Source organism: Aquabacterium sp. (genome assembly GCF_029946005.1).
Taxonomy (GTDB): domain Bacteria; phylum Pseudomonadota; class Gammaproteobacteria; order Burkholderiales; family Burkholderiaceae_C; genus Aquabacterium.
On record NZ_JAQSDR010000014.1, the window covers coordinates 57479 to 113147 of the forward strand.

A 55669-nucleotide genomic window follows, 5' to 3' on the forward strand; every position below is an offset into this window, starting at 1 on the left:
CCTATGCCGAAGCCATGCAACGCTTTGGCCCCCAAGCAACCTTGATCGAATGGGACACCGATGTGCCTTCACTGGACGTGCTGCTGGGCCAAGCCCGGCGGGCCGATGCGGTGGCGGCACAAGCCCTGGCGGCCACCGCATGAGCGCGGCCGCAGAAGGCCAGCGTCAGGCCGCCCTCTTGCAAGCCCTGTGGGGCCTGCCGACCCATGCCGCCTGGCGTGAGCAGGGGGAAACTCTGCGCCTGGGGCTGGCCGCCTACCAGGGCAATGCCAGCGCGACGGCAGAGCGTGTGCTGGCCGCCGCCTACCCCACCGTGCAGGCTTTGCTGGGAGAGGAGGCGCTGGCGCTGCTGGCCAGACAACTGTGGCGCCACCACCCGCCCACTGAAGGCAACCTGACGGCATGGGGCCAGGCCTTGCCCGATTGGCTGGCCGGTTTGCCCGAAGTGCAAGCCTGGCCCTACCTGCCCGATGGCGCCCGGTTGGACTGGGCCCGGCATACCGCCGAACACGCCAGCGATGCGACCTTCGAGCCCGACTCGCTGGCCTTGCTGGGCACGCAAGATCCCGCCCATCTGCTGCTTGAATTGCGCCCTGGCTTGAGCGTGATCCGATCAGATTGGCCAGTGGTCACGCTATGGCAGGCCCACCAGACCGCCAGCGCCGAAGGCCCGCCCCAGGCCGACATGCTAGATCAGCTGCGCCAGGTCATATCGGCCCGCCAGGCCGAAACCGCCGTGGTGTGGCGCCCCCAATGGCGTGCCGAAGTGCTGGCACTGCCCGAGGCGATGGTGGACTGGATGAGCGCCCTGGCACCGTCAGCCAACCGAAGCGTGCCTTGCTTGTCCACCTTGCTGGACAGCGCACACGCCGATTTCGACCTGGCTCAGTGGCTGGCGCTGGCCTTGCACCATGGCTGGATCTGGCGCGTGAGCGTCACCGATCGCGCGGGCTGATCCCGATCTGGAAGACCGTGTCGGGCAAGCGACCGCGTTCGTCCAAGGGCAGGGAGCGTGTCTTGTCGATGCCATCCAGCACGGCCTTGTCCCAGGCGGGTGAGCCGCTGGGATCCAGCAGGCGGCGTGACAGGATGGTGCCGTCCGGCGCGCAGCGGATCTCCACAAAAGCTGTGGGATTGCCACTGCCCTCGTCCATCAGGAAGGTGATGTTGGGGATGATGCGTGCCCGGAGCTTGCCCACGTAGTTGGCAGAAGGGCCAGCGGATTGCTCCGAGGTGCCCAGCGAGCCCAAGTCTTTCATCATGCGCTGCATGGCGGCCTTGCGCTGGGTCTCGCGCTCGGCCGACGACACGGTGGGCGTGGTGGGCGGCACAGACGGCGTCTTGGGCTTCTTCGCGACCACCGGAGGCTCGGTGATGAACGTTTCCTTGGGTGGCGCGGGCTTCTTTTTGGGCTTGGGCGGCGGCTCCACCTTGGCCACCGGCGGCAATGGCTTTTCCTTCTTGCGCTTGGCCTTGGGCACCGGCGCACTCGGGATGTCGGCCTCGGGCTCAGGCACGGGTTCGGGCTCAGCCTGCGCCACAGGGGGCGGCGGCGGTGGGGTTTCCTCGACCGGTGTAGGTGGTGGTGGCTCTTCGGCAGGGGCGACGGCCTTGGGCACTTCGGCCCAGACCTCGGCCTCTGCGATCACGGGCGTGTTTGTTCGCCAGCTCACGCCAAAGGCCAGCGCCAGCACCAGCAGCAAGTGCGCCGCCAGGGCCAGGACCATGCCCAGGCCCAGTTTGTCCTCGGCCTTGGGCCGAAACACCTCAGCACGCGCCATCGCCATGCTGCTCATCCCCCGGTCGTGTGCACCGTCAGCCCGACGCGGGCCACGCCTGCACGCTGCAAGGTGTCCATGATCTTGAGCACGGCGTCATAGCGCACATCCTTGCGCGCGCTGATGATGACAGGCGCCGCCATGGGGCCACCCGCCGTGGCGTCCTGGGCGGCCTTCACGCGCTTGGTCAGCTCGGCCAGCTTCATGCTGCCGCTGTCTTGCTGGTCGATGCGCAGGCTGACTTGTTCGCCCTCGCCCACCACCACCTCAATGACTTTTTCAGGCGCCTGTTTGGCCTTGCCCACGCTGGGCAAATCGACCACACCCGTGGGCATCAAGGGCGCGCTGACCATGAAGATGATGAGCAACACCAGCATGACGTCGATGAACGGCACCATGTTGATCTCGTTCTTGGTGCGCCGCCCGCGCCCGCCTCGCCAATTGCTTTGCGCCATGGGGCAAGGCCTCAGCGAACGTTGGTGGCAGGACGCGCGGCTTCCGCACCGGCTGCGGGCTGCGTGTTGCGCGCCAGGATGTTGGAGAACTCTTCGATGAAGGACTCCAGGTGGGTGGCAATGCGGTCGATGTCGCGCGAAAAATTGTTGTAGGCCAGCACGGCCGGGATGGCCGCGAACAGGCCGATGGCCGTGGCCACCAGGGCTTCGGCGATGCCCGGTGCCACCGTGGCCAGCGTCACTTGCTGCATGTTCGACAGGCCCGTGAAGGCATGCATGATCCCCCACACCGTGCCGAACAGGCCGATGTAAGGCGAGACCGAGCCCACCGAACCCAGGAAGTCCAGGCGGGATTCAATGATGTCCATTTCGCGCTGGTAGCTGGCGCGCATGGCGCGGCGTGAACCTTCCAGCAAACTGACCACATCGGTGACACGCCGCTCGCGCAGCTTCAGGAACTCGCGCATGCCGGCCGCGAAGATGCGCTCTTGTGGCGATGGCGGCCCGGCAGCCCGCGAGGCGTCTTGGTAAAGTTCTTGTAAAGTGCGGCCCGCCCAGAATTCGCGGTCGAATTCTTCGTTGTCGCCCTTCAAGCGCTTCAAGCCAATGGCTTTGCCGAAGATCACGCTCCAGCTGGCCAGTGACACCACCAGCAGCAGCACCAGCACAATCTGCACCACCACGCTGGCATGCTTCACCAATTCAATGATGGACAAGTCTTGATTCATGGGTGGTCAAGCTCCGAAGGCTTTGGGTTGGGGGTCGGCAAGATGGCCAGGATTTGAGCGGGGATGCGGGCGGGTTTGAAGTGGTCTTCAAAAGGGGCCACCCAGCCGATGCGCACGCGGCCTTGGGTCAACAAGGTATCACCCCGCCAAACTTCCTGCACAAAGGCGATGGTCGCACGGCCAAGCTCGACCAGTCGCACCGTGACGGTGAGCATGTCGTCCAGCCGCGCAGGTTTGATGTAGCGCAAGTGGGTTTCGCCCACCACGAACATGCCCTCGCCACCGTTGCGCAGGCGCTCCTGGCTGAAACCCAAGGCGCTGAGCCATTCGGTGCGGGCACGCTCCATGTACTTCAAATAATTGCCGTAGAACACGATGCCGCCCGCGTCCGTGTCTTCCCAGTAAATGCGGACCTGGTGCCTGAAATGCCAGGTGTCGGGCGCAGTGACGTCCGGTGCGGGAGGGAAGGCGGTCGGCGGGCTCATGTGCCCTGATTATCCTGGGAATCACACCAGGCTTGCGGGCTCAGAGAAAGTCGGGGGATTGCACTGCATGCAAAGTCACCTCCAGGGTGCCTTCGCGGTCGCGGCCACGGAACCACCAGACCGCGCCCTTGCGGATGGCCCAAGGCAGGTCCTGCCCGGTCAACAGACGGGCCGCCAACAGGCCCAGGGTGGGCTGATGGCCGACCAGCAACACGGGATCCTTGCCGCTGGGCCACCGGGCGGCCAGCAGCAGGTCATCGACCGAGGCGTCGGGCGCGATGGTGGCCACCGTCTTGAAAGACCGCCCCAAGGCCTGGGCCGTTTGCTGGGTGCGTTTGGCCGGGCTGACCAACACACGCGTGGTGTCGGTCAGGCGCTGGTTCAACCACGCCGCCATGCGCTCGGCTTGCCGGTCACCCTTGGGCGTGAGGGCCCTGACCAGGTCCTCGGCGAACGACACCGGTGAGCCGTCTTCGGCCACGTGGGCCTGGGCTTGTGCATGTCGCCAGAGGATCAGGTCCATGGTCTTGCTGGTCTGGCTGCTCAATCGACCGCGCGGTGCAGTTCCATCAGGGCACGCTGGGCACTGGGGCCATCCACGCCCACGCGCTCGTAACGCCCATCGGCTTGCTGCTGCCAGGCATCGCAGCCGTCCATCAGGTAAGGCACCAGGCACTCGTCGATCACACGCTGGCGCAAGGCCAGGTCGCGCACTGGCCAGGCCACCTCGATGCGCCGCGTCATGTTGCGGTTCATCCAGTCGGCGCTGGACAGGTACAAGGCCTCGTCGTGCTCGGACTCGCCCCAGCGGAAGTACAGGATGCGCGTGTGCTCCAGCATGCGGCCCACCACCGAGCGCACTCGGATGTTGTCGGTGAAGCCGGGCACGCCCGGCGGCAGCACGCAGGCACCGCGAATAATGAGGTCGATCTTGGCGCCGGCTTGGCCCGCTTCGATCAAGGCCACGATCAAGGGCTCATCGGTCAGCGAGTTGAGCTTGAGCACGATGCGCGCGGGGTGCCCAGCCTGAGCTGCCTCGCCCACGCGTGCCATGATCCGGATCAACTGCTTTTGCAAGCCAAAGGGCGCCAGCATCAATTGCTTGGGCGAACGCAGTTGCGTCAGGCTGGACAGTTGCTGGAACACCATGTCCACGTCGGCCGTGATCTCCTGACTGGTGGTCAGGTAGCCCACGTCGGTGTAGACGCCGGCCGTGCGCGGGTTGTAGTTGCCCGTGGACAAGTGGGCATAGCGGCGCAGGCGCGTGCCTTCGCGGCGCGTGACCAGCATCATCTTGGCGTGGGTTTTCAAGCCCACGATGCCATACACCACCTGGGCGCCCAGGGCCTCCAGGCGCTCGGCCCAATTGATGTTGGCCTCTTCGTCGAAGCGCGCTTTCAGCTCCACCACGGCCAGCACTTCCTTGCCACGGCGCACGGCCTCCAGCAGCAACTCCATCAGCACCGACTCGCTGCCAGTGCGGTAGATGGTTTGCTTGATGGCCAGCACATCGGGGTCGTGCACGGCCTCGCGCAGGAACTCGACCACCGTGTCGAACGACTCGAAGGGGTGGTGCAGCATGATGTCCCCCTTGCGCAGGTACTCCAGCATGCCGCCCTGCTGGGGCAGCCCTTCGGGCCAACCGGGCTGGTAGGCTGGAAAGCGCAATTCATCGCCCCGCACCTGATCAATCAACTGCGTCAGGCGCACCAGGTTGACAGGGCCGTTGACTTTGTACAGCGCCTGCTCGGTCAGGCCAAACTGCTCCAGCAAAAAATCGGACAACTCGGGAGGGCAGCTGCTGACCACTTCCAGGCGGATGGTCTGGCCGAACTGGCGCGTGCTCATCTTGCTGCGCAAGGCCTGGCGCAGGTCGGTCATGTCGTCTTCATCGACATCAATGTCGGAGTCGCGGGTGACGCGGAACTGCGAAAAGAACAGGATCTCGCGCCCCGGGAACAGTTCGTGCAGGTGGGCCCGGATGACGCTGGACAGCAGCACGAACGACTGCCGTCCATGACTGATGTCTCCCGGCAGGCGGATCACGCGCGGCAACACGCGCGGGATGCGCACGATGGCGATGGAATTGTCGCGGCCAAAGGCATCGCGGCCACCGAGCTTGGCGATGAAGTTCAACGTCTTGTTGGCGACCTGCGGAAACGGGTGCGACGGGTCCAGCCCAATCGGCACCAACAAGGGGCGCACCTGCTTGTGGAAGAAGCCGGACACCCACTCGCGCTGCATCAGATCGCGGTCGGCGTGGTTGAGGATGTCAATGCCCTCGGCCTTGAGCGCGGGGCCCACCACCTCGTTGAAGATCTGGTACTGCTCATGCACCAGCCGGTGCGCCTCGTCGGAAACATCGGCGAGGTACTTGGGGCCAATGCCGGTACCTTGCATGCGCGAGGCTTCGAGCACGTCGGCATAGCGAACCTCGAAGAACTCGTCGAAGTTGGAAGACACGATGCAGATGTAGCGCAGCCGCTCAAGCAGGGGCACGTCGTCGCGCTGGGCCTGGGCCAGGACGCGTCGGTTGAACTCCAAAATGGCTTGTTCGCGGCTGAGCAGTTTCAAGCGCAGGGCTCCTGATGCCTTGGGCACCTCATCTGACAGAATCATGTTTTTTCTGGTGGACTGGCCCCAATCAACAACACGGAATTGGGCGGCTCAGTGTACGCAAACATTGTGACAACCGTCTGACTGGCTGCAGGGCTCAATGGGCGGACTCCCAATTGGGCCCGGCGCCCACTTCGGCCAGCAGCGGTACACGCAATTGCGCCACCGAAGCCATCAAGGTCGGCACTTGCGTGCGCACCCAGTCCAGTTCGCCTTGCGGCACCTGCAGCACCAGTTCGTCGTGCACCTGCATGATGATCAGGCTGACTTTGCCCTCGGCATCCAGCGCTTTCTGCACAGCAACCATGGCCAGCTTGATGAGGTCCGCCGCCGTGCCCTGCATGGGCGCGTTGATGGCCGCCCGCTCGGCACCCGCGCGACTGGGGCCATTCGGGCTGTTGATCTCGGGCAACCACAAGCGGCGGCCAAACACGGTCTCGACATACCCCTGGGCTTTGGCCAGGGCGCGGGTCTCGTCCATGTAGCGTTTGACGCCAGGGTAGCGGGCGAAATAGCGCTCGATGTAGGCACCCGCCGCAGAGCGTTCAATGCCCAGGTTCTTGGCCAGCCCGTGCGCGCTCATGCCATAAATCAGTCCGAAGTTGATCACCTTGGCGTAGCGGCGCTGCTCGCTGCTGACCTGATCCGGCGCCACGCCAAAGACCTCGCCAGCCGTGGCGCGGTGCACGTCCATGCCTTCGGCGAAAGCACGCAGCAGGTTTTCGTCCTGCGAAATGTGGGCCATGATGCGCAGTTCGATCTGCGAATAGTCAACCGACACGATGCAGTGATCCGCAGGAGCAATGAAGGCTTCGCGGATGCGGCGCCCCTCTGCCGTGCGCACAGGGATGTTCTGCAGGTTGGGGTCGTTGCTGGACAGGCGCCCCGTGACCGCCACCGCCTGCGCGTAGTTGGTGTGCACGCGGCCGGTCTGGGGATTGACCATCAGCGGCAGCTTGTCGGTGTAGATGGACTTGAGCTTGGCCAGGCTGCGGTATTCAAGAATGCGGGCGGGCAGCGGGTAGTCCTCGGCCAGCTTTTCCAACACCTCTTCATTGGTGGAAGGCACGCCCGTGGCGGTCTTCTTGACCACGGGCAGGCCTTGCTTGACGAACAGGATCTCGCCGAGCTGTTTGGGCGAACCCAGGTTGAAGGGCTGACCGGCCAATTCGTAGGCTTCGTGCTCCAGCGCCACGATGCGTTGCGCCAGCTCATGGCTTTGCTGCTGCAGCAATTGGGCGTCGATCAGCACGCCATTGCGCTCGATGCGCTGCAGCAGGCTGGAGACCGGCATCTCCATGCGCTGGTAAACGTCCTGCAAGGCAGGCTCTGCCTGCAGTTGGGGCCACAAGGTCTGGTGCAGGTGCAAGGTCAGGTCGCTGTCTTCGCACGAGTATTGCGCCGCCCGGTCCACCGCCACTTGCGCAAATGGGATCTGCTGCGCGCCCTTGCCGGCCACGTCTTCGTAGCTCAGGCCCTTGCGGCTCAAGAAACGCCAGGCCAGGCTTTCAAGTCCATGGGGCTTGTGCGCTTCGAGCACATAGCTTTGCAACATGGTGTCGTGCGCATAGCCTTTCACAGCGATGCCATGGTTGGCCAGGACGTGGCTGTCGTACTTGATGTTCTGGCCGACCTTGGGGTGCTGGGCGCCTTCCAGCCAGGGCTTCAGGCGGGCCAGCACTTCGTCCAGCGGCAATTGCTGGGGCGCGTCGGGGCCTTGGTGCGCCAGAGGGATGTAGGCCGCCTCGCCCACGGTCACCGAAAACGACAGGCCCACGATGTGGGCCTTCATGGGTTCCAGCGAATCGGTTTCGGTGTCGAAGGCCGTCATTTCGGCTGCTTCGATCTTGGCCCGCCAGCGCTCAAAGGTGGACCAGTCGGTCACCGTGTCGTAATGGGTGTCCATGCTGGGCGCGGTGGCCGCCGAGGCATCGACAGCGGGCTCGGTGCCTCTATCCGCATTGGCATCTGCGCCGGCCCCAGCACCAAACAAGTCCTGGGTGCCGTTGGCCGCCTTCGCCGTGCCTTTGTGCTTGGCGGCTGGAGGCGAAGCCTTGGCCGCAGAAGCGCCCCCGCCCAGGCGCTTTTCGAGCTCGGCCTTGGCGGAGCGGAAACCGAAGCGGGTGTAGAAATCCAGCAAGCTCGGGAGGTCAGGGGCCTTGAACGCCAGCGCGTTCAAGGTGGGCCACTCGGGCACGTGGCCAGTGAGGTCGCAATCGAGCTTGACCGTGATCAGGCGTCGGCCTTGTGGCAGCCAGTCCAGCGCCTTGCGCAGGTTCTCGCCCGTGGCGCCCTTGAAAGAATCTGCCGCGGCCATCACGCCGGCCAAGGTGCCGTGCTCCTGCAGCCACTTCACCGCGGTCTTGGGCCCCACCTTCTCGACGCCGGGCACGTTGTCCACCGTGTCGCCGACCAGGGTCAGGTAATCAATGATCAACTCGGGCGGCACGCCAAACTTGGCCCGCACCCCGGCGGTGTCCAGCACCTCGGGCGGCTTGGCCATGGTGTTGATGAGGGAGACCTGCGGGTTGACCAGTTGGGCCAGGTCTTTGTCGCCGGTGGAGATGACCACTTTGTGGCCGGACGCGGTGGCCACGCGGGCCAGCGTGCCGATGGCGTCATCGGCTTCGATGCCGGGCACCTCCAGCACAGGCCAGCCGAGCAACTTGACCACCTCGTGGATGGGCTCGATCTGCGTGCGCAGATCATCCGGCATCGAGGGGCGATGAGCCTTGTACTCGGGATACCACTCGTCGCGGAAGGTGGGGCCTTTGGCGTCGAAGACGCAAACGGCGTGCTCGGCGTCAATGTGGTCGCGCAGCCAGCCCAGCATGTTCACCACGCCGTGGATGGCGCCCGTGGCCTCGCCTTGCGGCCCGCGCAGGTCGGGCATGGCATGGAATGCACGGTACAGGTAGCTTGAGCCATCCACCAACAGGAGCGTTGGCAGGGCGTCGGAGGGTGAGGCCAGATCGTTCATGGCCCGCATTGTGAGGCCTGCTGGAGAAGGCCTCGTGGTTCAGAACTCGCCTTGGAACCCACCCGACAACATGTGGCGATTGCGGTTGTTTCCACCACTGATCTGGATGAAGTCATAGCCCATCACCATGCGCAGGTGGCGATTGAAGGGGAAGGACAGGCCCATCCCGAAGTACGGCGAGGTCGTGTAGTCAATCTCGTGGCTGGCCACGCCCAGGTCGTTGGTGATGTCCGCCCTGTTCTGAACACGCGCGACCCCGGCGCGAATGTGGCTGGCGGCGAACTCGAACATTTCGATGTTCCAGTTCATCCCCAGAGACACGGCCTTGGCGCTGACGGCGCGACTGGACTTATCGGTCAAGTTGGGACCGGTATCGGTCTTGCCAAAATAAAAGTAATTGATCTCGGCGGCCACATTGGGCGTGACATTCCAGCCACCGAACAACTTGGCACCCGCACCCACGCGATCGCAACCGGAGAAGCCGTCGCAGCTTTGCGCACTCGGTGACAAGCCGACCGTTGCGCCAATGTATGCACTGAAAGGAGCAGCATGAGCCACGGAACCCGCCAGCACGCTTGAAACAACGGCCGCAGCCAGGGACAGTCGCTTGAACGACAATGAATTGCACAGTGCTGGGGTACGCATGATGATCAACCGGCTCCTCTTGGGGAAATTAGCGAGCCCCGCCAAGCTTTGGGGGGTCTGATTTCAGAACTGTGAGCAGTCTGCCACAGCGACTCCTACAATCACACGTTCCGCGCGCCCCGAACGTTGAGGGTTTTCTCCTACGTCCGAGGGCTTTCCCCGAGCGGTTGCTTCGCAACCTGCCGCCTTTGCTGTCCGACCTGTCTCATGGCCGTTTTCACTGAAGTGTCCCCGACTGAAGCCTCCGGCCTGATCTCAGACTTGGGACTGGGTAGCTTGCAATCGCTGCAAGGTGCCACCTCGGGCATCGAGAACACCAATTACTTCGTCGGCACCGACCGGGGCGACTATGTGCTCACCTTGTTCGAACGGCTCCGCTTCGCACAACTGCCCTTCTACCTGGAGCTGATGCGCCACCTGGCCGAGCGCGGCATCCCCGTCCCTGCCCCGCAAGCTGACGCCAAGGGCGTGATCCTGCACACGCTCAAAGGCAAGCCCGCCGCCGTGGTCACACGCCTGAAAGGCCGCAATCAACTGTCGCCCCAAGCGGCCGATTGCGCGCAAGTGGGTGCCATGCTGGCCCGCATGCACCTGGCCGGTCTGGATTACCCGCCACACCAGCCCAATCTGCGTGGGTTGAACTGGTGGAGCGAGACGATCCCCGTGGTCGTGCCATTCCTGGCAAACGCTCAGCGCGAATTGATCGAATCTGAGCTGGCCTACCAGCAAGCACTGGCCACTTCACAGGCCTACCAAGGTTTGCCCCAAGGCGCCATCCACGCGGATCTGTTCCGCGACAACGTGATGTTCGATGGCCCCAAGCTGTCCGGCTTCTTCGACTTTTATTTCGCTGGCTGTGACACCTTCGGCTTCGACATCGCGGTGTGCCTGAACGACTGGTGCATCGACCTGGCCACCGGCCAACTCGACCCGACCCGGGCGCAGGCCTTCGTGGCCGCCTACGATGAACAACGCCGACTCAGCGACGACGAACTTGCTCTGCTGCCAGCCTTGCTGCGGGCGGCGGCCCTGCGATTCTGGACCTCCCGCCTGTGGGATTTCCACCTGCCCCGAGATGCCGCCATGCTCCAAGCGCACGACCCCACCCACTTTGAGCGGGTGCTGACCCAGCGTCGGCAATCTCCCTGGCAATACCAGCGCCCCTCATCACTGACAGGAACCCCCGCCGCATGAAGCTGCGCATCATGCCTGCCCGCATGGGCCTGACTTGGATGGGCCACGGCCTGCGCGCCTGCGTGCGCCAACCACTGGGCTTCGTGGGCTTGTGGGGCCTGATCGTGGGCGCGGCCGTCATCACCTGCGAAATCCTGGCTCAGATCGGACTGCCGGCCATCGGCCCCTTGCTGATCGTGTCCTTGATGCCCATGGTGTGGATGGGCTTCATGCTGGCCAGCCGACGGGTGCTGACCGAACAACGCGTCACGCCCACCGTGTTCCTGGAACCGTGGCGCGGACAGCCAGCGGAGCTGAAATGGATGTGGGCCAAACTGGGCGGCGCTTACTTGCTGGCCACCCTGCTGGTGATGGTGCTGGCCGATGCCTTCGGGCCTGGCTCGGACACCCTGGCCCAGGCCATGAAAACCGCCAAGGAAACCTCCGACCTCATCAGCAATCCCGACGTGCAGTCGGCGATGCTGTGGCAGTTCGCGCTCACCATCCCCGTGTCGCTGATCTTCTGGCACACACCTGCCCTGACCTATTGGGCCAAGCTGTCTTTGGGCAAGGCCTTGTTTTTCAGCGCCATCGCGTCCTGGCGCAACCTGGGCGCCTTCCTGGTATTTGGACTGGGATGGCTGGGCCTGGGCGTGGCCTTGGTCCTGGTCAACGGTGTATTGGCCGCCACACTGAACCAACCCATGCTGATCAACGTGCTGCTCACCATGGGCGCCATGTGGATGGCCTCGGCCTTCTACGCTTCGCTGTACTTCTCGGTGGTCGATTGCTTCGAACCCGATGAGGCGTTTGGCTCGCTCCCGACGGTCTGAGCAGCTTCAGCCCGTCAGGCGCACGACACCCTCCAGCGGGCAGGCATACACGGCATTGCGCAAGGCCGCGATGGCCTCGTAGCGGGTGAAGCTGCGCCGCCACACCAGCACCACACGGCGCTTCGGCACCGGCGCATCAAAAGGGATGAAGGCCAGGTGCGGATGCGGCTCGGCGGGGACCGAGAGCCTGGGCACCACGGTCACACCCATGCCGGCCGCCACCATGTGCTTGATCGTTTCAAGGGACGAGCCTTCAAAACTCTTGCGGATGCCTTCGGCGTCGCTGGAAAAGCGCGCGAACTCGGGGCAGACATCGAGCACGTGGTCGCGGAAGCAATGGCCGGTGCCCAGCAAGAGCATGGTCTCGCGCTTGAGCTCTTCGGCGTTGATGTGATCGCGCTGGGCCAAGGCATGGGACTTGGGCACGGCCACCAAAAATGGTTCGTCGTACAGCGGGGCCACGGCCAGGCCAGCATCCGGGAAGGGTTCGGCCAGGATGGCGCAATCGAGTTCGCCAGCGCGCAGCATTTCCAGCAGCTTGACGGTGAAATTCTCTTGCAGCATCAAGGGCATCTGCGGCACGCTGGTGATGATGTTGCGCACCAGGTCGGGCAGCAGGTAGGGCCCGATGGTGTAGATCACGCCGAGCCGCAAGGGGCCGCCCAAGGGGTCTTTGCCGCGCTTGGCAATCTCCTTGATGGACTGGGCTTGCTCCAGAACAGATTGCGCTTGGCGAACGATTTCCTCGCCCAGTGGCGTGACGCTGATTTCAGAACTGCCGCGCTCGAACAGCTTCACGTCCAGCTCGTCTTCCAGCTTCTTGACGGCCACCGACAAGGTCGGCTGCGACACGAAGCAGGCTTCGGCGGCCCGGCCAAAGTGGCGTTCGCGGGCCACGGCAACGATGTAGCGGAGTTCAGTCAAGGTCATGGTGAGAATGATTGTCGGTGATTTGCAGATCAGGCCTTGAGGTATTCGGCTCTGTAACCCAGCCAGCGCTGCACATGCCTTTGGGCGAGGTGTGGTTGGTCGCGCAGCAAGGCTTGGGCAATTTCGCGCGCTCGCTCGATCAGGGGCTGGTCTTCGCCCAGGTCGGCGAAACGCAGCAGGGCCGCTCCGGACTGGCGTGCACCCATGAACTCGCCGGGCCCGCGGATGTCCAGGTCGCGGCGGGCGATTTCGAAGCCATCGTTGGTATCGACCATGGCCTTCAGACGGGCTTTGCCAGAGTCGGACAGAGGCGATGAGTACAACAGCACGCAGACGCTGGCCACCGCGCCCCGCCCAACCCGGCCGCGCAGTTGGTGCAACTGGCTCAGGCCAAAACGCTCGGCGTGTTCGATGACCATCAGGCTGGCGTTGGGCACGTCCACGCCCACTTCGATCACCGTGGTGGCCACCAGCACCGACAGCTCGCCGCGTGAAAAGCGGGCCATCACCTCGGCTTTCTCGGCCGTGGGCAAACGCCCGTGCAGCAAGCCCACGGCGCGCCCAACCAAGACATCAGACAACTCCTGGTGCGTTTGCGTGACGTTGCTCAGATCGAGCGGCGGGCGGCGATTGCTGTTGCGGCCCGCCGCCTGGTCGGCGGCCTGGTCGGACTCTTCGGTTTCATCGATGAGCGGGCAGACCCAGTAGACCTGGCTGCCCTTGGCCGCCTCGTCGCGGATGCGCTCGATGACCTCGTCGCGGCGTGAATCGGCAAACACCTTGGTGAGGATGGGCGTGCGGCCCGGCGGCAACTCGTCAATGGTGCTGACCTCCAGGTCCGCCAGGTAGGTCATGGCCAAGGTGCGCGGGATGGGCGTGGCGCTCATCATCAGCAGGTGCGGCTCCAGGTCGGCGCCCTTGAGCTTGCCGCGCAATTGCAGGCGCTGCGCCACGCCGAAGCGGTGTTGTTCATCAATCAGGGCCAAGCCCAGCCGCGCGAACTCAACCTGGTCCTGGATGACGGCGTGGGTGCCGACCACCAGTTGCGCTTCGCCCGAGGCCACCATGGCCATCTGCTCGCGCTTGGCCTTGGCTTTCAGACTGCCGGTGAGCCAGGCCACCTTGATGCCCAGGGGCTCCAGCCAGCCCACCAGCTTGCGAAAGTGCTGCTCGGCCAGGATTTCCGTCGGGGCCATCAGGGCGCATTGCCAACCGGCGTCCATGGCCACGGCGGCGGCCAGTGCGGCCACCACGGTCTTGCCGGAGCCCACATCACCTTGCAGCAAGCGGTGCATGGGCTGTGGGCGCGCCAGATCCTGAGCGATCTCATCGCAGACCCGGCGCTGGGCTGGCGTCAGCTGAAAAGGCAACACCTTCAGCAAGCGCTCATGCAGTCCACCCGCTTGCGAGGGCAGCGCGGGGGCCTGGAGGTGGGCGCGCTCCTGCCTGGCCTGCAATTGCGACAGTTGCTGGGCCAGCAGCTCCTCGTACTTCAGCCGCATCCAGGCGGGATGGCTGTGGTCTTCCAAGGTGGCCAGCGGCACCTCGGGGCTGGGGTGGTGCAGAAAGTTCAAGGCCTCGCGAAGGCTGGGCCAGGCGGCGGGCACGACGCCCGAAGGCAGGATCTCGTCCAGGTGCGCACGCACCAGGCCGGAGGCCACGGCTTTGCGCAGGTAGGTCTGTGGCAGGCCGGCGCTGGTGGGGTAGACGGGCGTGAGTGCTTCGGCCAGTGGCGTGTCAGAGGTCACCACCTTGACCGCGGGGTGCATCATCTCCCGCCCGAAGAAGCCATGACGCACCTCGCCACGCACCCGCAAGCGCACGCCGGGTGCCCAGGCTTTTTGCTGGGTGGCGTAAAAGTTCAAGAAACGCAGTTGAACCTCACCACTGCCATCGTCCAGCTTGACCAGCAATTGCCGGCGCGAACGCATCTCGATGCGGTTGTCCCGCACCACGCCTTCGACCTGCACCGTGTCGCCATCGCGGGCATCGCGCAGCAGGGTCAGGCGGGTTTCGTCTTCATACCGCAAAGGCAGGTGCAGAGCCAGGTCGATGTCGCGCACCAGGCCCAGTTTGTCCATGGCCTTGGCGGGTGCCGACTGCGAACGACTGGGGGTGGGATTGGCCGGCACGGGAGCTAAATCTCACGAGGTGAAGGGATTCTGGATTGTGCAATGCCACAGGCACACCCCCCGCATCAGGTGGTGATTAACGCCCATTGACATGTCCGAACTCGCCGACAATCATGCCTTCCTTGGCACGGGGCTCGTCAGCCCCTCAATGGCAGCAGTCATGACCCGCAGTTTTTCCCTTGGCGATTTCGATTTTGAGCTTCCGCCCGAGCTGATCGCCCAGCATCCCGCCGCCGAGCGCAGTGCCTCGCGCCTGCTGGATGGCCGCAACCCCACCCCCATCGACCGCATTTTTCGCGATCTGCCATCGCAACTGAACCCGGGCGACTTGCTGGTGTTCAACAACACCCGCGTGATCAAAGCCCGCCTGCATGGCCTGAAAAGCAGCGGTGGCACGGTCGAAGCCTTGGTTGAACGCGTGTTGCCCGGCCAGGAAGTACTGGCCCACATGCGCGCGAGTAAATCGCCCAAGCCTGGCAGCGTGGTTCGTTTTGCAGACGCCTTTGACGCCACCGTGCTGGGCCGGGGCGGCCCCGATGACGGTTTGTTCCACCTTCGCTTTGACGGTGACCCTTTGACCCTGCTGGAGCAGCACGGGCACGTGCCCTTGCCGCCCTACATCACCCACGCCGACTCCAACGACGACGTCAATCGTTACCAAACCGTGTTCGCCGCGCGACCCGGTGCCGTGGCCGCCCCCACCGCCGCCCTGCATTTCGACGAGGCCCTGCTGGCCGCATTGGCACGGCGCGGCGTGCAAACTGCCGAGGTCACCTTGCACGTCGGTGCAGGCACCTTCCAGCCAGTGCGCACCGAGAACCTGGCCGAGCACAAGATGCACAGCGAGTGGTTCGAGGTGAGCCAATCCACCGTGGACGCCATTGCCCGCACCAAGGCTCAGGGGGGCCGCGTGGTGGCCGTCGGCACCACCACCTTGCGCGCGCTCGAATCCGCCGCGCTGTTCTGCCCGCCCAGCCAGATCCTGAAAGCGGGCAGCCGCGACACCGCCATCTTCATCACGCCCGGGTTCGAGTTCAAGGTGGTGGACGTGCTGGTCACCAACTTCCACCTGCCCAAAAGCACTTTGATGATGCTGGTCAGCGCCTTCGCGGGGTACGAGCACATTCGCGCACTGTACCGGCATGCCATCGAACACCAATATCGATTTTTCAGCTACGGGGATGCGATGCTGATTCAACGATAGAGTGCGCGTCAAACAAGTAATTCAATATAAAAATCATGGGATTGAACTGGCTCAAATACACACGGCACTTGGGGGTGCTGCTGGTCCTGTGGACCTGGGGCGGAGCCTGGGCGGCGCCCAGCATCGTGGTGACCCATGCCACCCTGGCCAAGGGCCTGTGCTCCGAGCACCAGCAGGAGATCGCGGTCAAACTGCCGGATGACTGGAAGGCCCACAACCTCAAGCCTCCAGCCGTGGCCTGCTACCGCGCCAAGATCTTCATGGCGCATTCGCCCACCATCGCGTGGGCCTTGCGCATCGACCGGCTGCCGGGCAACCACCGCATCACCGTCAATGGCATCCAGCTGACCACCCGCCACATGGAGGGCGCAGACGTCACCAGCATGGCCACCCTGCCCTACCTGATCGAATTGCCAGTGAACGTGCTGCTGGCGGGTGAGAACGACATCGAGATCGATGTGCGCATGGGGCCCTTCCGCAAGCCGGGCATCTCGCCCATGACGGCCGGGCCCATCGCCCACATGCGCGCCGACTTCGACGCCTGGACCTCGCTGACCGTCGACCTGCCCAAGACGCTCAACTGGACGGTGGCCGGCATGGCCCTGTTCCTGCTGCTGGCCTGGCGCGCGCGCCCGTCGGACAAGGTCTTCGCCTACTTCGGTGGGCTCATGGTCATCATGTCCTCGCGCAATGCGTTCTACTTTCTGGAGACCATTGGCTGGCCGATCCCGATCGTGGACTGGCTGTTCTTCTCCTCGCACGCGGTGACCAGCTTCTACCTGGTCGCCTTCGGGATGAGCTACGCGAGCATCGACCTCAGCCGCATCATCAACCCCTTGCGGGTGTTGATGGTCACCTTCATCCTGGGCTCCTTCGCCGCACTGGACACGCCCCACCTGGACACCCTGCGCCTGATCGCCTACCCGATCATGATGATCGGCGGCATCGTGGTCGTCATCAAGGTGGTGCAGACCGCCTGGAAGCGCGATTGGATAGAAGCCGTTTTCATGACGGCCGGCCCGGTGGGCACCTACATCAGCGTGGCCCACGACTACCTGTTCCTGACGCCCTACCTGGACGTCACCGACCTGTACTGGACACCCTACTGCACGCCCATCATCTTCCTGGGCTATGCCCTGACGCTGATGCGCAAGTTCGTGGACACCATGAACCTGTCCGAGCGCATGAACATCACGCTGGAAGAACGTGTTGCCGAACGCACCCGCGCGCTCGAAGTGGCCAACCAGTCCAAGACCCGCTTCCTGGCCTCGGCCAGCCACGACCTGCGCCAACCCACCGCCGCGATTGGCCTGCTGGTGAGCCTGCTGCGCCAACAAAAAGTGGCGCCAGAGGTGAAAGAGCTGACCGACATGCTGGACGAGGCCGTGGCCTCCATGGAGTCCCTGCTGGTGGGCTTGCTGGACATTTCACGCCTGGACGCTGGCGCGGTGCAAGTGCAGTTCCAGCCCGTGTGCCTGAATGACGTTTTCCAGGCCGTGCGCGTGCATGAGAAAAGCGCGGCCGACGCCAAAGGCCTGCAACTGCGCTTTCGCTTTCCCGCCAACGCTGGCCCGCACCTCACCGTGCTGACCGACCCGGTGCTGATCCACGGCGTACTGCGCAACCTGGTGGCCAATGCCATCCGCTACACCAAACAAGGTGGCGTATTGGTGGCCGTGCGTCGGCATGGCAAGCGGCGCCTGCGCATCGAGATCTGGGACACGGGGATCGGCATCGCGCCCGACCAGCAGGAACGGATCTTCGACGAGTTCTACCAGGTGGGCAATTCCGCGCGCGACCGCAGCCGGGGCATTGGCCTGGGCCTGGCCATCGTGCGCCGCACAGCCTCCTTGCTGGGCGAGCAGGTCACCGTCAAATCGCGCGTGGGCCGGGGTTCGTGCTTCGCCATCGAGCTGCCGCTCAACCACGTCAATACCAGCAAGCCGGTGGCGCCCACCTCACCCCAACAGCCCATGGCCGGCCGCAACGCGTGGATTGTGGAGGACGACCCCATCCTGCGCCGGGCCCTGGGCGAGATGGTGCAAAGCTGGGGCGCCCAGGTGCGCACCTGGCCCGACGGCGAGGCCCTGCTCGACGAACTGCCGCAGCTGCTGGCCACCACGTCCCGCGCGCAACGCCCCGACATCCTCATCACCGACTACCGCCTGCCCGGCATCAATGGCCTGCAACTGAGCCAAACGATCCAGGCCTACCTGCGCGAATCGGGTGTGTCGCTGTACACCCTGATCATCTCGGGCGACACCGACCCGGCCGAGATCGCCCGCTTGAGCGCCTCGGGCCAGGTGGTGATGGCCAAACCCTTCCGCAGCGAGCGCCTGCTGGAACAACTCCTCGCCTTGCACCAAGCCAAGAAAGCGGCCTGAGCCTCGCCCCGGGGCTCAGTGCGGCGACAATACCGGCATGCTGAATTTCGACCTGATCAAGACCGAGGGCCATGCCCGCCGTGGCCGCCTCACCCTCAACCACGGCGTGGTCGAGACCCCCATCTTCATGCCCGTGGGCACTTACGGCACCGTCAAAGGCGTCATGCCCCGCTCGCTGGAAGAAATGGGCGCCCAGATCATCCTGGGCAACACCTTCCACCTGTGGATGCGGCCGGGCCTGGACGTGATGAAGCAGTTCGGCGGCCTGCACAAGTTCGAGAGCTGGCAAAAGCCCATCCTGACCGACTCAGGCGGCTTCCAGGTCTGGTCGCTGGGCGAGATGCGCAAGATCAGCGAAGAAGGCGTGCGCTTTGCCTCGCCAGTCAATGGCGACAAGCTCTTCCTCACGCCTGAAGTCAGCATGCAGATCCAGACGGTGCTGAACTCGGACATCGTCATGCAGTTCGACGAATGCACGCCCTACTGGAAAGGCGGCAAGGAAAGCCAGGCCAACGGCCACATCACCACCGAGAAGGAAGCGCGCGTGTCGATGGAACTCAGCCTTCGCTGGGCCAAACGCTGCATCACCGAGTTCACCAATCTGCAAAACCCCAACGCCCTGTTCGGCATCGTGCAAGGCGGCATGTTCGAGAACCTGCGTGAAGAATCGCTGGCCGGCCTGGTCGACATGAACCTGCCTGGGTATGCGGTGGGCGGCGTCAGCGTGGGCGAGCCCAAAGACGAGATGCTGCGCGTGATGAACCACATCGTGCACAAGCTGCCCGAGCACAAACCGCGCTACCTGATGGGTGTGGGCACGCCCGAAGACCTGGTGGCGGGCGTGGCCGCGGGCGTGGACATGTTCGACTGCGTGATGCCCACGCGCAATGCGCGCAACGGCCACCTTTTCACGCGCTTTGGCGACCTGCGCCTGCGCAACGCCCGCTACAAGTCTGACGAGCAGCCGCTGGACTACACCTGCAGCTGCCACACCTGCCAGAACTTCAGCCGCGCCTACCTGCACCACCTGGACCGCTGCAATGAAATGCTCGGCCCCATGCTGACCACCATCCACAACCTGCACTACTACCTGAACCTGATGCGCGAAGTGCGCGAAGCCCTGGACGCTGGCACGTTCGCCGAGTTCCAGAAGCAGTTCGCAAGCGACCGCGCCCGAGGGGTTTAGGGTTCATGCCCCGCGCTGCCCATACCAGACGCCCAACCACCGCCATCCATCCCAAACGTCACTGATTCCGCACCAGCAACAGATCGGCAATGACTGGTCGGTGCTGGGACGCGACCTTGCCGCCCACGAACGCATCGCTCACACCGATCTCCTCACTGACCAGGATGTGGTCAATGCGCAGGAACGAAATCCCGGGCCACAGGGAGTGCCCATGGGTGTAGCCATAACCCAGACCCGCGGACGCAAACGCATCGCGCATGCCCGTGTCCAACAGATCTTGCACCACGCTTGAATTTTCGGGCGCGTTCAGGTCACCAGCCACGATGCGAGGCCGCTTCATCAAACGCAGGTGCTCGGCCAACACGCCTGACTGGGTCAGGCGTTTGTTCATGTTGTCGCGCCAGGCACCCAAGCCCTGCATGCCGCCATTGCGCGCCGCATTCAAGCCATCGCGTGGCGTCACGAAATGCACCGTGACCAGGTCAAAATCGGTGCCATTGACCGAGATCACGCAGTGCACATAGCTGTGGTTCTGACCGTTGTAGGGGATCCAGCCCGGCAAGCAGCCTTTCATGGGAAACCGGCTGGCCACGATGTACTGACCAAAGGCATAGACCTCTCTCTGGCCAAAAATGGTTTTGATCGCAGTCGGAGGGGTGTAGCGTTCATCCAAAAATTGCCCAGCATCCTGCATCACCACCACATCGGGATCGTGCTGCAAAACCTCCATGGCCACATCGGCCACACCAGTGGGCCGGTGCACGGCCAGATAAGCCTTGACGTTGTAGGTCATCAGGCGCACACGCCGGTAGCCGTCATCGGAGCTGCCCAGGGCTGGGCGCATCAACACGGCCAGCACGAATACCACGCTGCCCATGGCCAGAACGCGCCAGCGCCATCCCAAACTGAACGACCAGATCAATGCCACCACCGCTGGCACCAGGTAGACCGGGTAAGGCACATACAACAGCAAGGCCAGGGCAGCATGGCTTTCCGGGTCATTGGACAAGCCCAACCAGACCAGTAAAAGCCCCACGGCCACCGCCGCGACCAACAACCGGCCGAGCGATGGCCACCACTTGCGCGTGCGCTCCATGGCAGGTTTCCTTGCTGGCCTGATTACCAAAACTGCCAGTTGCCGTAGAGCACCACCCACACCCCCAGAACGCCGTTGGTGACGGCATGGGCCACGATGGGCGCCCACAAGGAGCCCGTCCGCTTGTACAGCCAGGCATAGGCCAAACCGGCCAGGATGGCCGCCAACCACTGCGTGTGCGCCAGCATGAACACCACGGTGGACAGGGCCACCGCCTTCAGCGTGACCGTGCGCGGGTCCACCTTCTCGAAATCAGGGTTGTCAACCCAGCGCATCAGGTAGGAGCGCCAGAACAACTCCTCCATGACCGGGACCATCAGGGCTGCACCGATCCAGCGCACCGCCACCAGGCCCCATTCAATCCGCCCCTCACTGTCAACGGGACGGAAACTGGCGGTGGCCTCGCCCAACATCATCCAGGGCTGGGCCAGGTTGATCCACAGCAAGAACACCACCACGCCAACGATCACCGCCAGCACCAACTCTTTGGCCCTCGGCAAAGTGCCACGCGCCAGTTCTTGGTAATCACGCCAGAAAAACAGCAAGCTGCCACTGACCACCAGCACACACAAGCCATAGACCCAGCGTGGATCGATGCCCCAACTGCCGTCGGCGGGCACTTGGCCGCGCAAGGCCAGCATCACCATGAACAACACAAACGGCACCACACGGGCCAAGACCGAGCGCGACAGGAAGCTTCCCATGATTTTTGAAGAGTTGATGCGAATGGCTACGATTGTGACCCAAGCCATTGCCTGATCAGGCTCACCGAGCGTTTGAGGAAAATCGGCTGCCAGGCAAACGCCAAGCCACATACCACGATGTGGACCACGGCCTGGACCGCGAACAACTGCCCCATGCTCAGACCCGCCGCGCTCAAACCACCGACCAGCACAGCGCTCAAGAGGATGAACAGCGCATTCAGGATGTTGTTGGCGGCAATGATGCGAGCCCGGTGACTGGGCTCGGCACGAGCCTGAATCTGCGCGTACAAGGACACGCTGAACAGGCCCACCGACAGCGCCATCAGCAGCAGGTCCACCAGAAAACGCCAATGCGCGGGATGGGTCACGAACTGCACCGCGGTCCAGGCGGGGCGAACACTCAAGGACCTGGCCTGCTCCAGCGCATGAACAGCCATCGACATTTCGATGGCAAACACGGCCATGCCCAAGGCCCCCAACGGAACCAAGCCCAACTCGACCCGCCCCCGGGACAAGCGCTCGCACATCAAGGCGCCAAGGCCAATGCCCAGCGAGGTCAACACCAATAGAAACGACGCCACGCCTTCCTGACCATTGAGCACGTCCTTGCTCAAGATGGGGAACAACGCCAAGAACCCAGCCCCAAAGAACCACATCCAGGAGATGCCCAGCATGGAGGCGAACACCAGCGGGTCTTCATGGCAACGCTTCAGGTTGCGCCAGGTCTCGGCCACCGGGTTCCAGTGGATTTTCAAGCCCGGATCAACGGCGGGCGTGCTGGGGATCCAGTGCGAGGCGATGCGGCCCAGCACACTCATCAGCACCACCGCCAGGCCCAAGATCCAGGTGCCGCCCAGCTCGGGCGCCACCAACAAGCCGCCTACCAGGGTGCCCATGAGGATGGCCAGGAAGATGCCCATCTCCAGCAAGCCATTGCCACCCGTCAACTCATGCAGGCGCAAATGCTGAGGGATGTAGGCATAGCGCACGGTGGAGAACAAGGCCACGTGAACACCGCTGATCAAGACGCAAGCCACCATCAAGGGCGCATCGCGCCGCCACAAGGCCCAGGCAGCCAGGACCATCATGATCACCTCCAGGCTTTTGCCCAGGCGGATCAACCAGCCCAGGTCGCACCGGTCGGCCCACTGGCCCAGCGTGGCCGACAAGAGCAAGGACGGTGCGATGAAAATGGCCCCCATGAACGGGCCGACCAGGTTCGGCGGCAACCACGGCACGGTGACCTGGTAAGTCAACAGCAAGGTGACGGCGAACTTGAGGACGTTGTCATTCATCGACCCCAAAAACACCGTGAAGAAGAACGGTGAAAAGCGGCGCTGCCCCAGCAGGCGAAACTGATGCGGCTGTTCGGGCTTCAAGGGGCCGGCTCGTTCAACAAAGCCTGCACACGCGCCTGCAAGCCTTCAGGGGTGACCTCATCAGGGGCGATCGCTTCGCCCACCACCAGGCCGACATGGTTGAACAGGCCACGGCGCAGGGGCTTGGCCATGGCCACCCCATCGATGCGCGAAAAGGTGGAGCCCCACAGATTGTGCAAAGCCGCGGGAACCACCGGCACCGGGTTCGTTTCCAGGATCTTCATGATGCCGGCTTTGAAAGGCTGCAAGGTGCCGTCGCGGGTGATGGCGCCCTCGGGGAAAAGGCACAGCAACTCGCCCTCCCTCAAAGCCTGGCGGGCGCGCTCAAAGGCTCGCTCGTAAGCCACCGGGTCTTCTTTCTGGGGCGCGATGGGGATGGCCTTGACGGCGCGGAAGAACCAGCCCACACCGGGGGTCTTGAAAATGCGGTGGTCCATCAGGAAGATCATGGGGCGTGGGCTGATCACACCCAGGATCACCGCATCGACAAAGCTCACGTGGTTGCACACCAGGATGGCTGCGCCGTCGGTGGGCAAGTGATCCTCTCCACGCACCTTCAGGCGGTAGACGATGCGGGTCGCAAGCAGCATCACCAGGCGCACGATGTACTCGGGCATCAGCCAGAACACATAGCCGACCACGATGATATTGAGCACGGCCGTGGCCCCGAACACTTCAGGGATCGACAGACCCGCGCCCAACAAGGCGCCCGCCAGCAGACTGCTCACGATCATGAACAGCGCATTGAGGATGTTGTTGGCCGCGATGATGCGGGCCCGGTGGCTGGGCTGGGCCCGCAACTGGATCAGGGCGTACATGGGCACGCTGTAAAGGCCCGCGCTGAAAGCCAGCATGGCCAGGTCGATCATCACGCGCCAATGGTCATGCTGCGCCACGAACTGGCCCACGGTCATCAGGTTGCCCAAGGGGTGGGTCAGGCCACGGCTGGCCAAGTACAGGTCGAAGGCGAACACCGTCATGCCGACGGCCCCGATGGGCACCAGGCCGATTTCAACGCTGCGGTGCGAGAAGGTCTCACACAGGAGCGAGCCGATCGCAATGCCCACGGAGAACACCACGAGCAGCAAGGACGCCACTTGCTCGTCTCCACCCAGCACATCGCGCGCAAACGAAGGGAACTGCGCCAGGAAAACGGCGCCAAAGAACCACATCCACGAGATGCCCAACAGCGAACGGAACACGCTGGGGTACTCGGCGGCCAGCTTGAGGTTGTGCCAGGTCTCGGTGGCCGGGTTCCAGTTCAGTGTCAAGCCCGGGTCGGACGAGGGCGAGGCCGGGATCTGCAAAGCCATCAGCCAGCCGATCACCGCCACGCTTAAGCAAGCGCCCGCCACCCAATGCACGCCGACCTCGGGGATGCTCATCAACAGGCCGCCGCCCACATTGCCCAACAAAATGGCCACGAAGGTGCCCATCTCGACCATGCCGTTGCCGCCGGTTAGCTCACGCGGGCTCAGGTGCTGCGGCAAGTAGGCGTATTTGACCGGGCCAAAGAAGGTGGAGTGCAAACCCATCAGGAACACGCAGCCCAGCAGCAGCGGCACATTCTGGCCAAAGAAGCCAAACGCCACCAGGACCATGATGACCACCTCCAGCAGCTTGATGGCCCGCATGATGCGGCCCTTGTCGTACTTGTCGGCCCACTGCCCCGCCGTGGCCGACAGCAGCACGAAAGGCAGGATGAACAAGGCGCCGATCACCAGGCCGGCCATCTTGGCGTCCAGCCAGGACACGCGCAGCTGGTATGTCACCAGCACCGTGAAGGCAAACTTGAAGAGGTTGTCGTTGGCCGCACCCAGGAACTGCGTCCAGAAAAAAGGCGCGAAACGGCGCTGGCCCAAGAGGGCGAACTGTCCGCTCGGGGGCGTGGCTTGACCAGGTGGGTTGCTCAAGATCGTGTTCCTCTCACTGATGCTGGATGCGGCGCTTGTATCGTCAGCCGAAAATGTATAGGCAAATCCGACAAGGCCAATCCATGGATAAGCAGGGCTGAGTCTTCGTTACCATGCCCTTCATGAGCGCGACCCATGCCAAGTGACGCGTCGAACGGTACAAGCATGCAAGACACACCTCTGAACACCCGCACTCGGCAACTCACCTTGCTCACCGGCCTGTACGCCGCCCAAGGCCTGCCCTTCGGCTTTTTCACCCTGGCCTTGCCTGTGCTGTTGCGCGAAGCCGGCTGGTCACTGACCGCGATCAGCTTCCTGCAGTTCCTGGCCTTGCCGTGGGCCATCAAGTTCATGTGGGCCCCCGTGCTGGACCGCCATGGCAGCCGCCGTGGCTGGCTGTTGGGGCTGCAAGGCGCGGCCTGCGCCACCGCGCTGCTGCTGTCGCAGCTTGACCTGCAATTGGGCAGCGTCGCTTTGTTCACTGCCGTGTTCGCCTTCAACCTCATCGCAGCCACGCAGGATGTGGTGACCGACGGCCTGGCGGTGCGGCTGTTGAACGCCAAGGAACGCGGGCTGGCCAATGCCATCCAGGTGGGTGCTTACCGACTGGGCATGATCCTGGGGGGCGGCTTGCTGCTGTGGATCTTTGCCCGCAGCAACTGGAGCGTGATGTTCCTGTGCATGGCCGCCATGCTGGCCATCACGATCGTGCCGGTGCTCACCATGCGCGAGCCACCCCCGCACGCCGACCGCATTGATCGGCCGGGTGGCTGGCGATTGGCCATCGCCTGGGTCCACCGGGCGCTCAGGCCCGGCATGCCCGCCATCGCGGGCCTGATCTTTTGCTACCGCTTTGGGGACCAGATGGTCAGCTCGCTGATCGTGCCTTTCCTCAGTGACCAGGGACTGAGCAAGGAAACCATCGCCGGCATGAAAGGGGCGGTGGGCTCAGCCACCAGCTTGATGGGCGCGGTGATCGGGGGCTGGTTGACCTTTCGGGTCGGGCGTCGCCAGGCCTTGCTTTTCAGCGGTCTGGCCCAGGCCTTCGGGTTCGGCCTGTACATCGCGGCGGCGCTCGGCCTGGGCGGCGTCGAGTTGCTGTGGACGGCCACGATCGTGGAAGGCCTGGTCGGCACCATGGCTTCGGTGGCCCTGTTCGCCTTGATGATGGACGCCTCCGACCCTTTGCACGCCGGCACCGACTACACCTTGCTGGCCAGCGTGGTGGTGCTGGTGGGCAGCCTGGGCGGCATCGCGGGTGGCCTGGCAGGCGATCTGCTGGGCTATGCCCCCACCTTCACCATCGGCACCGTGCTGGCCGCATTGGGTTGCGTGTTCGTGGTGTACTGGCTGGACCGCCATCCCACCCATGAAAGGGTGGCCCAGGCCTGGCGGTGAAACCTGAGCGGGAAGGCCTGAGGCTCAGACGTCCAGGCCTGGCTTCATGCCCAACTCGTCGGCCATGCGCAGTACCAGCGTGCGCAGGGCGGCCAACTCCAGCGCCATGTCGGACTGGCGGGCTTTCAAGGCCACCAGCTCTTCCGCCAACACTGACTCTTCACCCTGCCCTGTGGCCATGGTGGCCACTGGCATCGTCACCTCGCCACACAGCAGGTGCGCCCAACGCGACTCGCGGGCGCCCGGCGCACGCGCCAGCTTCACGACCATGGGCTGTTCGCGCTCGGCCAACTCGTCCAGGAAGCCTTCCACCGACGAGACATCGGCAAAGCGGTGCAAGCGCTCGGTGTGCAAGCGCAACTCGGCCGAGGTTTGGGGCCCGCGCAAGGCCAGCAAGGTGAGCAAGGCCACTGCCTGGCTGGGGACACCCAGGCCACGCGCCGCGTTGTGCTCAAAGCGAACCACGCGGTTGCCACTCACCTCATTGACCAGGCTGAGCTCGCGCAGGCCTTCAATGGCCTGCAGCACCTGGGCCTCGGTGGCCTGCATGACCGGGTCGCGCGCCGTTTTCTGATTGCAGCCCAAGGTCAAGGCGTTGAGCGACAAGGGGTAGCTGTCGGGCACGGTGTGGTGTTTTTCAACCAGCACGCCCAGCACGCGGACTTCAAGGGGGGTGAGTGTTCTCATCACAAGGATCCTAATTGATGGGCCAGCGCTTCGGTGTAGTTCCGAGACTGCTGCACATCGCTGTGACCAACGCCTGGCAAACGCAGCATCTGCACACGCGGGTTCAACGCCATCAGGCGTTCAGCATGGGCGATGGGGATGAGGGTGTCCTGCTCGCCATGCACGATGAACACCTTGCTGCGGACCTTGGGCAGCCATTGGTCCGCGCGCAAGGGATAGCGCAAGGCCAGGCTGGGCACCCAAGGATAAGCATCACCCGACAACCGCTCGATGCTTTCGTACGGCGACACCAACACCAACAAATCTGCGGGCACCTGCGCGGCCAGTTGCGTGGCCAGGCCCGTGCCCAAGGAGCGCCCATAGATCACCAATTTTTGCTTTGCATACGCTGGCACCACCTGGGCCCAGGCACGGCGCACATCGTCGTGAAGCTGATCCTCGCTCTCAATGTGGCCGGTGCTTTTGCCAAAACCCCGGTAATCCATCATGAACACGTCGTAGCCCGTGCTCAGCCAGAAGTCGGGGTTGGTGAACCATTTCGCGAGGTTGTCCGCGTTGCCATGCAGGAAAAACACCAGGCCGCGCGTGGGCGTGCCGGCAGGCTGGCGCAAATGCAGGGCGTGCAAAGTGGCGCCGGGCACCTGCACCGTTTCTTCGACCGTGTGGGCCAGGCCAAACTGGTAGTCCGGTGCCAAAGGCACGGGCTTGAACAGCAGGGACTCCTGACGCGACCACAGGCTGCCCACCGCGCCCGCCCACAACACCGCAGGCACCGCGATCAGGGCGATCAGCAACCATCGCCCAACAGGATTCAGAACGCCTCGCACAGGCAATGCGCGCTGACGCTGAAAGGCTTGCGGCCCTTGCCGAGGTCGGTCACCAGGCCGAGGTCGCGGCGCAGGTCATCCGCGATCTCGGGCGGCGCCCCCAAGGGCAGCAAGTTCAAGTCCACTTGATGCGCCCACGCCAGCGCGGCATCACCGCCCAGCGCGCGCAGCAAGCCAGCCAGCTTGCCCGGCTCGCGCTCAAGGTAGGTCACCCGGTACCCTTCCGACAATTTGGCGCGCACGGCGGCTGCCTTCAAGGCATCGCCATACGAGCCCAGCTTGTCCACCAGCCCGCGCTCCTTGGCTTGGGCGCCGGTCCACACCCGGCCTTGCGCCACCTCGTTGATCTTCTCGGGCGTGGTCTGGCGGGCCTGCGCTGCCTTGGCCGTGAAATCGGCGTAGATGTGATCGATGCTGGATTGCACCATGCTGGCAAAGCGCGGGTCCAGGGGACGACGCGGATCACCAGCGCCGCCCAGCCAGGTGGTGGGTGCGCCATCGGTGTGCACGCCCAGTTTGTCCATGGCCTGGTCGGCCGTGGGCAGCAAAGCGAACACGCCGATGGAGCCGGTGATCGTGGCCGCATCGGCAATCACCTGGTCGGCGGCCATGGACATCCAGTAGCCACCCGAGGCCGCCAGATCACCCATCGACACCACCACCGGCTTGCCCGCCTGACGGGTCAGCTCCAGCTCGCGCCGAACCAGCTCCGAGCCAAACGCACTGCCGCCCGGCGAGTTGACCCGCAGCACCAGGGCCTTGATGTTGCTGTCCTCGCGCGCCTTGCGGATCAGGGCAGCGGTGGACCGCCCGCCCACCAGCCCAGCCGGGGCCACGCCATCCACGATTTCACCTTCGGCCACGACCACGCCCACGGCGTCGCCAGTGAACGAGGGCCGCTGGCGGGCCAGGTAGTCCCCGAAGGAAATCTGCCGAAAGCCTGTGGCCTGGTCATCGTCCTTGGCACCGCGCTGGATCAGCAACTCGCGCAATTCGTCGCGGGTCTTGATGCCATCCACCAGTTTGGCTTGCAAGGCCAGCTTGGCCGAGTCGCCCGAGACCGCCGCCAATTGCTCGGGCGCCCCGTTGATGTAGCCCATCAGGGCGCCTGCAGGCAGCTTGCGGGCTTTCTCGACGCCCTCGGTGTAGGTGCTCCACAAGCCCTTGTACAAGAAGGACTCGGCTTCCTTGGCCGCTGGCGACGACGCGTTGGCGATGAAGGGCTCGGCAGCGCTCTTGTAGGTGCCCACGCGGATCAGGTTGACGCTGACGCCCACCTTGTCGAGGGCATCCCGGTAGTAGTTGCGGTAGCGGCCAAAGCCTTCCAGAAAGACCATGCCCATGGGGTGAATGAACACCTCGCTGGCATGCGCGGCCAGGAAGTACTGGCGCTGGTCGTAGCTGCTGCCCCAGGCGATCACCTTCTTGCCGCTGACCTTGAAGCGGTCCAACGCCGTGGCCACTTCCCGCAAGCTGGCCAGGCCTGTGCCCTGGAACTCGTCCAGCACCAGCACCACGTGCGAGATGTTGGCATCCTTGGCGGCCGCGTCCAGCACGGTCAGCAGATCGCGCAACTGGGTTTTTTGCATGTCCTGACCGCGCAGCTGCTGCATGGCCGTGGCCCGCAGATCGTCCGTTTGCTGCTCCACGATGATGCCTTGCAAGTCCAACACGAGCGCGGTCTTGTCAGCCAAGGCTGGTCCCCGGCTCTTGAACAAGGCCACCACGATCATCACGATCAACAACAGGAACACCAGGTTGAGGATCAGCCGACGACCGGCATCCAGCAGTCGCGAGAATTTTCCGAACCATGACCGCCCCGTTGTGGGCTGCGTATTGGACATTGAGGCTCCGTGCGTTTGAAGTGATGGAACGAGCTTAACCCGGTCAAATGCTCAACTTTTCAGTAACGCAAACCATTCTCATTTAAAATCGCATCTTCATTCAAGCCTTTGCTCACGCACTTTCCGTCATGAAACTGAATAAATTGGCAATCGCCTTGGCGGTCATCACGATCGGCAGCACTGCCCACGCAGACGAAAACTTGTTTGGCTACATCCGCGGAGCTGAAGTGCTGCCCAAGGGAGCTGGAGAGTTCTATCAATGGTTCACCCAGCGTTCGGACAAAGGCACGGGCACCTACCGCGCCATTGACAGCAAGACTGAGCTGGAATATGGCGTGACCGACCGTTTCCAGGTTTCGGCGGAGATCAACGCCATGTCCCTGAAGACCTCCGGTCTCGTCATCAATGGCTACCTGCCATCCGACAAGGAATTTGGCCTGCGCCTTCAAAGCGTTGGACTGGCCACGAAGTACAACTTCCTGAGCCCGGCGAAAGACGACTTCGGCCTCTCAGGCTACGCTTCGTTCGAGTACGGTGTGCTGGACCCCCATTCGGGTCAGAAGAAAACAGAATACGAGCTGGAAACCCAATTGCAGGCGCAGAAGTATTTCATGGAAGGCCAGCTTGTGTGGGTGGGCAACGTGGGTGTTCGCGCTGCCTACGAAAAGCGCAAAGCCATTGCCAATCTTCCGCAGGACTTCGAGTGGCCCACCGATCCTGAGATGGAAATCTCCACCAAAATCGGCACCGGCCTGTCTTACCGATTCGTGCCCAGCTGGTACATCGGGGGCGAAATAGTGCACGAAACCGAATTCGAAACCGAAGTTGGCCAGGAACGTTGGTCGATGTTCGCAGGCCCGACCCTGCACTACGGCGGTGACAAGTGGTGGGCCTCGCTCACCTACTTCAAACAATTGCGCGGCGGCGGCGAGAAATACGACGGGCAGGCTGATGACGGCCTGCACCTGATCGAGAAGACCAAGCAAGAGATCCGGCTCAAGGTCGGGTACAACTTCTGATCGAAAGTCCGAACCATGAATGCGCGCGATTGGAGTGTCTTCCTGCTGCCCGTGGCGGCCATTGCCTGGCCCGCGCACGCCGCGGACTACTTGACGGTGGCACAGGCCCAGACGCTGTTGTTCCCGGCCGCCAAGGCCTTCGAACCACAAGCGCTCAAGTTCACCGACGAACAGCGTGATCGGATCAAGGCCACTTCGGGCATGCGACAGCGTTGGGATGAGCAGAAAGTTTGGCGTGCCGAACGCGATGGGCAGTTGCAAGGCTGGTTCATGGTGGACGAAGTCATCGGCAAGCACGAGTTCATCACCTATGCCACCGCCATCTCCAAGGATGGCCATGTGCTGGGGGTCGAAATCCTCAGCTACCGCGAAACCCACGGTGGCCAGATCCGCGAGCCCAGCTGGCGCAAAAACCTGGTGGGCAAAACCTTGGCAGATCCATTCAAACTGGACGAGGACGTGCCCAACATCAGCGGGGCCACCTTGTCTTGCCGCAACGTCATGGACGGTGTCAAGCGCATGCTGGCTTTGCACAAACTGTTCCTGGCCAAAGCATGAGCCCATGGACGAGGTGAAACGCATGCGCCCGCTGCTGGGCACCTTTGTCGAGGTCTGCGCACGGAGCAGTGACGCTCATGCCGCCATCGACGGCGCATTCGCCAGCCTCGATAGGGCCCAGTCCTTGTGGAGCTTTCAGGACCCGCGCAGCGAACTGTCGTGCCTGAATGGCGCCCCCGGACGCCAGGTGCCGCTGGCATCGGACACCGTGCGCTTGCTCAAGCTCGCGAAGGCCTTGATGCAAAGCAGTGGGGCCACCTTCGACTGCACGGTCGGCGGCCTGCTGGTGCACCAAGGCATCTTGCCCAATCACGACGCGCTCGCGGACCTGCTGCCCAGAGGCGACGCTCGGGACATTGAACTGGGCGCCAACTGGGGTCGCTTGCTGCGACCCGTGAGATTGACCTTGGATGGATTGGCCAAAGGTTACGCCGTGGACCTGGCGGTGCGCGCCCTGCGACGCCATGGTGCGGTGGCGGGCTGGGTCAACGCAGGCGGGGACCTGCGGGTGTTTGGCGACATGAGCTTGCCCGTGGGGCGGCGTGAACTCGACGGCCGCTTCATCTCGCTCGGAACGCTGCGCGACGCGGCCCTGGCCAGCTCACAGGCAAAGACATCGCTGGAGGCCGATGCCGATTTTCCAGCCTGCATCGTCGCCCGACCCGGCGAAGCGGCACACCCCGGTCTGTGGACCGTGCTGGCACGCAGTGCCTGGCGAGCAGATGCCTTGACCAAGGTGGCGGCCACGGCACCATGGGGGCAGCGTGAAGCGCTGGTCCGGCGCCTGGGCGGCCAACTGGTCGCTCAGGCGCCGGACCAGCTTGCCGCATGAAGGGCTATCCCAAATGGTTTCTGCGGGCATTGGCCGGGGTCATGCTGCTGGCGTTCGTCACCGGCGGACTTCTGGCACCGACCACCCTGGTCTTGCGGGCCAACGCCGAAATCGCGCGCTTGCCGGGTTCAGCCAGGGTTCTCATGGCGGCGCTGCACGCGGTGGGCGGCTTTGCCCTGGCCCTGCTCATGGGCGCCTTGTGGAGTGTGCACATGCGCGCAGGTTGGCGCCGCCGTCGACAGCGGGCCAGCGGCCTGCTGCTCAGCATGATGATCTTGTTGTTGATGATCACCGCCGTGGCGATTTACTACCTCGGCGATGAAGCATGGGCCGCAACCGCCGCCTTCGTGCACCTGGCGACAGGGCTGGCCTTGGCCGGGCCGTTTGGCTGGCACTGGGTGAAAGGCCGACGCGCGCGCCGTGAAGCCCATGCGCAACGCTCGTTGAACCGCAAGGCCACTCACTTGCCAACCTCCAGCCACAGGCCCACGCACAAAGCCAACCCAACGCCATAGAGCAGCCAGGTCGATGACACGGCGTAGGGGTAGAACATCAGCGCCACGCCCAGCCATTTGGTGTGCGGGTGCTGCGCCTTCTTGCCTCGCCAGTAAGCCCACATGCCCACGATCCCGAAAAGGATGAGGCCCACGATGTAGGGCGGGGTCGGCAGGGTCAAGCCCATTGATTGCAAGGTGGCGAGAGAATCCATCGGCCTATGGTGCCGCGTTTTGGCCTGCCAGACGTGCCAGCACGGCGAGCTTTTCATGGGGGTTCATGCTGCCCCAACGTGCGATCTCATCGAGCGTGCGGCCACAGCCGACACACACTGCCCCCGCCATGCGGCACACCTTGGTGCAGGGGCTCGGTGGTGGCTCGGGAAGCGGCGGCAAAGGGTTCACAGCGAGCGCGGCCCCAGCAAGCGTTCCGTGTCCTCACCCAAGGTCGGCGCCCTGCGCGTGATCCGGCCCGGTGTGGCCGACAGCTTGGGGATCACACCCGGTACCTGCACGGTCAGCCCGTCGTGGGTGGTCACGGGCACGATCATTTCGCGCGCCAGGTAGTGCGGGTCTTCGGCAATGTCGCGCGCCGAATAGATGCGCCCCACCGGCACGCTGACGGCATTGAGCACGTCCACGACCTCGCTCACCGAGCGCAGGGCGGTCCAGGCGCCAATGGCTTCGTCGATCTCACCCACACGCTTGACCCGGCCCGGGTTGGTCGCCAGCTCGGGATCCACCGACAGGTCCGTGCGACCAATGGCGATCATCAAACGCTTGAAGATCGAATCACCGTTGCCCCCAATCACCACCATGCCATCGGCACAAGGGTAGGCATTGCTGGGTGCGATGCCAGGCAAGGCCGAGCCTGCGGGCTGCCGCACGGCCCCAAAGGCGCTGTACTCGGGCAAGAGGCTTTCCATGCAATTGAACACGGCCTCGTACAGGGCCACATCGACCACCTGGCCACGGCCCTTGGGTGCGGCCTCGCTGATGCTGACATGCCGAGCCTGCAAGGCCAGCAGCACACCGATCACGCCATGCAAGGCGGCCAAGGTATCGCCCAGGCTGACCCCGGCGCGCACCGGCACACGCCCCGGTTCGGCATTGAGGTAACGCATGCCCCCCATGGCCTCGGCCACCACGGCAAAACCGGGGCGCTCGCGGTAGGGCCCCGTCTGCCCATAGCCACTGATGCGCAGCATGATCAAACCAGGGTTGCTGCGGCTGAGCTCGTCAAAACTCAAGCCCCACTTTTCCATGGTGCCGGGTTTGAAATTTTCGATGACGACATCGGCCTCGTCGATGAGGTGGCGCACGGCCTCCCGGCCTTCATCCGTGCGCAGGTCCAGCACCACGCTTTGCTTGTTCCGGCTTTGCACCTGCCACCACACGCTGGTGCCCTGGTGCAGCAGGCGCCATTGGCGCAAAGGGTCACCACCAGGTCCGCCCTCGCTGGCCGGTGGCTCGACCTTGATGACGTCGGCCCCGAAATCGGCCAGCGTTTTGCCAGCAAAAGGGCCAGCGATCAACTGGCCCAGTTCAATCACCTTGATGCCGGCCAAAGCCTGCGGCGGGATGGGGGAGGAAGTCTGCGCATTCATGGGCGACGATCCTACCCCCAGCGCCTCACTTCTTGGCGACGGCAGGCTCGGGGTCGGTCACAAAACCGATCTTGCTCAAACCGGCCTTGGAGGCATCGGCCAAAGTTTCGGCCACGGCTTTGTAGGCCACGGCCTGGTCGGCACGCAGGTGAATTTCCGGCTGCGTGGCCTTCTGCCCTTCGAGCACAAAACGCTGGGCGGCTTCCTCGCGGGTCAGCGCCTTGTCGTTCCAGTACCGCACACCATCGGCATCGATCGAGAAGTTGATCTTGTCGGCTTTGGCCGACACGACCTGCGAAGTGGCCTTGGGCAACTCCAACTTCACGGAATGGCTGAGCAAAGGCGCCGTCACGATGAAGATGACCAGCAGCACCAGCATCACGTCGATGAGCGGCACCATGTTGATCTCGGCCATCGGCGCGCCGCTGCTCTTGCTGTCAAAACTGGCGAAAGCCATGGTGTGCTCCTCAGTTGCCTGTGTTCGTGGTGACTTTCAAGGGATGCACATTGGCATTGGTCTTGAGGGTCTGGCCGGTCGACAGGAAGGTGAACAGCTCGAACGCGAAGGCGTCCAGACGGGCACCCCACACACGGTTGCTGCGGGTCAACCAGTTGTAGCCCATGACAGCCGGGATCGCCACGGCCAGGCCCACGCCGGTCATGACCAGGGCCTCGCCCACAGGGCCAGCGACCTTGTCCAGCGTGCCCGCACCCGTGGCGCCAATGGCCAGCAGCGCGTGGTACACGCCCCAGACGGTGCCGAACAGGCCCACGAAGGGGGCCGTGGCACCGATGGTGGCCAACACGGCCAAGCCACTTTCCAGGCGCATGGTTTCTTCGTCCAGCACCTTCTTGATGGTGCGGGTCAGGAAATCCTGGGCCGAGCCGGCTTCCTCCAGCTTGGCCGCACCATAGCGCGCATGGTGGGCCTGGGCGTGCATGGCATGCGAGGTGAGGTGGGCAAAGGGCTCGCTCACACCGTGCGCGGTGATCTCGTGTTGGACCGATTCCAGCGAAGTAGCATTCCAGAAAAAGTTCAGGAAGGTCTTGCTGCGACGTTGACGCAGGATCAGGCCCACGCCCTTGGTGATGATCAAGGCCCAGGACAGCAGGGACATGACCACCAGGATCACGAACAAGCCTTGCCCGACGACATCGGTGTTCTTGATGAAGTGCCCGAAGCCCATTTCTGCGGCGGGGTTGCTGGCCTCAACCACGGCAGTGGTCGTGGCGGGTGTGGTGGTTTCGTTCATGGTCGGTCAACGCTCTTCGAGATTGAAAGTAATGCTGTGGGGTACCCAGACACTGCGTGGCACACCCGCTTCAAGATAAGGCTGAAAACGAGCCGCGTTTTCCGCCGCCACGGCCGCGCGATCCAGCCTTGGATAACCCGACGATTTGGTCACCTTGACCTCTTTGGCCCGGCCGTTTTCGTCCACCAGGATCAGCATGGTCACGGTTCCAGACTCGCCCAGCTCCAGTGAGGCGGCTGAGTAAACCGGTTGAGGCTTGATCAGGAAACGCACCGCGGACGATGGCAAAGTCTTGGGCGGAGGCGGCACCGCCGGTTCGGTGGATGGCGCGGTGCTGGCAGACGACGTCGCGGCGACCGTGGGCGTGTTCTGCACCGTTGCCGGTGTGGTCACGGCGGGCGCGAGGCGCGGCTCGGGCGCAGCCACCGGCACTTGCATGTCTTGTGGCTCGGGCGCTCGGTTGGCGGCCAACACGGGCGGGGGCGTTTTTTGCGGCGCCACTGCCGCCACAGGCTTGGGCGCGGCAACCGGCTTGGGCGGCTCAACCGTTGGTGGTGCAGGCAGCGCCAGTTGCATGGCGTCGTCGGTGATCAAACTTACCATCAACGGGGCAGGATCTGGCGGAATCGCAGGCAAAGGGGAAGACTGCCACACACCGATGGCCACGATGCCGTGCAGCAAAACCGCCACCGCCGCCAGCGACCAACGCTGCTTTGGGGACAAATCTGCACGTGGCGCGTCGCCGCCACCTGCCAAAGAAAACTCAGTCAACACCATGCGGCCACTTTAACATTTATTGCAATTGAGAATCACTCACATTTAGTGAATCAGTCGGACATCCACCCATTGCGGGGGGTGCCCTGCACAGAGCGAACGGCCCTGCCTTCATGGGAAAATCCTCCGCTGACGAATCCGCACGAATACACCAGGGACCCCATGAACAACGAAGCCTTGCTGGCCCCCATCGCCGGCAGCCTGCCCTGCGGCACCGACCTGTCCTTTTCCACCGAGTTCGACCAGATCGCCGACATGCGGCGCGAAGATGACCCCACCCTGGACCAAGGTGAATGGGTCACGGCCCTGAAAGTGGCCGACTGGCCTGGCGTGGTGCGGCAGTGCGGCCAACTGTTGAGCCAACAGACCAAGGATTTGCGCTTGGCCCAGTGGCTGACCGAAGCTTTGGCCCTGACCCAGGGTTACGCGGGCCTCCTGCAGGGCCTGCAGTTGTGCACGGCCCTGTGCGAAAACCACTGGGACGACCTGCACCCCCAGGCCGACGAGGGTGACATGGACCAGCGCGTGGGCAACATGACCTGGCTGCTGCAACGCCTGGTGAGCCTGGCCATCACGCGCCCTTTGACGCGGGGCCGACAAGGCGCGGTGTATTCGCTGCAAGACATGGCAGCAGCCCACCTCTGGCAAACCCAACTGGAGCGCTCGCCACAAGACGCGCGCGCGCAGGCCAACGACCGCGTCACGCTGGAGCAGTTCATGCGCGCCCTGCGCGACACCCCGAAAGACGAGTTGCGCGCCACCTTGCAGACCGTGCAAGCGTGCGAGCAGCAACTGCTGGCTTGGCAAACGGTGGTGGACGCCAAGCTGGGGTCGCAAGGGCCCTCCTTCGTGTCGGCCAAGGAAGCCCTGTCAGGGGCCGTGCACGACCTTGAGCGCCTGGCTCGCGAAGTGGGCGCCTTGACTGCCGCCACCAATGCCCAGGCGGGCGTCGAAGCACACGCCTTGCCTGAGGGCGAAGAGGAAGTGGCCCACGCCCCGTCCATTCAGGGTTTGGCCAAAGGGCCGCTGCGCAGCCGCGCGCAGGCCCTGCAGCAACTGCGCGATGTGGCCGCCTTTTTCCGCCGCACCGAGCCGCACAGCCCGGTGGCCTACTTGGCCGAAAAGGCCGTGAAGTGGGGAGACATGCCCCTGCACGAATGGCTGCGCAAGGTCGTTAAGGACCAGGGCTCGATGTCCCACTTGCACGAACTGCTGGGCGTGGAACCCGAAGAGGGCGAAGCCGGTCTCTGACCTGGGCCAACGGCTCATCAGGCCATCCATAGGCCAGGTTCAGGGCTCGACCCGGAACTCGATGCGCCTGTTGCGGGCCCGGCCCTCGTCGGTGTCATTGCTGGCCACGGGCCGATCGGGCCCCAGCCCCGTGGTGCCAATCAAATCGGCCAACAGCCCCTTGCTCACCAGGTAGGTCTTGACAGACTGCGCCCGCGCCAATGACAGCGCCACGTTCGCCACGCGACCGCCTTGTGCATCGGTGTGGCCAATGACCTCGACCTTCTTGCCCTTGAGCCTGGACAGCGCCAGCGCCATCTCGTCAAGGATGCTGGTGCCCGCTGGCCGCAGCACCGCGCTGCCCGCCTCGAATTCAACGATACGGTTGCCCAGGGTCTGGTCCACCAGGCTCTGCTCTTGCGCGGCCACGCGCAAACCATTGCGAACCGTGTAAGTCGGATTCAGCGAGGCCGCCATGTCGCTCGCCATTTGCTGACGCACGGCCTCGTTGGACACCTCGCCTTTCAAATCAATGATGTTGCCCTGCACGCTCAACTGTCCTCGGCTGATTTGCTTCAGGGAGGGCGACAAAACCTTCTGCAAGTTCTGAGACCACTGCGGCGGCGCCACCACCGCGCCCAGGGTCAAATGGTCGACCACACGGTCAGCGCCGTACAGCTCGCGCAGCCGCGAGACCACCTGCACGCGGGTGGCCTCGTCGGGCACAGTGCCCGCAACCACCACCTGATTGGGGCCCAGCACTTGGGCGCCAGCGGTGGCCACGGCGGTTTGCGCACCACTTGCCGCGCACCACAGGGCCAGGGACACGGCCAGGACTTTGGCGTGGTTCATGCTCGTCATACTCCCAGAAAAATTTCTTCGAACGTGCGCAAGGCCTGGGCCAATGACAAGGCTGGGTCACACAGGTAGTTCGACAATTTGCGCAGGCCGTAGTCGTCTTCCAAGCAATCTTCTACCCAATCGGCCTGGGTCACCTCCACGGTGTCGCGCAACAGGGCCTCCGGGTCGATGACCGAGCACAGTGAGGCGGCCGAGGCGCCCTGAAAACACAAGATCAGTTCGGGATGGGTGCCATGCGTGGTCACGAACAGCGCCAGTTCCGCGTCCACGCGCTTGAAAAAACCCAGGATCAGCGACAGCCAGAAACAGGCGACGGGCCAACGCAGACCAGCGTCTGACGGCAAAGGCAGGCGCAGGCCCTTGTGCAACTTGCCAGCGCCTTGCGCCATCACCGGTTGCAGCAAGGTGCCCAGGGCCAGCAGAGTCTGGCGCACCGACACCCGCGCGCCTGAGGCCGCCAGCATCTGCTCCAGGCTGGCCACCGTGTGCGTTTCCAGAAAATCGACCAACTCCAGGCGCGGGCCGCTGGTCTTGAGTGCGCCCTCAATCGGCGTGGTCAGGCTGGCCTGCGCATGCGCCAGGTCGGTGGCGGCATGGGCCACCCGCGCAACCTGCTCCAGCCGGGCCCATAACCGAGCCAACACCAAAGGGCCATGCTGGATGAAGTCAATCTGATCGGTCACATCGAACACGCCAGCCGTGATGAAGGGAAAGCGCCGCCCGGATGCATCCTGGCTGGCCAGCCAATGGCCTGCCAGACCCACTTGGCTGTGCAAACCCAGGATGGCGAACTGCACGGCGGGGGCTTGGTCGTAGACCAGCTTCCAGCGCGGGTCGGTGGACAGGCGCTCCATCGCTTGGGCCTGCCACTGGTCCAGGCTCTGGATGACCGAGGCGTGGTGCGCGCTGCGGACAAAATCACCCCGTGACGGCAGCTTGCCGAAGTACAACACCTCGGTGGCATGGGTGGTGACGCTGCTCATGGCTTGGCCTCCGGCGTGATCGAGGCCACGGTGGCATCGGCGCCCCCCGCCACCATGGCGGGCAAGGCACCGGGACGCCCGCTGCCTGCGGATGGGCCACCCGAAGCGGTGGCCGCAGTTGCAGTCGGCGCAGACGCATTCGAGATGATGCGCAACTGCAAGGCCACCGCCAGGGCGCCCTGCGGCCAGCGCAACTCGAACGCGCCGCTCTCGGTGCGCTTGCGCTGGGCCGTGTTGATCATCTTCTCCAGGCCATAACGACCGGGCTCGTTGAAGAACTCCACCGTGCGCCCGTCGTAGGTCACGCCCGATATCTTGACCCCGGGGGTGCCCGGCCCGGGCCACACAAAGTGCGACCAGGTCGCGGCGGCGTTGCGGTAACGCATTTGCTGGCCATCGATGTCCACGGTGTACTCGGTCAGGCCCGGCACCGCTTGGGGCAGCAGCTCGAACACCGTCTGGGCTTCGACCGCCGCCGCAGCAACGCCACCCGCGCCCTGACCACCCAAGGGCGCCACCCAGGCCGCCAGGCCGCCGGAGAAGTCAGGCAGCAAACGCACCCCCATGTCGGCCCAAGTGCGGGGGCTGACGGTGTCGCCCCGCCGCACCACAAGGGTGGCCAACGACTGCTCGACAAACTTGGCCACGGCGCCTTCTGATCCAAAAACCTTGGCCACCTCGACCGGGCTGGCTTCCACTTTGGAGGCCCGGTCAAACGGGTACTTGGCCGACAAGGTTTGTTGATAAGGCTCGAAGACCTGAGCCATCCACACGCGGTTCAGTTCGGACTCGGTGGGCCGCACGATCACGGCAAAGGCCTGCATCAAAGGCCGCACCAGCAAAGGCCGCAAGGTGGCTTTGGCCGAATCGCTCATGCCATTGAGCATCTGCTCGTCGACCAGCTTCAAGGCATCGGCCAGCTCCGAGGTTCCCTCCAAGGTCTGCACCATCAGCTGGCGCGAGGCCGGTCCCGGATCGCCCTGGTTCTTCATCTGGTTGAAGCGGGTTCGGATTTTGGACAGCGCATCGAGGTAGGTGCGCACCAGCGTGGCGCCACCATCGCGCGTCATCATCAAGCGGTTCAGGCCGACGAACTCCTTGCCGATCGGGCCCAACGGGATGTCGGACGTGGGCATGGCCACGTTCACATTGACCGGAACCGATGACGGCGTCACGCGCAAGATGGATTGCTTGAACCAGGTCATGAAGCCACGCTGACCTTGGGCCAGCTTGTCGTTCAGCAAGGAGGGGTTGTCCCAGGCGGTCTGGTCGTACATGGTGCGCATCAGCAGGCCCACCGGTGACGCGGCCGGATCGCCCAGGCGGTTCATGTGCACCACGGCTTTCTCAAAGCTGCCGAACTCCTGCACGGTGATGCCTTGCATGAACCTCTGCCATTCGCGCACGTACTCGGTCTTGTACAAATGGGTCAGCGCCTTCTGGATTTGCTCTGGGCTGCCCTCCAGGGTCAGGTCGTCGTTGGACGCCGTCTTGAGCACCCAATCGGTGGCCTGCAGTTCGTTGTTGGCGGCGTTCTTGAACGCCTCCTTGACGTACTGGTCCCAGGCTTCCTTGGTGAAGGTGCCGGAGATGGCGTAGCTGCCCGCGACAATCGGCCGATCGGGCTCGCTGATGAGGCGGGCCACGGTCATCGGCGCGAAGCGCGTGGCCGCGCGGGCCTTGATCTCGGCATAGACACGCTCGCGCGCCGGCATGCCCTTGATGACGCGGCGCAGGTTTTCGCGCGTTTGGTCCAGCAGGCCCAGGTTCAGGTCCTGCTGAGGAAACGCGGGATCGGCCATTTGTGCCAGCGCGAACGACATGATGTGCTCACCGCTTTGAATCAGGCGATCGCGGGGCATGGTGCCGCGGTTGGCCTCCAGCCAGCTGCGCCAGAAACGGGTCAACTGGTCGCTCATGTGGCCGGGCTCCAGGCGCGCTCGGTCGCCCAGCATCAGGTAGGCCTTCAGGGCGTTGTAGGCCTCGGTGACGTTGGTGCTGGAAGCGCTGGCATAGGCCGATTCGCCAGCCGCGGTCGGAGTGGCCGCGCTCGGGGCAAGCGCCACACCGGAGGCCAACTCAGGCGCAGGCGTGCCCTCGCCAGCCCGCTGAAGGGGCCGCAGTTCTGCCGCATGGGCATTGACGTCTGACAAGTAGGCCGCGATGGATTGCTCCACCGGTTTGAGCATCACGGCCTGCAGGCCAGCGAAGTACTCTTGCTGCAGACGGGCTTCAATGGCCTGCCCCTGGTAGAGCCCCAAACCCAATGACCAGGGCCGAGTGCTGCGGTACTGCTGCATCTGGGCCAGCCGGTCCTGCAGGATCTCAAGCGCTTCAAGGCGCGACTGCAGGTCAACGCGGTTTTCTTGAACACGCTGCGCCTTGGCCAGGTCGGCCTGCACATTGCTCACCAGTTGGCGGTTGCCCAGGTAAGACCAAGTCCACGTGCCCAGCAAGGCGCCCAGCAACACCACCCCCGCGAAGAAGCTGGCGTAACGCAGGTTCAGCTTTTGGCGGCTGGTGTATTGCTGCACCAGTTGGCGGTCGGCAAAGATCACCTTTGAAAACAGCTCTTTGAGGAAGAAGCCGCTTTGCGAATAAACCTTGGAGGCCGTGCCCGGTTGCAGTTGCAAGGCGAACTGCTCGGCCACACGCTCGCTGGCACGCCCGGTGGACTGGCCTTCCTGCACCGCGCTGGTGAAGTAAAAGCCGCGGAAGATGGGTCGGAACTGGTAGGGGTTCTCTTCAAACAAGGTGGTGATGAAGGTGCGCAGGGACGACTTCAGCGCGGCGAACTCAAGCGGAAACGTCAGCACGCCCGGTGGCAGTTGTTCGCCACGGTGCAACGACATGCGCGCCACCGACGCCTCTTTCAGGCCTTCATACAGGTCATCGAAATGGTGATCGAACGCTGCCACGGCATCGGCCTTGCCGGTGGTGTCGTAAGGCAGCGTGGCGCCCCACACCTTGTCGCGCTCGGTGCGGTCGCGGTCTTCAAAGAAATCCACAAAACCGGAGATCAGGTCGGCCTTGGTGAAGACGACGTAAACGGGCGCGAACACCTCCAGCTTCTCGGTCAGCTCTTGCACCCGTTGGCGCAGCTTGCGCGCCAGCTCAATGGCGAACTCGGGCTTGTTGGCGCCCAGTTCGGCCACGCTGGCCGCGATGATCACGCCATTGATGGGCGCCTTGGGGCGGTGCTTTTTCAGCAGCGAGAGGAAGCCCAGCCATTCGCTGCGGTCTTCCTCGTGCACGGCGTAGCGGCCCGCCGTGTCCAGCAGGATACCTTCGGTGGTGAAGAACCAGTCACAGTGGCGCGTGCCACCGATGCCCTGGATGACGTTTTCGGTGTTGTCGGCGAAGGGAAACTTCAGGCCCGACTTGACCACCGCCGAGCTCTTGCCCGCCGCCGGGTTGCCGATCACTGCGTACCAGGGCAGCTCGTACAAGGCGGCCGATCCCGAGGTTTCGCCCAGCTTGGACGACTTGATCAGCTTGACCGCATCGACCATGCGTTCGCGCACGGCCTGCACTTCATCGCGCTTGTCCTTACCCGCCGACTTGACGGCCTTGTCGGCCTCGGCCTGCAGGGCTTGCTCCAGTTGCGACGAGGCCTTGGCAGCTTTCGCCCGGCGCACGGCCCACACGGTGAACCAGGCCACGGCGATCAGGCCCAGCACCACCGCCGCCCAGATCAAGCCCAGTTGCAGCGTGTCGGCCCCCAGGAACAGCAAGGCCGCCAAAGCGGCCACGCCCAGCACGGTCAGGACCTTGGGGTTGAGAAAAAACTGCCAGATTCTCTGCATGGTTCCAGTCCAGGTCGATCAGGTCTTGGCTGGGGCCGGTGACGGCGCCCAAGTCCAGGGAGTTAAAGCGAGTGCCACGCGCTCGTGCGTGGCCTGCACCAGCACGGCCAGCGTCACGCCAGCGGCATCGTCTTGTTGGGCCAGGCTGGTGGCCAGCACGACGGGCACGAGGGCGCCAGCCAGGCCCAGGTCACCGCAGGCTTCGCCCACACGGGTCACCGACAGCATCGGGTCGAGTTGAGGCGCCAGGCCTTGCAAAGCTTCGAAGACCTCGGCGGTGCGGCTGGCGCGGTGGTCGCCATCGGCCACCACTTGAAGCAGGTCGCCGGGCAAGGCGGTGCACACGGTCAAGGCCTGGGCCATGGCGTTTTGCAACACGGCGGCGCCCACGCGGCCCGCGGCATCGGCCGACTTGTCGCGGCGCAGGCGCACGGGGCGGTACAGGCGTGCGGGTGGCGGCGTTTGCGCGTCCAGGCCGGGCCAATGGGGCGTGGCCAAGAGCAAACCCGCCGCCGCCTCACCAGGGATGCGGCCAGTTTGATGAACGCCCGTGAAAAGTTCGCCCACCGCCTGACGCCGCTCGACTTCGTGCTCGTCGATGGCGCTGTCGGCCACGAGCACGAGGCACCATTGCGCCCGGCCTTCGCGCGACCACTGCAGGGTCTGCTGGTCCAGGAGGGCCCACAGGCCATCGGCCTGGTCGAGCGCATGCACGTGCAGCGCCGGAGAAGGCAAGTCGGCGCAGCGCATGCGCAACCAGGCGGACGCGTGCTCACGCTCGGCTTCTGTCCACGAAGAAGGCAAGGCCAGGCGCACGGTCAAGCGGGGCAGCGTCGGGCATCGGCGCACGCCCGTGGTGGCCGCTATCGACATGCCGCTGAGGTGCGCTGGATGATCAACCGTCATCGAGGGCCGCGCCAAGGCCTCGTCAACCGGCCAGTCCTCCGCGAGCATCAATACCCGCTCCAGCAATTGATCGGCGGGCGCCTGCAACAAGGTCAAGGCCCGCACCACGCGGTCGCCCACGTCTGATGGCCAGGCTTGGCGCAAGGCCACCACGTCCAGCTCAGGCATGCGCGCGGTGAACACCGGGGCGCCGTCCAGGTCCTGCAGCTCGGGGTCGAGACCCGGACGAACGTCGCCTGATCGGATTTGCGACAGCACCTGCTCGGGGGTGTCACCCGCCGACAAGCGCACCACGGCTTGCACCACGGCCACGCTGAGTCGGCGGTCGTCCGTGGCCACGGCAGCTGGTTGGTCGGCCGAAACAGGGCGCGCCTTGAGCGCCACCGGCTTGGCCGCATCAACCCTCAAACGGGCCACGCCCCACACCGCGAGCAGCAGCACGGCGGTCAACACCACCGGCAAGACAAACAACTGGCCCACGATGTCGGCGCCCGACACATCGCGGCCAGCCGTCTGCCATTGCCACAGGGTGACCAGCCAGATCAGCGCCCCAATCCCCAGGCACAACAAGCCTGCCTTCAACAGCTTGCTCATCTCAGATGCCGGTCGATACCGCCTGGGCCGCAATCAAGGTGGCCCCACAGGCGCACTTGTCGCCATGGCGGGCGGCGGGTTGACCGTCAATGATCATGGTGGCATCGCCCGACACGATCACCGTGGTGCCATGACCCCGGTGAGGACAAGTGACCTGGTCACCCACCCGTGCGATGCGCTTGCCATGGGTGTCGGTCGTGCCGGAGGCACCCACCACCGTGCCGCCATGGTCGGTGCTGTCACCCAGAACAATGAAAGGACGCCCCATGTCGTCTGACTCCCCGTGTGTTGTCGTCGTGGCCCGCACTTGCAGCAGGCAGGGGCGCAGTCTAATGGCGGATGCACCCGGCCCTTCCCCCCCGTTGGGGCGGTGCGTGTTACTTTCTGTTTCTGCGCCACTCGACGTGGCCGAAGTCCATCAGGCGCCAGCGCCCACCCCAGGTCAGGCCCAATTCTTCGGCAACTTCACCATAAAGCTGGTAGCCACGCATGGCCCACGGGTCCTTCTCGGAGATCACCAATTTTCCCTCGCGCAAGAAAGCGCAATCGGCCGCCAGACCATGTTGGTGGTAGCTCTGCCAGGCGCCGGCGTTGGTCACGTGCGCACCTTGCGCGGCCAGCAGGTTCTGTCGCTCGGGGCTTCGGTAGCCTTCCAGCAAGGCCATGTCGTAACCGTGCCGCTCTTTCATGACCTTGAAGACCATGAGCACGCGCTGCACGAAGGCCTCGTCCATCCGTTCCCAACGGCGGTTGGCGGTGGACAGCATGGGCCGCACCACTTCCACCTCCGCTGTGGTGAAGGCCTCGGGCGGCAAAGCCGGTGGCGGCACCAGCTGCTCGCCTTGCAACAGGTGGGCGACGTGGCGGTTGCCGTCGTCCAGGGCCGCGTCGTCAAAGGCTTCCAAGTGGCGGCCGCCTTGCAAGCCGCCGCCCCACCACCAGACCCCCGCCGCGGGTAGCACCAGCAAAACGCTGCCCAGCACAAGCCACGGCACCACACGCGCGCGGCCCCGATGGCGCCTCTTGAATGACGCGCCGACCCAGGCCACCACCGCGCGCCGCTCCGAAGGGAACACCAGGCTCGCCAGGACCAGACAGCCCAGCACGAAGTACCCCAAAACCCACCCTGCCAGCATATTGTTGTAACGATTGATTGCAAAAAGAGGTGAGGGCCGCGCCGACGCGTCGAACGCTTCGTAGAATCCGCGCCTTGGCGACACCACAAAAATCAACACAGGGAGTTGGCGTTGAGCTACCCATCGGGCGAACATCAAGCCCCCAAACCCGGACGCGTCCAGAAGCCCAGCCTTGACCGTCCCAGCCTGTTCGCCGGCATGGACGGCGAACCCGCGACCGAGGACCACCAACGGGTGCGGATTCTATCCACGCTGGAGTCAACCCGCCACGCCTCTCGGCCCAGCCGCACCAAAGGCGGCAAGCGCACCAGCAAGTCGCACCGCCGCAGCTGGTTGCACGGCGCGCTCTGGGGCGCGATGGGCGTGGGCGTGCTGGCACTGATGGTGGGCTTCGTCATGGTCATCCAGGACAGCAAACCGGCAATTGCGCAAGCGCTGCCTGCCACCACGGCGGTGGCCCACGCACGCGCGGCGGCCAGGCAGGACACGCCAGTGCCCATTGCCGAGATCACGGCGCCCTCGGCCGCGGGCCCTGCGGTGATTGAAACCACCCCCTCCAACTCCCCATTGGCGGCCTTGAGCACGGCCACCCCGGTGCCCGAAGCATCATCGGCACCCGCCCTCACCGCCCCGGTGCCGGAACGCTCGACCAAGCGTCACCCAGCCAGCGCGGCCATGGCCACCCCCACCGTGCCGTCGGCCAAGCCTGGAAAGGGCGGGACGTCTGCCAAGGGACAGGACGAGGACGTGGCCTTGCTCGAAGCCATGTTCGCGCACACTGGCCGCAAGCCACCGGCCAAACCCGTTCAACCCAAAAACTGAGGCATCCCCCCGCAAAGCCGGGGCCGCCTCGCATGGAACGCGCACAAGGCCGTGGAGCTTGATAGCATCGGCCATCTGCAGACTGCTTGTTTTGCCAGGCTTTGAAAGCGCGCCATGACCATGCCCAACCTCCGCGCCATCGACGCGGCCCCTGACAACGACGAAGGCACGCCCGTGTCCGTCAAGATCCGGGAACGCTTGAAAGAGGCCCAACGGCGCTTTCACGCCAACGACAACATCGCCGAATTCATCGAACCCGGCGAGCTGGAAAAATTACTGGACGAGGTGCAGAGCAAGATGGCCGGGGTGCTGTCCAGCCTCGTGATCGACACCGAGAGTGACCACAACACGCAGGACACCGCCCGCCGCGTGGCCAAGATGTACCTGCACGAGATCTTCAAGGGCCGTTACCACCAGGCCCCGGCCGTGACGGAATTCCCCAATGCGGAACGCCTGAACGAACTGATGATCGTCGGCCCGATCACCGTGCGCAGCGCCTGCTCGCACCACCTGTGTCCGATCATGGGCAAAGTCTGGATCGGTGTGATGCCCAACGAGCACTCCAACCTGATCGGCCTGTCCAAGTACGCCCGCCTGATCGACTGGATCATGAGTCGCCCGCAGATCCAGGAAGAAGCCGTCACGCAAGTGGCCGACCTGCTGCAATCGCGCATGCAACCCGATGGCCTGGCCGTGGTGATGGAGGCCGACCACTTCTGCATGCAGTGGCGCGGCGTCAAGGACATGGACTCGAAGATGATCAACAGCGTGATGCGCGGCTCCTTCCTGAAGGATCCCAACCTGCGGCGCGAATTCCTCGCCCTGGTCAACCAACGAAAAGGCTGAGGTCACACCATGCTTGTTAGACTGCTTTACGCCAGCCGGGCCGCCAAGCCCCTGTCTGCTGACACCATCGAGACCATTTTGTCTGCCTCACGCAGGAACAACCTCGCGCTGGGCGTGACGGGCCTGCTGTGCCACAGCGGCGACATCTTCATGCAATTGCTGGAAGGGGGCCGCGACGCGGTCAACCAGCTGTACACCAAGATCGCCAATGACCCGCGCCACGGCAACGTGATCCTGCTCGACTACGAAGAGATCGACGAGCGCCGCTTTGCCAGCTGGACCATGGGGCAGGTCAACCTGGGCAAGGTCAACCCATCGATCCTGCTGAAGTACTCCGAACGTCCGGTCCTGGATCCTTACGCCGTGCCGGGCAAGGTCTCGCTGGCGCTGCTCGAGGAGTTGATCGTCACCGCCTCCATCGGCTGCAAACCCAGCTGAATGGCCGACCTGAACGGCGACGTGCCCGGCACCTTGCTGGGCCTTGATTTCTCGTGCGCGCCTTCATCCCGCAAGCCACTGACCCTGGCCTGGGGTCGACGCTCGGGCGCGGTGGTCAAGCTGGACAAGCTGGACGAGGTGACCACGCTGGCTGGGCTGGAGCAGGTGTTGGCCAACGCGCATGGCGTGCTCGCCGCCTGCGACTTTCCTTTCGGGCTGCCCCGCCCTTTTGTGCAGGCCCTGTGCGCCCACCCACCCCATGACTTTCCGGCCGAGCACCTGGCCGCTTTGCGCCAGAGCGTCGAGGCGCCGACGGGCCCTTCCAACGGCGCCGCCGAGGCCCTGATCCGGGCGCTGCACGCCCATTGCCAAGATCGTGCCGGATTCCAGGCCCTGGTCGATGGCTGGGGCCAGACCTGGGACTTGCAGCGCGGCGCGGGCCCCAAATTACTCCACCGCCCCACCGACACCGCCGTGAAAGGCATCAGCAGCACCAGCCCCTTGCAGACGCGCTACGTGCCTGTGGGCAAGATGTATTTCGAAGGCCTGATGCGGCTGATCCACGCCGACTTCACCCTGCCCGGTCTGCGCCAGGGGCGACCCGATGCCCTGGCTTTCGAGGCCTACCCCGGCTTCCTGTCGGGCGAAGTGCTGGGTCGGCGCAGTTACAAGAGCGATGCCACCGCACCGCCCGAGCAGCAACAGGCGCGCCTCATCGCCCGCATGGACCTGGTCGATGCGCTGGAGCAAGGCCGAACCCGCCTGAACTTGCGCTTGAAGCTCACCCCCGGCCAGCGCGATTTCCTGGTGTCCGACGCCAAAGGCGACCGACTCGACGCCGCCCTGTGCCTGGTGCAGGCCGCCTGGGCACAGCGCGAGGGCGAAAGCGCCACCCACTCATGGGGCCTGCCCAAGACCATCGACCCCATCGAAGGATGGATACTCACAGCATGACTGAATCGACCACTTTCCACGACCACCACGGCCAACCGGCCCTCCTGATCCGCTCGCCCGATGGCGCGCAAGCCACCGTGCTGCTGCATGGCGCCCATGTGGTGTCCTGGGTGCCCGCTGGCGGCACCGAACAGCTCTACCTGTCGCCCACCGCCGACTACAGCGCTGACAAGGCCGTCAGAGGCGGTATCCCGGTGATCTTTCCGCAGTTCGAAAAAAAGGGCCCCGACCGCAGCCTGCCCCGCCATGGTTTGGTGCGCACCCGCGCCTGGCGCCTGGAAAGCCAGCGCGAAACCACCGCGCATGCCCAGGCCACCTTGCAACTGTCGGACACCGAAGAGACCCGCGACCTGTGGCCCCATGGTTTCGAACTGGAACTCACCGTGTCAGTGAGTGGCGCTGAACTGGAGCTGGAGCTCTATGTGCGCAACAGCGGCAGCACCGTCTGGCCTTTTTCGGCCGCGCTGCACACCTACCTGGGCGTGGCCGACCTGAGCCAAGTGCGCCTGCAAGGCCTGGACGGCAGCCGCTACATCGACAACCTCACGGGCGGTGAAGCCGTGAGCGATCAGGTCGACAAGCGCTTCGTGGGCGAAGTCGATCGCATCTATGAAAAGTCGACCAAGCTCTTGCTGCTGGAAGGCGGCCGCCGCGTGGGCATCGTCTCTGACAACCTGCCCGACGCGGTGGTGTGGAACCCCGGCCCCGAAAAATGCGCCACCCTGAGCGACATGCCCGCAGGCGACTGGCAGTACATGTTGTGCGTGGAAGCCGCCCGCATCCTGCAGCCCAAAACGCTGTCGCCGGGCGAAGAATGGACCGGCCGCCAGGCCTTGACGCTCTTAGCCGCCTGAGGAAGAAGACGCCAGCAACTGCTGGATGTCCGAGGTCAGGGCGTCCACGCCCAGGCCGTAGCGCGCGAATAATCTGACCTGCCCACTCGGGTCGAACACGAAGCCGCCCGCAGTGTGGTCCATGGTGTAAGCACCGTCCTTGGTGGGCACCTTTTGGTAGAACACCTTGAATTCGCGGGATACCGCGTTGACCTCGTCCAGAGAACCACGCAGGCCGATGAAGCTGGGGTCCATGCCCGTGAGGTAGGCCTTGAGCACCTCAGCCGTGTCGCGCTCAGGGTCAATGGTGATGAAAACACCTTGCACCCGATCCCCGTCCTTGCCCAGCCTGCGCTTGACCTCGGCCAGTTCGGCCATCGTCGTGGGGCAGACCTCGGGGCATTGCGTGAAGCCGAAGAACACGAACACCACCTTGCCTTTGAAGTCGCTGAGGGTGCGTTTCTTCCCATCGAAATCGACCAGCGAGAACTGTTTGGCATAGTCCGCGCCCGTGATGTCCACCGACTTGAACGCGGTCGATTGGGCAGGCACTGCAGCCTCCTTGGCGCTGCCGGTGGCGCCAGTGCTTTCCGACGAGCTCCGATCACAGCCCGCCAGGAAGACCGACGAGGCCAAGGTCAAGCCGCAGGCCAGGGTTGCAAAAGACTGGATGTGGGAGCGCATGGGGTTCTCAGATCGGCACGTAGTGGTCCACCAGCAAGGCCGCGAACAGCAGCATCAGGTAGATGATGGAAAACTTGAAAGTCTGGCGGGCCAGCTCGTCGCTGTAGTGGCGCCAGAGGCGGAAGGCATAGGCCACGAACCACAGGCCCAGCACCAAGGCCGACACCAGGTAGATCCAACCGCTCATCTGATAGATGAAGGGCAACAAGGTGCCCGCCAGCAGCACGAAGGTGTAGAGCAGCACGTGCAGGCGCGTGAACTCATTGCCATGCGTGACCGGCAGCATGGGCAGGCCCGCGCGGGCGTAGTCCTCGACCCGGTACAGGGCCAGCGCCCAGAAATGCGGCGGTGTCCACAAGAAAATAATCAAGCAAAGCATCCAGGCTTCCGGATCGACCGACCCGCGCATGGCCGCCCAACCCAGCACTGGCGGCATGGCACCCGAGGCGCCCCCGATGACGATGTTCTGCGGCGTCAAGGGCTTGAGCACCACGGTGTAGATGATGGCGTAACCCACGAAGGTGGCCAGGGTCAGCCACATCGTCAAGGCGTTGACCCACAAGGCCAGGATGGCCATGCCCAGCACGCACAAGCCCGCACTGAACGCCAGCGTCTGCGTCTTGGTGAGTTCGCCACGCGCCGTGGGGCGCCAGGACGTGCGCTTCATGCGTGAATCGATCTCTTGCTCGATCAGGCAGTTGAAGGCCGCCGCCGCGCCCGCCACCAACCAGATGCCAATGCACGCCGCCAGGGCCGTCAGGGCTTCAGCTTGCGTGGGCAAGCCCGGCACGGCCAGCAACATGCCGATCACCGCGCAAAACACGATCAATTGCACGACGCGCGGCTTGGTCAGCACGTAAAACTGCTTGAAACGCGAGGGCAAGCTCATCGCGGGTGGGCTGGAGGCGAGGGAGTCAGTCATGGGAGGTTTGCAGGGTCAGGCCCAATTTTAAGAGGTGCGCGGAGAAATCGGGGCCCCGCGCGGTTGTACCAGCAAACGCACCAACCACCACACGAGCAGGGCCGCTCCGAGGGTGTGGCCCAAGGCGGCCACCAGCGGCCAGCCCAGCACCACGTTGCTCAGGCCAGTGATCAATTGCCAGACCGCGAGGGCCCACAGGCCGATCGCTTCGCGCCGCCACCAGCGTGCGCGCCACAAACCCCAGGCCAACGCCACCATGGCGCTCAGCACCACCAGGGCCGCCAAGCGGTGGACCATGTGGATGGCGGTCAAGCCCGCCAGGCTGATCTGCGCCCCCAGGCCATCACCGCCCAGCGGTCGCAGCAGGCGAAAACCGGTTTCAAAATCCATGGCAGGCCACCATTGCCCCTGGCACAGCGGCACCTCGCTGCAAGCCAGCACCGCCGAATTGGTGCTGACCCAGCCGCCCAAGGCCATCTGAACCACCGCCAGGGCCAGCACCAACAGGGCGCCCTGCCTGAGCGACGAACCGCGCCATGCCTGGGCCGAGGCAGGGTCCACGGGGTCCAAGGCGCGGGCTTGTGCGGTCAACAAAGCCACGCCCAGCAATCCTCCCAGCAGGTGCCCGGTGACCACCAGGGGATACAGCTTGAGGGTGACCGTGAAGGCGCCAAACGCCCCTTGCGCGCACACCCACACAAACGTCAGCGTGGGCCACCAAGGCGACAGACTGCCCGCTTTGTGGCGCCCCCACCAGGCCGCGATCATCAAACCCGTGATCAAGGCACCGACGCCGGAGGCCAGGTAGCGGTGGATCATCTCGATCCAGGCTTTGCCATGCGTGACGGGCCCGCTGGGCAGGATGGCCTGCGCCTGTTCGATCAGCGAGCGGGCCCCCACCGGGCTGTTGTGGCCGTAGCAACCCGGCCAATCCGGACAGCCCAGGCCGGAATCCGTCAGCCGTGTGAAGGCGCCAAACACCACCAGGTCCAGGGTCAGGAACAAGGTGGCCAGGGTCAAGGCACGTTGCCATGCCGGCCAGCCTTGCAGCCCCTCACGGCGCCCCTTTACCAGCACCCACAGCAAGGGCAGTGCCGCCAGCAAAGCGCCCACCAGAGCGATCTCCAGCGCCGGGTTCCAGTCGATCCAACCACCCATGTTGTGCACCAGCCCGCCTCAGCGGCCCGCCTCATCCCAGGAATCGTTGGCCTTCATCAGGCGGCTGAGGTCGCGCTTGACCTTGCTCATGTCGGGCTGCGCCGGGAAGCGCATCATCCACGCCCCCTTGGGATCCACCAGGTAGAAATGGGCGCTCAAGGGCTGCCCACTTTCTGGGTTGAACCACTTAGCCAGATCGCCTTGCGGCGCGCGCAGCACCGTGGTGCCCTCCAGGCCTGGCTTGATGGCATCCCGCACGGGCGCGTCGTCGGTGATGAGCCAGACGCGGTCCACCCGGTCCTTGTCCTTGCCCAGCGTTTCGCGCACCTGGCGCTGGTAGTACAAATGCTGCTCGCAGGCGGCATCACAGGCGCCGCCTGCGACGGTCACCAGCAGCCATTGCCCCTTCAGCGACGAAGCCACCACGGGCTGATTCTGCAGATCCTGGAGCGGCAGCGCGGCATCCGCCGGCATCTCACGCGTCGGCAGGATCAAGGTACCGTAGTTGGCGCGCCCCTCGGGCCGGATCACGTAATAGGTCAGGTAGGAGGCCACCACCGGCGTGGCACAAATGGCCCACACCAGCAGCATCTTCAACCGACCCATGCGGGTGCGCTGGCCGAGTTCGGCTTGCGGCACCGAAGGCAGGCTGTGCACGCTCATTTGCACCAGCGGATCACCGCGTTCGGCGGCGGAGGGGGCTGAGGAGTTGGAACCAGACATACAGTCCTGTGATCAAGGCGGCCAGGGCGAACCACTGGACCGCGTAAGCGTTGTGTTTGCCGACATCGGAGGCCGGGGCCGGCCAATCGCGCCGCAAAGGAAAGCCCGACGCATCGGGGAAGATTTGGCCCGTCTGCGAGGTCTCGGGCCGCAACTGAAGCACCGCCATCGGCACCACCGTCCTGCCCAGCAGGGTCGGCAAGGCCGAGAAGTCGATATTCTGGACGATGCGGGGGCTGGATGCGGCGGGCAAGGCCAAATCAGCGCCCAAACTGTAGGAGCGGGACAGCTCGGGCACCAGACGCCCGACCAATTGAACAGGGCCCGAGGGGGTCAGGAATGGCGGGGCTTGGGTGCGATCCTGAGCATTGCGGGGCACCCAGCCACGCTGCACCATCAGCACCTGATCAGCGCAGGGCCCAGGCCCTGTGAGTTGCATCGCCGTGATGACGTAAAAACCAGCCCGGCCATCCATGGCGCGGTTGTCCAGCAACCAAGTGTGCTGCGGCAACCATTGGCCCTTCAGCACCACTCGGCGGTTCACCAACAAGGCATCAGTCAGCGCGTCACAATGCAAAGCGGCGTTGTCGAGCGTCGGCAAGGCTTCGCGCTCGGCCACGGCGGCTTGCCGGGAGAGTTTTTCGTCGGCACGGTGCAATTGCCAACGCCCCAAGGACAAGGTCAGTCCCACGGCCAGCACGGCGGCCACCAAAATCAGGGCTTGACGAGAACGCGGGGTCATCGACCCCCCATCCGCAGCGCGCGGCCGACATAATGTCTCACCATGAAAATCATTATCACCTTTGCATTGCTGGCCATTGCCGTCGCGCTGGCCATGGCCGGCCGGGCCTTGCTCAAGGACGGCCGTGACGGCGCCCCAAAAAGCAACCGCATGCTGCATGCCCTGGCTTTGCGCGTGGCCTTGTCCGTGACCTTGTTCCTGTTCATCCTGTTCAGCTACAAGATGGGCTGGATCCACCCGACGGGCATCCCGCTTTGAGTGGCTGCCCAGGGGTTTGAAGTCAAAAGAGCGCCACCTGGGCGCTCTTTTTTTTGGAGCCCGCGCCTGCCCGTGCCGGGCCAGGGGCAGGCGGCTTGCCTACATCCAATAAACCACGATGTACAGGCCCAACCAGACCACGTCCACAAAGTGCCAGTACCACGCCGCGCCCTCAAAACCGAAATGGCGTTGAGCGGTGAAGTGGCCCTTGTGCAAACGCAGGGTGATGAACAACAGCATCAGCGTGCCCACCAACACGTGGAAGCCGTGGAAGCCCGTCAGCATGAAGAAGGTGGAGCCGTAGATGCCCGAGGACAGCTTCAGGTTGTAGTGGACATAAGCTTCGTAGTACTCGTAGGCCTGCAGGCAAAGGAACACCGAGCCCAGCAGCACCGTGAGCCACATGAAGGCAATGGTCTTGCCACGGTGGTCTTCACGCAGGGCATGGTGGGCAATGGTCAGGGTCACACCGGACGTGAGCAGCAGGGCTGTGTTGATGGTGGGGATGGGCCACGGGCCCATGGTGCGGAAGGCTTCCACGGTCCCGGCGGGCGAGGCGGTCGCGCCTGCAACCACGCTGGGCCAAAGTGCCTTGAAATCGGGCCACAACAATGCGTTCTCGATGTTGCCCAAGGCCGGCAAAGAGTATTGGCGTGCCCAGAACAAAGCCCCGAAGAACGACGCGAAGAACATCACTTCCGAGAAAATGAACCATGCCATGCTCCAGCGGAAGGACATGTCGACGCGGTCGCTGTATTGGCCGCTTTCGCTTTCATGGATGGCATCGCCAAACCAACGCTTGAGCGTGAACAGCCACCAAGCCATGCCCAGGGCCACGGAGTAAGGGCCCCACTCCACGCCATTGACCCACTGTCCCGCGCCCAACACGACAAAGAACAGGCCGATGGCCGCCATCACCGGGTGGCTGGACGGGCCTGGCACGAAATAGTAGGGAGCTTGCCCTTTGGGAACCGCTGCCGACATGTTGTTCTCCTGGATACCGTTACTTGAAAGAATTGAAGACGAAAACCATCACTGCGCCACGCCGCTCGTCACCACCCAACGCACGAGCAAGACCAGCACGGTCACGAACACCGCACCACCCAGCAAGCCGACCAAGATCAGGTGGGCAGGTTTGATCCGGGCAATGTCTTGCGCCTGCCCGGACGACTTGCGGATGCCAAAAAAAGACCAGGCCACGGCTTTCACTGCTTGAGTGAAAGATCCCTTCGGTTGATCGTTCACACGCCCCCCTTCGGCGCCGCAGGCACCTTGCCACCCACCTCGAAGAAGGTGTAGGACAAGGTGATCGTGGTGACATCCTTGGGCAACTGGGGATCGATCACAAACACCACCGGCCAGCGCTTGGTCTCGCCCGGTTTGAGGATGTATTCGTTGAAGCAAAAGCACTGCAATTTGTTGAAATGCGCGGTCGCCTGCTTGGGCGCATAACTGGGAATGGCCTGCGCGGCCATCGTCCGGTTCTGCGTGTTACGGAACTCGTACATCACCGTGGCCATCTGCCCAGGGTGCACCTGCAGGGAGCTCACCTCGGGCTTGAACTCCCACACGCCCCGGGCGTTGGCATCGAACTCGACCGAAATGGTGCGGCTGGTGTCCACCTGCGTATTGGGACGGCTTTTGGCCGACGCCCCCGGGATCACCTGCTCGGTCAGGGACAACACATTGATGCCCAGCGCTTTGCAGATCGACTTGTACATGGGCACCATGGCGTAGCCAAAGGCGAACATGAGGCAGGTCACCACCAACAACTTGCCCACCATGCCCAGATTGGCTTGGCGCAGATGCAGCATCCGGGCAGACAGGGTGGCGGGCGTGGCGCTCATGGTGCGTCAGTG

57 protein-coding genes (2 of these 57 cut by a window edge) are annotated in these 55669 nt (G+C 64.2%); 19 read left to right on the forward strand and 38 right to left on the reverse strand.

Annotated elements, in window-relative coordinates:
- Together PSV38_RS10215 and PSV38_RS10220 are read left to right on the forward strand one after the other, a co-directional pair.
- Positions 1-143: the final stretch of a DUF692 domain-containing protein gene (locus PSV38_RS10215; protein ID WP_300547100.1), read on the forward strand. The gene continues 778 nt to the left of window position 1, outside the view; only the last 143 of its 921 coding nucleotides appear in the window; the start codon falls outside the window, past its left edge; it ends in the stop codon at positions 141-143.
- Positions 140-955 (forward strand): putative DNA-binding domain-containing protein, encoded by an 816-nt coding sequence (locus PSV38_RS10220; protein ID WP_300547101.1) that lies wholly within the window; start codon positions 140-142, stop codon positions 953-955. The genes PSV38_RS10215 and PSV38_RS10220 overlap by 4 nt, the downstream gene beginning before the upstream one ends.
- Here PSV38_RS10220 and PSV38_RS10225 read toward each other — a convergent pair.
- The 8 genes from PSV38_RS10225 to PSV38_RS10260 form a co-directional block, all read right to left on the reverse strand.
- Positions 936-1796 (reverse strand): cell envelope integrity protein TolA, encoded by an 861-nt coding sequence (locus PSV38_RS10225; RefSeq protein ID WP_300547103.1) that lies wholly within the window; start codon positions 1794-1796, stop codon positions 936-938. The genes PSV38_RS10220 and PSV38_RS10225 overlap by 20 nt on opposite strands.
- Positions 1793-2233: a biopolymer transporter ExbD gene (locus tag PSV38_RS10230; protein WP_300547104.1), complete on the reverse strand. Its 441-nt coding sequence runs from the start codon at positions 2231-2233 to the stop codon at positions 1793-1795. The genes PSV38_RS10225 and PSV38_RS10230 overlap by 4 nt, the downstream gene beginning before the upstream one ends.
- A gap of 11 nt (positions 2234-2244) precedes the next feature.
- Positions 2245-2961: a protein TolQ gene (gene tolQ / locus PSV38_RS10235; protein ID WP_300547106.1), complete on the reverse strand. Its 717-nt coding sequence runs from the start codon at positions 2959-2961 to the stop codon at positions 2245-2247.
- Positions 2958-3446 (reverse strand): tol-pal system-associated acyl-CoA thioesterase, encoded by a 489-nt coding sequence (gene ybgC / locus PSV38_RS10240; RefSeq protein WP_300547108.1) that lies wholly within the window; start codon positions 3444-3446, stop codon positions 2958-2960. Before ybgC ends, tolQ begins: the two co-directional genes overlap by 4 nt.
- Before the next feature lie 40 nt (positions 3447-3486).
- Complete coding sequence (locus tag PSV38_RS10245; protein ID WP_300547110.1) at positions 3487-3969, reverse strand: histidine phosphatase family protein; 483 nt, start codon at positions 3967-3969, stop codon at positions 3487-3489.
- A gap of 20 nt (positions 3970-3989) precedes the next feature.
- Positions 3990-6065 (reverse strand): polyphosphate kinase 1, encoded by a 2076-nt coding sequence (gene ppk1, locus PSV38_RS10250; protein WP_300547112.1) that lies wholly within the window; start codon positions 6063-6065, stop codon positions 3990-3992.
- Positions 6066-6159: 94 nt separating this feature from the next.
- Positions 6160-9042: a DNA polymerase I gene (gene polA / locus PSV38_RS10255; RefSeq protein ID WP_300547114.1), complete on the reverse strand. Its 2883-nt coding sequence runs from the start codon at positions 9040-9042 to the stop codon at positions 6160-6162.
- A gap of 39 nt (positions 9043-9081) precedes the next feature.
- Positions 9082-9687 carry an outer membrane beta-barrel protein gene (locus PSV38_RS10260; RefSeq protein ID WP_300547116.1) on the reverse strand — a complete coding sequence of 202 codons (606 nt, stop codon included), beginning with the start codon at positions 9685-9687 and terminating at the stop codon, positions 9082-9084.
- A 207-nt stretch (positions 9688-9894) separates the two neighbouring features.
- Between PSV38_RS10260 and PSV38_RS10265 the strand changes: the two genes are divergently transcribed.
- Positions 9895-10881 (forward strand): homoserine kinase, encoded by a 987-nt coding sequence (locus PSV38_RS10265; RefSeq protein ID WP_300547118.1) that lies wholly within the window; start codon positions 9895-9897, stop codon positions 10879-10881.
- Positions 10878-11693 (forward strand): BPSS1780 family membrane protein, encoded by an 816-nt coding sequence (locus PSV38_RS10270; RefSeq protein ID WP_300547120.1) that lies wholly within the window; start codon positions 10878-10880, stop codon positions 11691-11693. Before PSV38_RS10265 ends, PSV38_RS10270 begins: the two co-directional genes overlap by 4 nt.
- Positions 11694-11699: 6 nt before the next feature.
- Here the strand turns inward: PSV38_RS10270 and PSV38_RS10275 are convergent, their stop codons facing one another.
- Together PSV38_RS10275 and recG are read right to left on the reverse strand one after the other, a co-directional pair.
- Positions 11700-12623, reverse strand: coding sequence for a LysR substrate-binding domain-containing protein (locus PSV38_RS10275; protein ID WP_300547122.1), 924 nt, complete (start codon positions 12621-12623; stop codon positions 11700-11702).
- 29 nt (positions 12624-12652) lie between these two features.
- The gene (recG, locus tag PSV38_RS10280; RefSeq protein ID WP_300547123.1) at positions 12653-14755 is read right to left on the reverse strand and encodes an ATP-dependent DNA helicase RecG; all 2103 of its coding nucleotides are present in this window, start codon (positions 14753-14755) and stop codon (positions 12653-12655) included.
- A gap of 160 nt (positions 14756-14915) precedes the next feature.
- Here recG and queA point away from each other — a divergent pair, with 160 nt between their 5' ends.
- Genes queA through tgt form a run of 3 tightly spaced genes read left to right on the forward strand, consistent with a single transcriptional unit; the run spans position 14916 to position 19529 of the window.
- Positions 14916-15959 (forward strand): tRNA preQ1(34) S-adenosylmethionine ribosyltransferase-isomerase QueA, encoded by a 1044-nt coding sequence (gene queA, locus PSV38_RS10285; RefSeq protein WP_300547124.1) that lies wholly within the window; start codon positions 14916-14918, stop codon positions 15957-15959.
- A gap of 35 nt (positions 15960-15994) precedes the next feature.
- Positions 15995-18343: a hybrid sensor histidine kinase/response regulator gene (locus PSV38_RS10290; RefSeq protein WP_300547125.1), complete on the forward strand. Its 2349-nt coding sequence runs from the start codon at positions 15995-15997 to the stop codon at positions 18341-18343.
- Positions 18344-18380: 37 nt separating this feature from the next.
- Positions 18381-19529, forward strand: a complete 1149-nt coding sequence (gene tgt / locus PSV38_RS10295; RefSeq protein WP_300547127.1) for a tRNA guanosine(34) transglycosylase Tgt — start codon at positions 18381-18383, stop codon at positions 19527-19529.
- Between the two features lie 58 nt (positions 19530-19587).
- On the opposite strand, the gene PSV38_RS10300 is transcribed toward tgt, so the two are convergent.
- The 4 genes from PSV38_RS10300 to PSV38_RS10315 are packed head-to-tail and all read right to left on the reverse strand — an operon-like array spanning position 19588 to position 24621.
- Positions 19588-20625 carry an endonuclease/exonuclease/phosphatase family protein gene (locus tag PSV38_RS10300; protein ID WP_300547128.1) on the reverse strand — a complete coding sequence of 346 codons (1038 nt, stop codon included), beginning with the start codon at positions 20623-20625 and terminating at the stop codon, positions 19588-19590.
- Between the two features lie 23 nt (positions 20626-20648).
- Entirely contained in the window at positions 20649-21329 is a 681-nt protein-coding gene (locus PSV38_RS10305; RefSeq protein ID WP_300547130.1) for a CAAX prenyl protease-related protein, read from the reverse strand.
- A 26-nt stretch (positions 21330-21355) separates the two neighbouring features.
- Positions 21356-22708: an MFS transporter gene (locus PSV38_RS10310; protein WP_300547132.1), complete on the reverse strand. Its 1353-nt coding sequence runs from the start codon at positions 22706-22708 to the stop codon at positions 21356-21358.
- Positions 22705-24621 carry an MFS transporter gene (locus PSV38_RS10315; RefSeq protein ID WP_300547134.1) on the reverse strand — a complete coding sequence of 639 codons (1917 nt, stop codon included), beginning with the start codon at positions 24619-24621 and terminating at the stop codon, positions 22705-22707. Before PSV38_RS10315 ends, PSV38_RS10310 begins: the two co-directional genes overlap by 4 nt.
- A gap of 165 nt (positions 24622-24786) precedes the next feature.
- On the opposite strand from PSV38_RS10315, the gene PSV38_RS10320 reads away from it, so the two are divergent.
- Positions 24787-26019, forward strand: coding sequence for an MFS transporter (locus PSV38_RS10320; protein WP_300547136.1), 1233 nt, complete (start codon positions 24787-24789; stop codon positions 26017-26019).
- 24 nt (positions 26020-26043) lie between these two features.
- Here PSV38_RS10320 and PSV38_RS10325 read toward each other — a convergent pair whose 3' ends face one another.
- The 3 genes from PSV38_RS10325 to sppA are packed head-to-tail and all read right to left on the reverse strand — an operon-like array spanning position 26044 to position 29377.
- Positions 26044-26706: a YceH family protein gene (locus tag PSV38_RS10325; protein WP_300547138.1), complete on the reverse strand. Its 663-nt coding sequence runs from the start codon at positions 26704-26706 to the stop codon at positions 26044-26046.
- Positions 26706-27500 (reverse strand): alpha/beta fold hydrolase, encoded by a 795-nt coding sequence (locus tag PSV38_RS10330; protein ID WP_300547140.1) that lies wholly within the window; start codon positions 27498-27500, stop codon positions 26706-26708. The genes PSV38_RS10325 and PSV38_RS10330 overlap by 1 nt, the downstream gene beginning before the upstream one ends.
- Positions 27501-27517: 17 nt before the next feature.
- The gene (sppA, locus tag PSV38_RS10335; protein ID WP_300547142.1) at positions 27518-29377 is read right to left on the reverse strand and encodes a signal peptide peptidase SppA; all 1860 of its coding nucleotides are present in this window, start codon (positions 29375-29377) and stop codon (positions 27518-27520) included.
- Positions 29378-29505: 128 nt separating this feature from the next.
- On the opposite strand from sppA, the gene PSV38_RS10340 reads away from it, so the two are divergent.
- From PSV38_RS10340 to PSV38_RS10355, 4 genes are read left to right on the forward strand one after another with little or no spacing between them, the layout of a single operon-like run.
- Entirely contained in the window at positions 29506-30396 is an 891-nt protein-coding gene (locus PSV38_RS10340) for a DUF6662 family protein (protein WP_300547144.1), read from the forward strand.
- Positions 30397-30411: 15 nt separating this feature from the next.
- The gene (locus PSV38_RS10345) at positions 30412-30954 is read left to right on the forward strand and encodes an FMN-binding protein (RefSeq protein WP_300547146.1); all 543 of its coding nucleotides are present in this window, start codon (positions 30412-30414) and stop codon (positions 30952-30954) included.
- A gap of 4 nt (positions 30955-30958) precedes the next feature.
- Positions 30959-31786 carry an FAD:protein FMN transferase gene (locus PSV38_RS10350; RefSeq protein WP_300547148.1) on the forward strand — a complete coding sequence of 276 codons (828 nt, stop codon included), beginning with the start codon at positions 30959-30961 and terminating at the stop codon, positions 31784-31786.
- The gene (locus tag PSV38_RS10355) at positions 31783-32301 is read left to right on the forward strand and encodes a hypothetical protein (protein ID WP_300547150.1); all 519 of its coding nucleotides are present in this window, start codon (positions 31783-31785) and stop codon (positions 32299-32301) included. Before PSV38_RS10350 ends, PSV38_RS10355 begins: the two co-directional genes overlap by 4 nt.
- Here PSV38_RS10355 and PSV38_RS10360 read toward each other — a convergent pair.
- Genes PSV38_RS10360 through PSV38_RS10385 form a run of 6 tightly spaced genes read right to left on the reverse strand, consistent with a single transcriptional unit; the run spans position 32247 to position 35917 of the window.
- The gene (locus tag PSV38_RS10360) at positions 32247-32495 is read right to left on the reverse strand and encodes a hypothetical protein (RefSeq protein ID WP_300547152.1); all 249 of its coding nucleotides are present in this window, start codon (positions 32493-32495) and stop codon (positions 32247-32249) included. The genes PSV38_RS10355 and PSV38_RS10360 overlap by 55 nt on opposite strands.
- 4 nt (positions 32496-32499) lie before the next feature.
- The gene (locus tag PSV38_RS10365) at positions 32500-32685 is read right to left on the reverse strand and encodes a DUF1289 domain-containing protein (protein ID WP_300547154.1); all 186 of its coding nucleotides are present in this window, start codon (positions 32683-32685) and stop codon (positions 32500-32502) included.
- Positions 32682-33887, reverse strand: a complete 1206-nt coding sequence (locus PSV38_RS10370; RefSeq protein ID WP_300547156.1) for a CoA transferase — start codon at positions 33885-33887, stop codon at positions 32682-32684. Before PSV38_RS10370 ends, PSV38_RS10365 begins: the two co-directional genes overlap by 4 nt.
- 25 nt (positions 33888-33912) lie before the next feature.
- The gene (locus PSV38_RS10375; protein WP_300547158.1) at positions 33913-34344 is read right to left on the reverse strand and encodes a biopolymer transporter ExbD; all 432 of its coding nucleotides are present in this window, start codon (positions 34342-34344) and stop codon (positions 33913-33915) included.
- Between the two features lie 10 nt (positions 34345-34354).
- Complete coding sequence (locus tag PSV38_RS10380; protein WP_300547160.1) at positions 34355-35140, reverse strand: MotA/TolQ/ExbB proton channel family protein; 786 nt, start codon at positions 35138-35140, stop codon at positions 34355-34357.
- Positions 35141-35146: 6 nt separating this feature from the next.
- The gene (locus PSV38_RS10385) at positions 35147-35917 is read right to left on the reverse strand and encodes an energy transducer TonB (RefSeq protein ID WP_300547162.1); all 771 of its coding nucleotides are present in this window, start codon (positions 35915-35917) and stop codon (positions 35147-35149) included.
- A gap of 159 nt (positions 35918-36076) precedes the next feature.
- Here PSV38_RS10385 and tssA point away from each other — a divergent pair, with 159 nt between their 5' ends.
- Positions 36077-37165, forward strand: coding sequence for a type VI secretion system protein TssA (gene tssA / locus PSV38_RS10390; protein WP_300547164.1), 1089 nt, complete (start codon positions 36077-36079; stop codon positions 37163-37165).
- Between the two features lie 39 nt (positions 37166-37204).
- Here tssA and PSV38_RS10395 read toward each other — a convergent pair whose 3' ends face one another.
- The 6 genes from PSV38_RS10395 to PSV38_RS10420 all read right to left on the reverse strand — a co-directional run bounded on the left by PSV38_RS10395 (position 37205) and on the right by PSV38_RS10420 (position 45430).
- Positions 37205-37996, reverse strand: coding sequence for an OmpA family protein (locus PSV38_RS10395; protein ID WP_300547165.1), 792 nt, complete (start codon positions 37994-37996; stop codon positions 37205-37207).
- A gap of 5 nt (positions 37997-38001) precedes the next feature.
- On the reverse strand, positions 38002-38988 hold the full coding sequence (tagF, locus tag PSV38_RS10400; RefSeq protein WP_300547167.1) for a type VI secretion system-associated protein TagF: 987 nt from the start codon (positions 38986-38988) through the stop codon (positions 38002-38004).
- Positions 38985-42794, reverse strand: a complete 3810-nt coding sequence (gene tssM / locus PSV38_RS10405) for a type VI secretion system membrane subunit TssM (protein ID WP_300547169.1) — start codon at positions 42792-42794, stop codon at positions 38985-38987. The genes tagF and tssM overlap by 4 nt, the downstream gene beginning before the upstream one ends.
- Positions 42795-42812: 18 nt before the next feature.
- Positions 42813-44294, reverse strand: a complete 1482-nt coding sequence (locus PSV38_RS10410; protein WP_300547170.1) for a hypothetical protein — start codon at positions 44292-44294, stop codon at positions 42813-42815.
- A gap of 1 nt (position 44295) precedes the next feature.
- On the reverse strand, positions 44296-44562 hold the full coding sequence (locus PSV38_RS10415) for a PAAR domain-containing protein (RefSeq protein WP_300547172.1): 267 nt from the start codon (positions 44560-44562) through the stop codon (positions 44296-44298).
- 109 nt (positions 44563-44671) lie between these two features.
- Entirely contained in the window at positions 44672-45430 is a 759-nt protein-coding gene (locus PSV38_RS10420) for a M15 family metallopeptidase (RefSeq protein WP_300547173.1), read from the reverse strand.
- Between the two features lie 111 nt (positions 45431-45541).
- Here PSV38_RS10420 and PSV38_RS10425 point away from each other — a divergent pair, with 111 nt between their 5' ends.
- The 5 genes from PSV38_RS10425 to PSV38_RS10445 all read left to right on the forward strand — a co-directional run bounded on the left by PSV38_RS10425 (position 45542) and on the right by PSV38_RS10445 (position 49344).
- A complete protein-coding gene (locus tag PSV38_RS10425; protein WP_300547175.1) occupies positions 45542-46252 on the forward strand; it encodes a hypothetical protein in 711 nt (236 codons plus the stop codon).
- Positions 46253-46372: 120 nt separating this feature from the next.
- Entirely contained in the window at positions 46373-47098 is a 726-nt protein-coding gene (gene folE, locus PSV38_RS10430) for a GTP cyclohydrolase I (RefSeq protein WP_300547474.1), read from the forward strand.
- A 9-nt stretch (positions 47099-47107) separates the two neighbouring features.
- Positions 47108-47536, forward strand: coding sequence for a BLUF domain-containing protein (locus PSV38_RS10435; protein WP_300547177.1), 429 nt, complete (start codon positions 47108-47110; stop codon positions 47534-47536).
- A complete protein-coding gene (locus PSV38_RS10440) occupies positions 47537-48490 on the forward strand; it encodes a DUF429 domain-containing protein (protein WP_300547179.1) in 954 nt (317 codons plus the stop codon).
- Positions 48487-49344: a D-hexose-6-phosphate mutarotase gene (locus PSV38_RS10445; RefSeq protein WP_300547181.1), complete on the forward strand. Its 858-nt coding sequence runs from the start codon at positions 48487-48489 to the stop codon at positions 49342-49344. Before PSV38_RS10440 ends, PSV38_RS10445 begins: the two co-directional genes overlap by 4 nt.
- Here the strand turns inward: PSV38_RS10445 and PSV38_RS10450 are convergent.
- The 5 genes from PSV38_RS10450 to PSV38_RS10470 are packed head-to-tail and all read right to left on the reverse strand — an operon-like array spanning position 49333 to position 53552.
- Positions 49333-50007 carry an SCO family protein gene (locus PSV38_RS10450; RefSeq protein ID WP_300547183.1) on the reverse strand — a complete coding sequence of 225 codons (675 nt, stop codon included), beginning with the start codon at positions 50005-50007 and terminating at the stop codon, positions 49333-49335. The two genes, PSV38_RS10445 and PSV38_RS10450, sit on opposite strands and share 12 nt — an antisense overlap.
- Before the next feature lie 7 nt (positions 50008-50014).
- On the reverse strand, positions 50015-50929 hold the full coding sequence (cyoE, locus tag PSV38_RS10455) for a heme o synthase (RefSeq protein WP_300547185.1): 915 nt from the start codon (positions 50927-50929) through the stop codon (positions 50015-50017).
- Between the two features lie 27 nt (positions 50930-50956).
- Positions 50957-52087 carry a COX15/CtaA family protein gene (locus PSV38_RS10460; protein ID WP_300547187.1) on the reverse strand — a complete coding sequence of 377 codons (1131 nt, stop codon included), beginning with the start codon at positions 52085-52087 and terminating at the stop codon, positions 50957-50959.
- An 18-nt stretch (positions 52088-52105) separates the two neighbouring features.
- Positions 52106-52810 (reverse strand): hypothetical protein, encoded by a 705-nt coding sequence (locus PSV38_RS10465; RefSeq protein ID WP_300547189.1) that lies wholly within the window; start codon positions 52808-52810, stop codon positions 52106-52108.
- Positions 52764-53552 carry an SURF1 family protein gene (locus PSV38_RS10470; RefSeq protein WP_300547191.1) on the reverse strand — a complete coding sequence of 263 codons (789 nt, stop codon included), beginning with the start codon at positions 53550-53552 and terminating at the stop codon, positions 52764-52766. Before PSV38_RS10470 ends, PSV38_RS10465 begins: the two co-directional genes overlap by 47 nt.
- Positions 53553-53594: 42 nt before the next feature.
- On the opposite strand from PSV38_RS10470, the gene PSV38_RS10475 reads away from it, so the two are divergent.
- Entirely contained in the window at positions 53595-53810 is a 216-nt protein-coding gene (locus tag PSV38_RS10475) for a DUF2909 domain-containing protein (protein ID WP_300547193.1), read from the forward strand.
- Positions 53811-53909: 99 nt separating this feature from the next.
- Here the strand turns inward: PSV38_RS10475 and PSV38_RS10480 are convergent, their stop codons facing one another.
- The 4 genes in view from PSV38_RS10480 to PSV38_RS10495 are tightly spaced (at most 48 nt apart) and all read right to left on the reverse strand, a layout consistent with a single transcriptional unit that may run on beyond the window.
- Positions 53910-54794, reverse strand: a complete 885-nt coding sequence (locus tag PSV38_RS10480) for a cytochrome c oxidase subunit 3 (protein ID WP_300547195.1) — start codon at positions 54792-54794, stop codon at positions 53910-53912.
- 48 nt (positions 54795-54842) lie between these two features.
- Entirely contained in the window at positions 54843-55055 is a 213-nt protein-coding gene (locus tag PSV38_RS10485; RefSeq protein ID WP_300547197.1) for a DUF2970 domain-containing protein, read from the reverse strand.
- On the reverse strand, positions 55052-55621 hold the full coding sequence (locus PSV38_RS10490) for a cytochrome c oxidase assembly protein (RefSeq protein ID WP_300547476.1): 570 nt from the start codon (positions 55619-55621) through the stop codon (positions 55052-55054). The genes PSV38_RS10485 and PSV38_RS10490 overlap by 4 nt, the downstream gene beginning before the upstream one ends.
- Positions 55622-55663: 42 nt before the next feature.
- Positions 55664-55669, reverse strand: the end of a protein-coding gene (locus PSV38_RS10495; RefSeq protein WP_300547199.1) for a cytochrome oxidase small assembly protein. 126 nt of this gene lie beyond the right edge of the window; only the last 6 of its 132 coding nucleotides appear in the window; the start codon falls outside the window, past its right edge; its stop codon occupies positions 55664-55666.

Coding starts and splice junctions, on each gene's coding strand:
- PSV38_RS10385 (WP_300547162.1), bottom strand. CDS start 35,917: ATGGTGTTGACTGAGTTTTCTTTGGCAGGTGGCGGCGACGCGCCACGT.
- PSV38_RS10245 (WP_300547110.1), bottom strand. CDS start 3,969: ATGGACCTGATCCTCTGGCGACATGCACAAGCCCAGGCCCACGTGGCC.
- tssM (WP_300547169.1), bottom strand. CDS start 42,794: ATGCAGAGAATCTGGCAGTTTTTTCTCAACCCCAAGGTCCTGACCGTG.
- tagF (WP_300547167.1), bottom strand. CDS start 38,988: ATGAGCAGCGTCACCACCCATGCCACCGAGGTGTTGTACTTCGGCAAG.
- PSV38_RS10265 (WP_300547118.1), top strand. CDS start 9,895: ATGGCCGTTTTCACTGAAGTGTCCCCGACTGAAGCCTCCGGCCTGATC.
- PSV38_RS10225 (WP_300547103.1), bottom strand. CDS start 1,796: ATGAGCAGCATGGCGATGGCGCGTGCTGAGGTGTTTCGGCCCAAGGCC.
- folE (WP_300547474.1), top strand. CDS start 46,373: ATGCCCAACCTCCGCGCCATCGACGCGGCCCCTGACAACGACGAAGGC.
- polA (WP_300547114.1), bottom strand. CDS start 9,042: ATGAACGATCTGGCCTCACCCTCCGACGCCCTGCCAACGCTCCTGTTG.
- PSV38_RS10410 (WP_300547170.1), bottom strand. CDS start 44,294: ATGAGCAAGCTGTTGAAGGCAGGCTTGTTGTGCCTGGGGATTGGGGCG.
- PSV38_RS10220 (WP_300547101.1), top strand. CDS start 140: ATGAGCGCGGCCGCAGAAGGCCAGCGTCAGGCCGCCCTCTTGCAAGCC.
- PSV38_RS10290 (WP_300547125.1), top strand. CDS start 15,995: ATGGGATTGAACTGGCTCAAATACACACGGCACTTGGGGGTGCTGCTG.
- PSV38_RS10300 (WP_300547128.1), bottom strand. CDS start 20,625: ATGGAGCGCACGCGCAAGTGGTGGCCATCGCTCGGCCGGTTGTTGGTC.
- PSV38_RS10350 (WP_300547148.1), top strand. CDS start 30,959: ATGGACGAGGTGAAACGCATGCGCCCGCTGCTGGGCACCTTTGTCGAG.
- PSV38_RS10230 (WP_300547104.1), bottom strand. CDS start 2,233: ATGGCGCAAAGCAATTGGCGAGGCGGGCGCGGGCGGCGCACCAAGAAC.
- PSV38_RS10395 (WP_300547165.1), bottom strand. CDS start 37,996: ATGAACCACGCCAAAGTCCTGGCCGTGTCCCTGGCCCTGTGGTGCGCG.
- cyoE (WP_300547185.1), bottom strand. CDS start 50,929: ATGACTGACTCCCTCGCCTCCAGCCCACCCGCGATGAGCTTGCCCTCG.
- PSV38_RS10445 (WP_300547181.1), top strand. CDS start 48,487: ATGACTGAATCGACCACTTTCCACGACCACCACGGCCAACCGGCCCTC.
- PSV38_RS10450 (WP_300547183.1), bottom strand. CDS start 50,007: ATGCGCTCCCACATCCAGTCTTTTGCAACCCTGGCCTGCGGCTTGACC.
- PSV38_RS10325 (WP_300547138.1), bottom strand. CDS start 26,706: ATGAGAACACTCACCCCCCTTGAAGTCCGCGTGCTGGGCGTGCTGGTT.
- tolQ (WP_300547106.1), bottom strand. CDS start 2,961: ATGAATCAAGACTTGTCCATCATTGAATTGGTGAAGCATGCCAGCGTG.
- PSV38_RS10415 (WP_300547172.1), bottom strand. CDS start 44,562: ATGGGGCGTCCTTTCATTGTTCTGGGTGACAGCACCGACCATGGCGGC.
- queA (WP_300547124.1), top strand. CDS start 14,916: ATGACCCGCAGTTTTTCCCTTGGCGATTTCGATTTTGAGCTTCCGCCC.
- PSV38_RS10340 (WP_300547144.1), top strand. CDS start 29,506: ATGAAACTGAATAAATTGGCAATCGCCTTGGCGGTCATCACGATCGGC.
- PSV38_RS10475 (WP_300547193.1), top strand. CDS start 53,595: ATGAAAATCATTATCACCTTTGCATTGCTGGCCATTGCCGTCGCGCTG.
- PSV38_RS10435 (WP_300547177.1), top strand. CDS start 47,108: ATGCTTGTTAGACTGCTTTACGCCAGCCGGGCCGCCAAGCCCCTGTCT.
- ybgC (WP_300547108.1), bottom strand. CDS start 3,446: ATGAGCCCGCCGACCGCCTTCCCTCCCGCACCGGACGTCACTGCGCCC.
- PSV38_RS10355 (WP_300547150.1), top strand. CDS start 31,783: ATGAAGGGCTATCCCAAATGGTTTCTGCGGGCATTGGCCGGGGTCATG.
- tgt (WP_300547127.1), top strand. CDS start 18,381: ATGCTGAATTTCGACCTGATCAAGACCGAGGGCCATGCCCGCCGTGGC.
- sppA (WP_300547142.1), bottom strand. CDS start 29,377: ATGTCCAATACGCAGCCCACAACGGGGCGGTCATGGTTCGGAAAATTC.
- PSV38_RS10465 (WP_300547189.1), bottom strand. CDS start 52,810: ATGTCTGGTTCCAACTCCTCAGCCCCCTCCGCCGCCGAACGCGGTGAT.
- PSV38_RS10380 (WP_300547160.1), bottom strand. CDS start 35,140: ATGAACGAAACCACCACACCCGCCACGACCACTGCCGTGGTTGAGGCC.
- PSV38_RS10345 (WP_300547146.1), top strand. CDS start 30,412: ATGAATGCGCGCGATTGGAGTGTCTTCCTGCTGCCCGTGGCGGCCATT.
- PSV38_RS10360 (WP_300547152.1), bottom strand. CDS start 32,495: ATGGATTCTCTCGCCACCTTGCAATCAATGGGCTTGACCCTGCCGACC.
- PSV38_RS10270 (WP_300547120.1), top strand. CDS start 10,878: ATGAAGCTGCGCATCATGCCTGCCCGCATGGGCCTGACTTGGATGGGC.
- PSV38_RS10370 (WP_300547156.1), bottom strand. CDS start 33,887: ATGAATGCGCAGACTTCCTCCCCCATCCCGCCGCAGGCTTTGGCCGGC.
- PSV38_RS10260 (WP_300547116.1), bottom strand. CDS start 9,687: ATGCGTACCCCAGCACTGTGCAATTCATTGTCGTTCAAGCGACTGTCC.
- ppk1 (WP_300547112.1), bottom strand. CDS start 6,065: ATGATTCTGTCAGATGAGGTGCCCAAGGCATCAGGAGCCCTGCGCTTG.
- PSV38_RS10320 (WP_300547136.1), top strand. CDS start 24,787: ATGCAAGACACACCTCTGAACACCCGCACTCGGCAACTCACCTTGCTC.
- PSV38_RS10275 (WP_300547122.1), bottom strand. CDS start 12,623: ATGACCTTGACTGAACTCCGCTACATCGTTGCCGTGGCCCGCGAACGC.
- PSV38_RS10480 (WP_300547195.1), bottom strand. CDS start 54,794: ATGTCGGCAGCGGTTCCCAAAGGGCAAGCTCCCTACTATTTCGTGCCA.
- PSV38_RS10375 (WP_300547158.1), bottom strand. CDS start 34,344: ATGGCTTTCGCCAGTTTTGACAGCAAGAGCAGCGGCGCGCCGATGGCC.
- PSV38_RS10460 (WP_300547187.1), bottom strand. CDS start 52,087: ATGGGTGGTTGGATCGACTGGAACCCGGCGCTGGAGATCGCTCTGGTG.
- PSV38_RS10420 (WP_300547173.1), bottom strand. CDS start 45,430: ATGCTGGCAGGGTGGGTTTTGGGGTACTTCGTGCTGGGCTGTCTGGTC.
- PSV38_RS10440 (WP_300547179.1), top strand. CDS start 47,537: ATGGCCGACCTGAACGGCGACGTGCCCGGCACCTTGCTGGGCCTTGAT.
- tssA (WP_300547164.1), top strand. CDS start 36,077: ATGAACAACGAAGCCTTGCTGGCCCCCATCGCCGGCAGCCTGCCCTGC.
- PSV38_RS10470 (WP_300547191.1), bottom strand. CDS start 53,552: ATGACCCCGCGTTCTCGTCAAGCCCTGATTTTGGTGGCCGCCGTGCTG.
- PSV38_RS10305 (WP_300547130.1), bottom strand. CDS start 21,329: ATGGGAAGCTTCCTGTCGCGCTCGGTCTTGGCCCGTGTGGTGCCGTTT.